Annotated in this window: 46 protein-coding genes (2 of these 46 only partly in view); 28 read left to right on the top strand and 18 right to left on the bottom strand. The window is 40.0% G+C overall.

Features of this window, described 5'->3' with window-relative positions:
• The 3 genes in view from E0E36_RS21245 to E0E36_RS21235 are tightly spaced (at most 57 nt apart) and all read left to right on the top strand, a layout consistent with a single transcriptional unit that may run on beyond the window.
• Positions 1-149, top strand: the 3' portion of a protein-coding gene (locus E0E36_RS21245) for a discoidin domain-containing protein (protein WP_130857657.1). Its footprint begins 1,225 nt before the window's first position; the window shows 149 of its 1,374 coding nt (coding positions 1,226-1,374); its start codon lies off the left edge, out of view; it ends in the stop codon at positions 147-149.
• Positions 150-206: 57 nt separating this feature from the next.
• Positions 207-1,244 (top strand): PKD domain-containing protein, encoded by a 1,038-nt coding sequence (locus E0E36_RS21240; protein ID WP_130857656.1) that lies wholly within the window; start codon positions 207-209, stop codon positions 1,242-1,244.
• A gap of 34 nt (positions 1,245-1,278) precedes the next feature.
• Entirely contained in the window at positions 1,279-4,026 is a 2,748-nt protein-coding gene (locus tag E0E36_RS21235) for a TonB-dependent receptor (protein WP_130857655.1), read from the top strand.
• Positions 4,027-4,159: 133 nt separating this feature from the next.
• Here the strand turns inward: E0E36_RS21235 and E0E36_RS21230 are convergent, their stop codons facing one another.
• Positions 4,160-4,819 (bottom strand): DedA family protein, encoded by a 660-nt coding sequence (locus tag E0E36_RS21230; RefSeq protein WP_013666026.1) that lies wholly within the window; start codon positions 4,817-4,819, stop codon positions 4,160-4,162.
• A 744-nt stretch (positions 4,820-5,563) separates the two neighbouring features.
• A complete protein-coding gene (locus E0E36_RS21225; protein ID WP_013666027.1) occupies positions 5,564-5,920 on the bottom strand; it encodes a winged helix-turn-helix transcriptional regulator in 357 nt (118 codons plus the stop codon).
• Between the two features lie 121 nt (positions 5,921-6,041).
• Here E0E36_RS21225 and E0E36_RS21220 point away from each other — a divergent pair, with 121 nt between their 5' ends.
• Positions 6,042-7,037: an aldo/keto reductase gene (locus E0E36_RS21220; protein ID WP_130857654.1), complete on the top strand. Its 996-nt coding sequence runs from the start codon at positions 6,042-6,044 to the stop codon at positions 7,035-7,037.
• Between the two features lie 57 nt (positions 7,038-7,094).
• Here the strand turns inward: E0E36_RS21220 and E0E36_RS21215 are convergent, their stop codons facing one another.
• Positions 7,095-7,994 (bottom strand): arginase family protein, encoded by a 900-nt coding sequence (locus tag E0E36_RS21215; RefSeq protein WP_130857653.1) that lies wholly within the window; start codon positions 7,992-7,994, stop codon positions 7,095-7,097.
• Between the two features lie 372 nt (positions 7,995-8,366).
• Here E0E36_RS21215 and E0E36_RS21210 point away from each other — a divergent pair, with 372 nt between their 5' ends.
• The 13 genes from E0E36_RS21210 (at position 8,367) to E0E36_RS21150 (ending at position 29,408) form a co-directional block, all read left to right on the top strand.
• Complete coding sequence (locus E0E36_RS21210; protein WP_130857652.1) at positions 8,367-11,081, top strand: M14 family metallopeptidase; 2,715 nt, start codon at positions 8,367-8,369, stop codon at positions 11,079-11,081.
• A gap of 215 nt (positions 11,082-11,296) precedes the next feature.
• Positions 11,297-11,863, top strand: a complete 567-nt coding sequence (locus tag E0E36_RS21205) for an RNA polymerase sigma factor (protein WP_130857651.1) — start codon at positions 11,297-11,299, stop codon at positions 11,861-11,863.
• Positions 11,864-12,088: 225 nt separating this feature from the next.
• Positions 12,089-14,290: an outer membrane protein assembly factor BamB family protein gene (locus E0E36_RS21200; RefSeq protein ID WP_130857650.1), complete on the top strand. Its 2,202-nt coding sequence runs from the start codon at positions 12,089-12,091 to the stop codon at positions 14,288-14,290.
• 384 nt (positions 14,291-14,674) lie between these two features.
• Entirely contained in the window at positions 14,675-18,109 is a 3,435-nt protein-coding gene (locus tag E0E36_RS21195; protein ID WP_130857649.1) for a SusC/RagA family TonB-linked outer membrane protein, read from the top strand.
• Between the two features lie 13 nt (positions 18,110-18,122).
• A complete protein-coding gene (locus tag E0E36_RS21190; RefSeq protein WP_130857648.1) occupies positions 18,123-19,676 on the top strand; it encodes a SusD/RagB family nutrient-binding outer membrane lipoprotein in 1,554 nt (517 codons plus the stop codon).
• Positions 19,677-19,715: 39 nt separating this feature from the next.
• On the top strand, positions 19,716-21,212 hold the full coding sequence (locus E0E36_RS21185; protein ID WP_130857647.1) for a mandelate racemase/muconate lactonizing enzyme family protein: 1,497 nt from the start codon (positions 19,716-19,718) through the stop codon (positions 21,210-21,212).
• A 182-nt stretch (positions 21,213-21,394) separates the two neighbouring features.
• Positions 21,395-22,468, top strand: a complete 1,074-nt coding sequence (locus E0E36_RS21180; protein ID WP_130857646.1) for a FecR family protein — start codon at positions 21,395-21,397, stop codon at positions 22,466-22,468.
• Positions 22,469-22,714: 246 nt separating this feature from the next.
• A complete protein-coding gene (locus E0E36_RS21175; RefSeq protein WP_130857645.1) occupies positions 22,715-23,656 on the top strand; it encodes an RraA family protein in 942 nt (313 codons plus the stop codon).
• A 29-nt stretch (positions 23,657-23,685) separates the two neighbouring features.
• Positions 23,686-24,114 (top strand): nuclear transport factor 2 family protein, encoded by a 429-nt coding sequence (locus E0E36_RS21170; RefSeq protein WP_130857644.1) that lies wholly within the window; start codon positions 23,686-23,688, stop codon positions 24,112-24,114.
• A 76-nt stretch (positions 24,115-24,190) separates the two neighbouring features.
• Positions 24,191-25,441: an MFS transporter gene (locus E0E36_RS21165; RefSeq protein WP_130857643.1), complete on the top strand. Its 1,251-nt coding sequence runs from the start codon at positions 24,191-24,193 to the stop codon at positions 25,439-25,441.
• A gap of 157 nt (positions 25,442-25,598) precedes the next feature.
• Entirely contained in the window at positions 25,599-27,941 is a 2,343-nt protein-coding gene (locus tag E0E36_RS21160; protein ID WP_130857642.1) for a TonB-dependent receptor, read from the top strand.
• A gap of 123 nt (positions 27,942-28,064) precedes the next feature.
• Positions 28,065-28,544, top strand: coding sequence for a thioredoxin family protein (locus tag E0E36_RS21155; protein ID WP_130857641.1), 480 nt, complete (start codon positions 28,065-28,067; stop codon positions 28,542-28,544).
• A 147-nt stretch (positions 28,545-28,691) separates the two neighbouring features.
• Positions 28,692-29,408, top strand: a complete 717-nt coding sequence (locus E0E36_RS21150; protein WP_041388269.1) for a DUF4198 domain-containing protein — start codon at positions 28,692-28,694, stop codon at positions 29,406-29,408.
• Positions 29,409-29,455: 47 nt separating this feature from the next.
• On the opposite strand, the gene E0E36_RS21145 is transcribed toward E0E36_RS21150, so the two are convergent.
• On the bottom strand, positions 29,456-30,460 hold the full coding sequence (locus E0E36_RS21145) for an aldo/keto reductase (RefSeq protein WP_130857640.1): 1,005 nt from the start codon (positions 30,458-30,460) through the stop codon (positions 29,456-29,458).
• 212 nt (positions 30,461-30,672) lie between these two features.
• Between E0E36_RS21145 and E0E36_RS21140 the strand changes: the two genes are divergently transcribed.
• The 5 genes from E0E36_RS21140 to E0E36_RS21120 all read left to right on the top strand — a co-directional run bounded on the left by E0E36_RS21140 (position 30,673) and on the right by E0E36_RS21120 (position 38,817).
• Complete coding sequence (locus tag E0E36_RS21140; RefSeq protein WP_013666045.1) at positions 30,673-31,278, top strand: RNA polymerase sigma factor; 606 nt, start codon at positions 30,673-30,675, stop codon at positions 31,276-31,278.
• A 127-nt stretch (positions 31,279-31,405) separates the two neighbouring features.
• Positions 31,406-32,596, top strand: a complete 1,191-nt coding sequence (locus tag E0E36_RS21135) for a FecR family protein (RefSeq protein WP_013666046.1) — start codon at positions 31,406-31,408, stop codon at positions 32,594-32,596.
• 115 nt (positions 32,597-32,711) lie between these two features.
• Entirely contained in the window at positions 32,712-36,062 is a 3,351-nt protein-coding gene (locus tag E0E36_RS21130) for a TonB-dependent receptor (protein ID WP_013666047.1), read from the top strand.
• A gap of 4 nt (positions 36,063-36,066) precedes the next feature.
• Entirely contained in the window at positions 36,067-37,587 is a 1,521-nt protein-coding gene (locus tag E0E36_RS21125) for a RagB/SusD family nutrient uptake outer membrane protein (protein ID WP_130857639.1), read from the top strand.
• Between the two features lie 18 nt (positions 37,588-37,605).
• Positions 37,606-38,817: a glycoside hydrolase family 88 protein gene (locus E0E36_RS21120; RefSeq protein ID WP_130857638.1), complete on the top strand. Its 1,212-nt coding sequence runs from the start codon at positions 37,606-37,608 to the stop codon at positions 38,815-38,817.
• 46 nt (positions 38,818-38,863) lie between these two features.
• Here E0E36_RS21120 and E0E36_RS21115 read toward each other — a convergent pair whose 3' ends face one another.
• The 3 genes from E0E36_RS21115 to E0E36_RS21105 form a co-directional block, all read right to left on the bottom strand.
• The gene (locus E0E36_RS21115) at positions 38,864-39,451 is read right to left on the bottom strand and encodes an alpha-ketoglutarate-dependent dioxygenase AlkB family protein (RefSeq protein ID WP_130857637.1); all 588 of its coding nucleotides are present in this window, start codon (positions 39,449-39,451) and stop codon (positions 38,864-38,866) included.
• 10 nt (positions 39,452-39,461) lie between these two features.
• Complete coding sequence (locus tag E0E36_RS21110; protein ID WP_013666051.1) at positions 39,462-40,319, bottom strand: methylated-DNA--[protein]-cysteine S-methyltransferase; 858 nt, start codon at positions 40,317-40,319, stop codon at positions 39,462-39,464.
• Between the two features lie 129 nt (positions 40,320-40,448).
• Positions 40,449-41,309, bottom strand: coding sequence for an alpha/beta hydrolase family protein (locus tag E0E36_RS21105; RefSeq protein ID WP_130857636.1), 861 nt, complete (start codon positions 41,307-41,309; stop codon positions 40,449-40,451).
• A gap of 188 nt (positions 41,310-41,497) precedes the next feature.
• Here E0E36_RS21105 and E0E36_RS21100 point away from each other — a divergent pair, with 188 nt between their 5' ends.
• Genes E0E36_RS21100 through E0E36_RS21090 form a run of 3 tightly spaced genes read left to right on the top strand, consistent with a single transcriptional unit; the run spans position 41,498 to position 45,441 of the window.
• Complete coding sequence (locus E0E36_RS21100; RefSeq protein ID WP_130857635.1) at positions 41,498-42,181, top strand: hypothetical protein; 684 nt, start codon at positions 41,498-41,500, stop codon at positions 42,179-42,181.
• Positions 42,182-42,191: 10 nt separating this feature from the next.
• Positions 42,192-44,117 (top strand): DUF4836 family protein, encoded by a 1,926-nt coding sequence (locus E0E36_RS21095; protein ID WP_130857634.1) that lies wholly within the window; start codon positions 42,192-42,194, stop codon positions 44,115-44,117.
• A gap of 19 nt (positions 44,118-44,136) precedes the next feature.
• Complete coding sequence (locus E0E36_RS21090) at positions 44,137-45,441, top strand: hypothetical protein (protein ID WP_130857633.1); 1,305 nt, start codon at positions 44,137-44,139, stop codon at positions 45,439-45,441.
• 1 nt (position 45,442) lies between these two features.
• Here the strand turns inward: E0E36_RS21090 and E0E36_RS21085 are convergent, their stop codons facing one another.
• Entirely contained in the window at positions 45,443-46,834 is a 1,392-nt protein-coding gene (locus E0E36_RS21085; RefSeq protein ID WP_130857632.1) for an MFS transporter, read from the bottom strand.
• 126 nt (positions 46,835-46,960) lie between these two features.
• Here E0E36_RS21085 and E0E36_RS21080 point away from each other — a divergent pair, with 126 nt between their 5' ends.
• Positions 46,961-47,461 (top strand): Lrp/AsnC family transcriptional regulator, encoded by a 501-nt coding sequence (locus tag E0E36_RS21080; protein ID WP_130857631.1) that lies wholly within the window; start codon positions 46,961-46,963, stop codon positions 47,459-47,461.
• On the opposite strand, the gene E0E36_RS21075 is transcribed toward E0E36_RS21080, so the two are convergent.
• The 5 genes from E0E36_RS21075 to E0E36_RS21055 form a co-directional block, all read right to left on the bottom strand.
• Complete coding sequence (locus E0E36_RS21075; RefSeq protein WP_013666058.1) at positions 47,462-47,917, bottom strand: DUF2721 domain-containing protein; 456 nt, start codon at positions 47,915-47,917, stop codon at positions 47,462-47,464.
• 35 nt (positions 47,918-47,952) lie between these two features.
• Positions 47,953-49,557 (bottom strand): Na+/H+ antiporter, encoded by a 1,605-nt coding sequence (locus E0E36_RS21070; protein WP_130857630.1) that lies wholly within the window; start codon positions 49,555-49,557, stop codon positions 47,953-47,955.
• Positions 49,558-49,682: 125 nt separating this feature from the next.
• Entirely contained in the window at positions 49,683-50,147 is a 465-nt protein-coding gene (locus E0E36_RS21065; RefSeq protein WP_130857629.1) for an SRPBCC family protein, read from the bottom strand.
• Positions 50,148-50,158: 11 nt separating this feature from the next.
• Entirely contained in the window at positions 50,159-50,686 is a 528-nt protein-coding gene (locus E0E36_RS21060) for an SRPBCC family protein (protein ID WP_130857628.1), read from the bottom strand.
• 139 nt (positions 50,687-50,825) lie between these two features.
• Positions 50,826-51,137: an ArsR/SmtB family transcription factor gene (locus tag E0E36_RS21055; protein WP_165447043.1), complete on the bottom strand. Its 312-nt coding sequence runs from the start codon at positions 51,135-51,137 to the stop codon at positions 50,826-50,828.
• 213 nt (positions 51,138-51,350) lie between these two features.
• On the opposite strand from E0E36_RS21055, the gene E0E36_RS21050 reads away from it, so the two are divergent.
• Positions 51,351-51,851, top strand: coding sequence for a DinB family protein (locus E0E36_RS21050; RefSeq protein WP_013666063.1), 501 nt, complete (start codon positions 51,351-51,353; stop codon positions 51,849-51,851).
• Between the two features lie 47 nt (positions 51,852-51,898).
• On the opposite strand, the gene E0E36_RS21045 is transcribed toward E0E36_RS21050, so the two are convergent.
• Positions 51,899-52,639 carry an MBL fold metallo-hydrolase gene (locus E0E36_RS21045; RefSeq protein ID WP_130857626.1) on the bottom strand — a complete coding sequence of 247 codons (741 nt, stop codon included), beginning with the start codon at positions 52,637-52,639 and terminating at the stop codon, positions 51,899-51,901.
• A 164-nt stretch (positions 52,640-52,803) separates the two neighbouring features.
• Between E0E36_RS21045 and E0E36_RS21040 the strand changes: the two genes are divergently transcribed.
• The gene (locus E0E36_RS21040; RefSeq protein WP_130857625.1) at positions 52,804-53,943 is read left to right on the top strand and encodes a metallophosphoesterase family protein; all 1,140 of its coding nucleotides are present in this window, start codon (positions 52,804-52,806) and stop codon (positions 53,941-53,943) included.
• Here E0E36_RS21040 and E0E36_RS21035 read toward each other — a convergent pair.
• The 4 genes from E0E36_RS21035 to E0E36_RS21020 form a co-directional block, all read right to left on the bottom strand.
• The gene (locus tag E0E36_RS21035) at positions 53,932-54,492 is read right to left on the bottom strand and encodes a DUF922 domain-containing protein (RefSeq protein WP_130857624.1); all 561 of its coding nucleotides are present in this window, start codon (positions 54,490-54,492) and stop codon (positions 53,932-53,934) included. The two genes, E0E36_RS21040 and E0E36_RS21035, sit on opposite strands and share 12 nt — an antisense overlap.
• A 734-nt stretch (positions 54,493-55,226) precedes the next feature.
• The gene (locus E0E36_RS21030) at positions 55,227-56,039 is read right to left on the bottom strand and encodes a class D beta-lactamase (protein ID WP_130857623.1); all 813 of its coding nucleotides are present in this window, start codon (positions 56,037-56,039) and stop codon (positions 55,227-55,229) included.
• Positions 56,040-56,198: 159 nt separating this feature from the next.
• A complete protein-coding gene (locus E0E36_RS21025) occupies positions 56,199-56,756 on the bottom strand; it encodes a DUF3347 domain-containing protein (protein WP_130857622.1) in 558 nt (185 codons plus the stop codon).
• A 126-nt stretch (positions 56,757-56,882) separates the two neighbouring features.
• On the bottom strand, positions 56,883-57,671 hold the 3' portion of the coding sequence (locus E0E36_RS21020) for an efflux RND transporter periplasmic adaptor subunit (protein WP_013666070.1). 408 nt of this gene lie beyond the right edge of the window; only the last 789 of its 1,197 coding nucleotides appear in the window; its start codon lies off the right edge, out of view; the stop codon is at positions 56,883-56,885.

The raw sequence follows: 57,671 nt of genomic DNA, 5'->3' as shown, positions 1-57,671 counted from the left end.
CAGGGGAGACCTTTGCGAATCGTTTCTTAACCAAGCGTTACGATTTCGAAACAGCAAAAGCGTATAAATATTATCGATTGAATGTTACCAATAACAATGGCAGCGGCGTTATTCAGTTGGCTGAATGGCGGCTTATTCGAGTTCCATAGCGGACGCGTGTTCATGTTATCGACTAATATAAAAAAACAAAGGAATAGCTATTGATTATGGAAATACAATTCAGGAATTTGCTGGGGACAATTTTCCTCGCTGTAACACTGTGTGCGGGTTGTAAAAAGGATGAGAAAGAGATTGCACCTGAACCAGAGGGACCTAAGCCTACCGCAAGCTTTACAGCTTCGCAGGTAGCAGATGATGATCCGTTTACTTTTGATTTTGAAAATGAGTCAACGAATTTTTCAGTCGTTCGTTGGGAGTTCGGAGACGACAGTAGCTCTGTCGAAACCTCACCGGTACACACTTTTTTAAAAACGGGAACATTTACCGTTTTAATGCGTGTAGAGAATGAAGAAAAATACTGGGCTCAACGGGAGAAAATTATCCAAATAAACCCAAACCGATTGATGGAAATGGACACCCGTCCTACGGGAACCGGAACCTTGGATTTGGCAGTTAATACTGGAGTAAATTTAAGCGAAGTCAGCTGGTATAACGGAGCAACGGCTACAGGTACTCCTATTTCCACTGAACGCGAAGTCAGCATCCCTGTGGAGACAGGAAGGTTTGATTATTATACACTACAAGGAAAAACACCTAAAGGATCGGTTTTGCAAATTACGCGGTTGTTAACTGATTTGGGCATTGTTAGAGACGTAACGGCAGATGGCGTGCTTTCTGTTTCAAGAGATAATAATGGCGGGCCCGATGGGGGAGAGGGATCGAAGAAATTGGTGGACAATGATATCACGACTAAATTTTTGCAGTCGGATTTCTCGGGTGATCTGTGGTTTCAGCTGGAATTCTATAATCCTGTTGTGCTAGGTGGTTATACCTTTACATCAGGCAATGATGCAGATGGTCGCGATCCGCTTAATTGGCGTTTAGAAGGATCAAAAGACGGTAGCAATTGGACCGTTTTAGATAGACGTGAAAACGAAGATTTCCCCGGAAGGAGAGAAACAAGGACCTTTACTTTTGCTAATTCAACCGCTTATAATTTTTATCGTATATATGTGACGGCGGTGAATTCAGGTTCCCTCTTCCAACTATCCGAATGGCGGGTATTATCGTTGCCGCAAACTTAAAAGTTAATGCTTCAGATTCCTAAACAATCTTGATATGATTAAAAATTTCGTTTCTCGCGTTTTGCTGTATTTATTGCTTTTTAGCCAGAGCGCTATTATTGCAAACGCGCAGGATAGCGTGGAACAAATTTTAAAACCACTTGAGGCTTGGGCCAAAGAATATCCGTCAGAAAAAGTACACTTACATATAGACAAGCCTTATTATATGGCCGGTGACACGATTTGGTTTAAGACCTATACTGTCGTGGGAGCATATCATCAACTCTCTTCGTTAAGTGGAGCCGTTTATGTCGATCTTATTTCTTCAACTGATTCGGTAGTTTCTTCACTTAAGTTACCACTCATTGCCGGTATGGCTAAGGGCAATATTAGTTTGCCTGTAGAATTAAAAGCAGGAAACTATCGTTTAAGAGCATATACGCAGTGGATGCGGAATGCTGACAGCGATTACTTTTATGACCGCATCTTATACATCGGTGCCATAAGCCCTTATGGAATTCAAACCCAAGCAACGTTGCAATTTGATGAAACGGAAGACAAAAAACTTAGTGGGATGCATATCCGGTTTTTTGATGGAGAAGGGAGGCCCCTGGTCGAAAAATCAATCGAATACTTCATACGCACGGAGAGCGAGTTATTGAACCAGCGAAAGGGTAAAACGGATGAAGAGGGACGATTAATGGTGCCATTGAGTGAAAGAAGTTTACGTGATTCAGTTACGGCTTTTATTGTAAGCGAAATTCGGCTAGATAAAGAGAAAGTAGCGACAAGCATTTTTCCGATAAATTTACAATATGATCGGGCCGATGTCCAGTTTTTTCCTGAAAGTGGTGATCTAGTGGCGGGTGTTCCCAATCGGATCGCTTTTAAGGCAATAGGTGTGAATGGCCTGGGTGTCGAGATAAAAGGTGAAGTGTTGGATGAAAATCAGCAAATTTTAACAACATTTAATAGCGTGCATGCGGGTATGGGGCAGTTTATGTTTACTCCCGAAAGTGGAAAGCAATACAAGGCTCAAGTTGTATTTCAGGATGGTAGCACAAAGCAGCTTTCGCTTCCCAAGGTAAAGACTTCCGGATATGTGCTGTCGGTGTATTCACAGGCTGCAACGGATACAGTGCTTTTACGTATTATGTGCAGTAACGATCGATTGAAACAACCGATAAGTATTGTTGCACAAGCAGATGGAGAAGTGTTTTATGCAACTGATTTAAGCCCTAATCGTCCACTAAACAATTTATATGTGCCGTTGACACAAGGTGTTTCAGGAATTGTCCAATTCACTTTGTTTAGTCAAGGGCAAGCTTTGAATGAACGGATTGCTTTCATAGAGCGTAGCGATAATTTAAATATATCCCTCGCGAATTTAAAGGATAGTTATAAGCCAAGAAGCGAGCAAAACTTTAACTTGAGCGTGCTCGACAATGAAGGACTGCCAGTTTCAGGAAATTTTTCCTTAGCTGTTACCGATGAAAGTCAAGTTCCTGTTAAAGAAGAGCAAGAAACCACCATTCTCTCTCAATTATTATTACAAAGTAATTTAAGAGGATATATCGAACAACCAAATTACTATTTTACCAATATAACTGATGAAAAGCGTGATCATTTGGACCTGTTGCTGATGACGCAGGGGTACCGCCGTTTTATTTGGTCGGATTTGCTGGCCGACAAGTTGAAAAAACCGATTTATCCTCCCGAGAAAATGGTATCCTCCATTAGCGGGAAATTGCTTACGCTCCAAGGTAAACCGGTTGTTAATGGTAAAATAACGTTGCTTTCCGTGGCTGCAAATATTACACTCGAAACTATTACAGACACAGAAGGTGTGTTTGTGTTTGACAGTCTATTTTTAGCCGATAATATAAAATTTACCATACAAGGGCGTTCCGAGAAAGGGAGTGATAAAGTCGAACTCGTTTTGGAAGGGATTCCAAGTTTAGGCGTAACCTATAATAAGAATACAGCTGATCTATCACTAAATATTAATCAACAACTTGATACATACTTTTCGAGTACAAAAAAACATGATGATGCATTAGCCAAGGTGGGACTTGAAAGTAGGCTCATTAAATTAAATGAGGTCATTGTAAACGCCAAAACGGCTAAATCATTGCCGCGATCTTATAATCTTAACGGTCCGGGTAGAGCTGATCAGATAATATCAGCGAGCGAGCTAGGGACTTGTCCAACGCTAAGGGCCTGTTTGGAAGGACGCCTACGAGGCGTTGTGTTTAGAACAGAACAAACTAGCATAGGGCCTGTCACTTTTCCTACCTCTACGCGGGGTGGAAAAATGCAGGTTATTATTGATGGGCGCATACTTGATCTTCATAGCGACGGAGATTTACAGGACTTGGTAGGTATTTTTGAACAAAATTTAATAGATCCTACTCAAATTTTAAGCTTGGAAGTACTGCGATCACCCTCGCTCACTAATATATATGGAGGCGGGGCTGCTACCGGAGTCATCTTAATCAATACTAAGGGATGGTCACCAACGGAACGTACCGATTATAGTACGAAGCTCTATGCGCCGAAAGGTTTTACATCAACGCGTGAGTTCTATTCCCCTAAATACGGTGTGTCAGAAAGAGCGGATATCTTGGCTGATCAACGTAGTACCGTGTATTGGAGTCCGGTAGTATCGGTTAATAAAGAAGGTAAAGCAAGTGTAAGCTACTTTAACACCGGTAACGAGGGTAAATATCGAATAGTAATAGAGGGAATTGGTGCTAATGGGCAACTGGCGAGAGGGGTTTTTCACTATCAAATAGCGAAATAATATAAAAAAACTTGACAAAGTGTATTTTGTACACTATCTTTGTCTCATCATAATTTAGGTTTATAATTGGTTAGCTAAGGTCTCCAATCTCCCCGGTTGGAGACCTTTATTTTTTAGTCAACACTGCATTAATTTACGAAGCATTCTTTTCTAAACCTTTACTTCTTAAACCTTTTAACATTTTGATTAAAACCGGAGCGGTAGCGATAAGGACAATTAAGAAAATGATTTTCTCCAAATTGTTTTTTATCCATTCATTTTCGCCCAACAGGTAACCTGCTGTTACTAAAACACCCACCCAGATAAAACTACCGGCAATGTTGAAAATTGAAAATTTTCGTAGGTCCATCTTCACTATACCGGCCACAATTGGAGCAAAAGTCCTCACAATAGGCATAAATCGAGCTAAAATGATGGCGCCGCCGCCTTTCTTCTCATAGAATTCTTGCGCCTGTACGATATACTTCTTTTTAAATAAAAAGCTGTCCTTTCGTTTAAGAAGTACACTTCCCGAGCGTTTGCCTGTCCAATAGCCTAAGAAATTACCTAAAATGCCTGCGATGGATATTAATAAAATCCAATATAAAAGACTCCATATGGAATCTACATCCGGAAGTGTATTGTTTGCTAAAATCATCCCGGTTATAAAAAGGAGCGGATCGCCGGGAAGAAAAAATCCGAGTAAAATCCCTGTTTCTGCAAATACAATAAATAATAAAAGATATAAGCCTCCGTTCTCCATGATCCACTCAGGATTTGTGAGGTTTTGGAAAAAATCAAAAATTTCTGTCATGAACGTAACTTCTAAAAATCAGTTTTCAAATAAGCACCATGGGTCAAGAGAAGTAGTTTTACGTTTTCTCTGAGCGTTAAAAGTTTCGCTTGTTAAAATAATTTATATAGAGAGAGAAAATCGTAATAGAATGGTTTATACCATATTGATGTATAAAAAATCGAAAGCGGATGTATAGGAGTTAGTATAGATTCCTGAAAAGAACTTAAACAATTCAGTATGGTATTTCTATATTCTTTGTGGGCTTGTTTTTTTGTCTGCCGGGAGGGTGTTATTACATCATCAAGGGCATAGTCCTGTATAACGAATCCGCTAAACTGATTTACGCTTTGAACAGGTGTTTTATTATAAAAGAAAAAAGAGCTTAATAAGAAACTGGATACGCAAATAAGGATTAAATAAAGTTCCCTTTTGCAAACAATTTTTTCTCTCTGGAGCAACATTCCTTTCTAACGCAAATTTTATACGCTGCGAATATAACAATACTTTATGAGATTATGTTTGTATGCGTGAATAGAACTGTCTAATAATCGTCGTACTTGCACACGGTGCCAGGCAGTAGCTGGTTAATAGTTAATGTAAGGTTAATGACGGTTCACACTCGTTTTGTAAAGAATCATCTGATGGCAAGTCGTTACTCACAATTTACTAAGTACTTGCAATTTTATCTAGAATGCTTTTTTTTGTAAAGCAATCAAACAAAAAACGGATTTAGAATGTAGTCAAAATGTTACGGATTCCGGGTTATTCCGGAAAGTCGATTTCGCCTTCGGCAAACTTACATAACTGATCAAGCATGTCGCTTAGTTTTGTACCGGATTCTGTTAGTGAATACTCAACACGTTGCGGAACTTCGTGTATGTTATTACGACGGCGAATCAATTTGTAATGTTCAAGATGTTTTAATCGATCTGCTAAAATATTATCGCTTATGTGCTTTAAATCTTCTTTTATGCTCGAAAACCGAGTGTTTCCTTCTTCGATGCTGAACAGAACATCAGTCAGCCATCGTTTACTTAATAAATGTAAAAGTTCATTCAAGGCGCATTTTTCCTCTAGATAGGTCTGGTTGTAATAATTTGTTGAGCTCAGTTTTCTCATAAAATTATTTTTGAAAGCTAATATAGGGTTTTTGGTAGAAGTGGCTATGATAGTAGCTGTAACAAAACCGCTAAGAGTATTTATTTTCTTTATAACACACATATAAAATAGTAGACAAAAAATGAAGTACAGAAAACTTGGAGAGACAGATTTAAACCCTTCAGTTATAACTTTCGGTGCTTGGGCCGCCGGGGGATGGATGTGGGGAGGAACGGAAAGAAAAGATGCAATAGATGCCATCAAGGCTTCCTACGAGTTAGGTGTAAACACGATTGATACGGCACCGATTTACGGGCAGGGAACAAGCGAAGAAATCGTAGGCGAAGCCATTCAGGGATTACCGCGCGATAAGGTCTTAATTCTTACGAAATTTGGCATGCGATGGGATTCGATACAGGGCGACTTTGCCTTCAAAAGCAAGGACAATAGTGGGAAAGATATCGATATTTATAAATATGCAGGTAAAGAGAGCATTGTGAAAGAATGTGAAGACAGCTTGCGTCGGTTACGAACCGATTACATTGATCTTTACCAAATTCATTGGCCTGATAAAACCACAGCCATCGAGGAAACGATGGAGGCTGTTGCCCAATTGATAAAAGACGGGAAGGTTCGGCATGCCGGTGTTTGTAATTACAATGTTCCGCAAATGGAAGAAGCCGAACGTACATTGAAACTTGCTTCTAATCAAGTTCCGTATAGCATGGTGAAGCGGGATATTGAGCAAGGGATTATTCCGTACTGCCAGCAGCATCATAAGTCCATTATTGCTTATAGTCCACTAGAACGTGGCTTGTTAACCGGTAAGATGAAGCCAGGTCATATTTTTGGTGAAGGGGATCATCGTGCAGGACTTCATTATTTTCAAGAGGAGAATTTAAAAAGAACAAATGCGTTTCTAGAAAGTATCAAACCCTTGGCAGATGATAAACACATTTCTTTAGGGCAGCTTGTTCTCCTTTGGACATTAGAACAGCCAGGCATTACCATTACCCTGGTCGGGGCTAGAGATACGCAGCAAGCGGTTCAAAATGCAAAGGCTGTCGATAGCACGATTTCAACCGATGAACTTGCATTTATTACGGAGAAATTGAGTCAGTTACAGCTAGCCGTCTAATGATGTTAATAACGTCTGTAGTAAAGATCCCTACAGACGTTTACTTAATTAGGTGTTTTAACCGCAGATTTCCTTGAAAATGTAGCTTATTTGCTCTACAAATTTTTTGGTATGCAAACCCGAGGGATCTAGGTCCGGATCCAAAATAGTAAGTGTCATTCCGGCAACTTTTGGACTATCGAGCAAAGGAACAAGTAATTCCACTAATTCTTCGTAAGCCAAACCATCAGGGCTTCTACTGTCTACTGCTGGCATCAACTTATCGTTCAGTACATCGACATCAAAATGAATCCAAAAACCGGACAATTCTTCTTTTTCGACATGATTTAAAAAGGAGGCAACACAAGATTGAATGCCCCTTGACCTTAGTTGGTACAATGGAATATAAGTCGCCTTTGATTCAATAATGGCCTGCTCATACCAATCTACGTATTCTCTATTTCCCACGCACCAAACATGTTGCTCGTCGATGTAGGGTTTCAAACTTGATATATTGGTCATCTTTTCGGGCCCACGACCCGCAGCGAAAGCTGCCGCCATGCCACCTGCACCGCCAGTTTGCGATAAAGAAGGCCAAATAAAGTCAGTATGGCCATCTAAATAAAATAATGCATGGCGGCCCCGTTCAGCCAAAGCTAATAACGGCCCCAGTAAAACGCTGCAATCTCCACCTAGAACGAAAGGGAATACGGAATCTTTAATTTCCTTTTCAAAAAAACGCTTTTGAGTAAGTGCATAATCGACGATAGCATCGGCATTGCGAACCCCGCTTTCCTTATCTAAATTCATCGTGTAGGCCGGAGCCTCAAGCCTAGTAACCCGTATGCTGGGAATGCTGTCGTATAAACCCCATTGTTTTAACCAATTGGGTAACATCCTTACCCCCGGCTCGTGCCCCGGATAAGGTTCTTTGAGCCCTAAATTAGAAGGACATTCAAGAATATAAACGTTTTTCATTGAATATTCTAAGCGGTAATGAAGTTATGATGTTATCATACAAATCCATGTCTCTTTTGTATTTGCTTACTTAAGTTAAATGTAAATAATATTAAGTTTGTTTTTTATGGTTAATTATTTTAAAATTGTATAAAGCCTAAAAATCTGTATTAAACTGACTGTTGGGTATAAAAAAGAGATGAGAATTTTTTATTTCTGCCATCTGTCAGGTTAGCGGGCGATGAACTAGTATTTAGAAGCTGTTTTAAGAACTGGTCGTTTTTATTTAGGCAGTTACTGGATAATGATACATAAATATAATTGCTCCTCAAGCATAGATGGACATTGAAAATCAGGTAACTTTTCAAATCAGCGTAAATTGAGTAAGATATAATGAATTACGGTAAAAAAAGATGCTTCCTTTTCCTGCTATTCTTAGCCGTAACGGGGAAGGTGTTGGCACAAGCGATTCCTGTACCAAAATCACACTTTGGATTTTCAATCGGTGATGATTATCAACTGGCAACTTATCAACAATTGGAAAAATATTTTCAGCTGATCGACAAACTTTCGGATCGGGTACAAACGTTGGAAATCGGGAAAACCGAAGAAGGGCGAAGGCAGTATATCTGGGTGATTTCATCTCCTGAAAATTTAAAAAAACTCAGCCGATATAAGGAAATTTCACAAAAAATGGCACGCGCCGAAGACCTTTCCTGTGAAGAGGCAAAAAAACTAGCCATGGAAGGTAAGCCGGTGGTATGGATAGACGGTGGGCTGCATGCCAATGAGACGGTTGGCACTCATCAGCTGATCGAGACTTTCTATCAGTTAGTTAGTCGCAATGATGCTGAAAATAAAGCCATATTGGACGGCGTTATTATTCTACTTTCGCAGGTAAATCCGGATGGACAAGAATTGATGAGTACCTGGTATATGCAAGAGCAGGATCCCAAAAAGCGTAACATGCATATCCCGCGATTATATCAAAAATATATCGGGCACGATAATAACCGCGATTTTTTCATGATGAACATGAAAGAAAGTACGCATATTGCGCGCCAGCAGTACATTGAATGGATGCCTCAAATCGTTTATAACCATCACCAACGCGGACCCGAAGGTTCGGTTTTAGCGGGCCCTCCTTACCGTGATCCTTTTAATCACGTATTCGACCCATTGATCATAACCGGCATAGACGGTGTCGCGGCGGCTATGAACAATCGGTTAAATGCGGAGAACAAACCTGGTTATACACGTCTAAGCGGCTCTGTATTTTCTACTTGGTGGAACGGTGGACTAAGAACAACTCCTTACTTTCATAATATGATCGGGATATTGACCGAGATTATTGGCAATCCGACACCCGAAGAAGTGCCGGTAATACCAACACGTTTGATACCGAATAATGCAACTCCCAATCCGGTTACCCCACAAACTTGGCATTTTAGGCAGTCAATTGACTATTCACTTTCGTTAAACTACGCCATCTTGAATTATGCGCAGCGGCATGGAGATGAACTGCTTTATAATATATACCTGATGGGGAAAAATGCCATAGAGAAGGGACGTAGAGATAATTGGACACTCTTGCCACGTTACGCAGATTCTATTGCAATGGCTTATAAAAGAGACAAAGGCGAGAAGCAATTAAAAGGCGATACAATTCCTAGGCACTACTATGAAGCTGTTCTGAAAAATCCTGCCTTTCGAGATGCACGGGGTTATATTATTCCAGCTGATCAATCAGACTTTCCTACAGCGGTGAAATTTGTTAATGCGTTAATCAAATCAGGTGTACTAATACATAAGGCAAAGGCAGATTTTTCTGTGGGGTCAAAGCGCTACCCTGCAGGGTCTTATATCGTAAAAACGGCACAAGCCTTCCGCGCGCATGTGTTGGATATGTTTGAACCGCAAGATCATCCGAACGATTTTCAATATCCCGGTGGCCCACCGGTAAAACCATATGATGCAGCTGGATGGACTTTAGCGTTTCAGATGGGAGTACGCTTCGACCGAATAACGGATGCTTTTGATGGGCCATTTGAACGTATTGCTTACGGTTTGTTACAAGATCCACCTGTCAAAGAGCTTGCTTCTTCCAAACAGGGGTATTTGTTGGATGCTAACGTAAATGACTCCTTTACCGCCGTTAATGATTTGCTGAAAGAAAATATAAAAGTTTACAGAACACAGGCCGTCACGGAGGGAATGCCTGCCGGTTCTTTCTATGTAGAAACAAAAGAAAGTGCTTTATTACAGAAAGTGGTGAGTAAGTATGGTGTCATGGCTAAAGCAGTTTCTACAAAGCCAAAAGATCTTTTGAATATCAAACCCGGTCGAATCGCTCTGTTCGATTATTACGGTGGCTCCATACCTTCCGGTTGGGTGCGTTGGATCCTGGAACAATTTCATTTTGATTTCCAGCTTGTTTATCCGAAAGATATAGACAAAGGTCAGCTGCACAGAAGATTTGATGTTATTTTGTTCATCGGAGGTGGAATGCCTCCTTTACCAACTATAAAGAATAGCAGTCGATATCTACGAATGCCATCAAAAGAGGAGGTACCCGTGGCTTATCACCATATGTTGGGAAGCTTAAGTGTAGATAAATCTATTCCTCAACTTAGAACCTTCCTGAAGGAAGGAGGTAGGATTGTTACCGTCGGCAATGCAACTAATTTAGCCTACCATTTTAAACTGCCCGTAGAAAATGCCTTAAGTGTAAAAAACGATAACGGGGAATCGATGACCTTATCAGGTGATAAATTCTATATACCCAGCAGCATTTTAACGGTTCGTGTTGATACCACGCAGACACCCAATTTTGGCATGCACGCTTATGCTGATGTGGTTTTCAACAATAGCGAAACATTTCGGATCAAAAATGAGGGCTTGAGTCAAATAAAACCTTTGATGTGGTTTGATACCGATAAAATACTTAAAAGTGGGTGGGCTTGGGGACAGGCATATCTTAAAGGAGGTATTGCTGCGTTTTACACCACAGTAGGAAAGGGCTCTTTTTACGCTTTTGGGCCGGAAATTACCAACAGAGGGCAGGCACATGGTACTTTCAAATTATTGTTTAATGGGTTGTATAAGTAGTGCGCGTAAGTGTTCAAAAATCGTTTTGCTTTAATCAATTATAAAAATGTATACCTTGCTTCAACAAACTCTTATTTTAATCTCGTTTTAAAAAAAAGAAAATAGGATTTAACATAAAGTAATTCGTGAAATCGGTCCGTTGTTTCGCTTTTTTCTGAGGATTATTTTGTGGCGGATCAAAAAATAGTATATTTGGTTTCTCCAATTATATAACCATGACCAAAAAAATACGTGATTTAACGTCTTTGGTTCACCAAATGGCGATTACTAATACCGAAGGTGTCTATATTGAGGTATTTAATATTTTATTTGAACCGATTAGAAAATTTTCTTTCGGTTTTCTGAAATCATGGGAATTATCAGAAGAAGTGGCAAGTGATGTTTTATTCATGCTGTGGGAGAAGCGCCAGCAACTATTGGAGATAAAGAATGTGAAGCATTACGCTTTTGTAGCTGCAAGAAATAAATCACTGAATGTATTGAAGCAACATACGGGGCGCGAGCTACTGTCACTCGATGAGGTGGATTTTGATATTCAAATAAATACGCCAAGTCCTGAAGCTATATTTATTCAGGGAGAGATGAAAGCAAAACTAGAACAAGCTATTGCTTCTTTACCAAAGCAATGTAAATTAGTTTTTCAACTGGTGAAAGAGGAGGGGTTTTCCTACAAAGAAGTAGCTGATATTCTAGGGTTGTCCACAAAGACGGTGGATGCACATTTGGTAAATGCCATGAAAAAATTAGCTCATATTCTTAAGGCCGAATTTAAGCTGGCATAATCCGTTATAACCTTCAACCATTTCGTCACTACTCTACTATCCGCGTTAAGCAATAGGGTTTGCAGTATGTTAGTACTGTTGCTACTGTCATTATCGTGATTCAACAACCCAACAATTTCCAGATCGTTTATACGCAAAAGTCATAGTTTCATTAGGGATTATTCAAAGATTTCTTGTCTATAGTGAATATATAAGTTATAAACCGTATACGATTAAATCATTTTCATGTCAATTTTGAAACCTTGTATCCAACTATTATGGATGACTATAACTGTACTAGCATTCGGTTGTAACAACGAAGACAGAAACGACCAAACCGGCGTTGACTGGCCGGTATATGGGGGGAACAATTTTGGGAATCGGTATTCGCCACTTAATCAAATCAATACAGAAAACGTGCAATACCTCAATGTAGCGTGGGAGTATCAAACGGGAGAAAACAAATCAGGTGAACGACCATTCGAAATCCAATGCCAACCTATCATAGTAGATGGCGTTTTATACGGAACCACGCCTCAATTGAAGGTTTTTGCACTAAATGCTGCAACAGGAAAAGAAATATGGGTTTTTGACCCCTTTAAAACAAGCGAACCGCAATATCATGCCAATCGAGGTTTGAGTTTTTGGGAAGGAAAGGGAGCGAAGCGCATTCTTTTTACTGCCGGCTCCTTTCTTTATGCGATAGATGCCTATACAGGTCTACCTGTTACTGAATTCGGCGAGGCCGGGAAGGTAGATCTACATAAAGGCCTAGAAGAAAATTTATCACATGATATAAGTAACCTATTTGTAATTGCCACATCACCTGGTATTATCTACAAAAATACCATTGTTATGGGATCGCGCGTTTCAGAATTTGGCGATGCCGCTCCTGGACATATACGTGCGTATGATGTATTATCGGGAAAAATTAAATGGATTTTCCATACAATACCCCAACCGGGAGAGTTCGGTTATGATACCTGGCCGAAAGATGCCTATAAAAAAATAGGTGGGGCAAACTGCTGGTCGGGCATGGTGTTGGATAGCAAAAGAGGGGTTGTGTATTTGGGAACGGGATCTCCGTCCGTTGATTTTTATGGAGGAGATAGACATGGCGCCAACCTCTTTGCTAATTGTATTTTGGCTTTGGACGCGGAAACCGGGCGTCGTATTTGGCATTTTCAAACAATCCATCATGACCTTTGGGATCGTGACTTATCGAACCCTCCTAATTTGGTAAGGGTTAAACATCAAGGTAAATTAATAGACGCTGTTGCACAAGCAACAAAAGACGGAGTGATTTATGTGTTAGATCGTGATAGTGGGAAACCACTTTTTCCGGTAGAAGAAAGGCCTGTACCTACCAATGGGGCCATGCCAGGTGAGCAGCCTTGGCCTACACAACCATATCCTGTAAAGCCTAAGCCCTTTTCCAGGCAATTTTTTACAAAAGAAGATTTCAATGATATGACAATGGAAGGCTACCAATTTGTTAAAAAGAGATTTGAAGAAACGCGATCAGGAAATAAATTTATACCACCAAACAGTGCAGGTTCAATAATTTTTCATATAGGAGGAGGTGCGGAATGGGGTGGAACAGCTGCCGATACCGAAGGCATATTGTATGTTAACGCAAACGATATGCCGTGGGACTTAAAAATGATGGACCTGGCAACCGGTATGGCGCAACAAAAAGAAGAGAAAGTAAGCAGAGGCAAAGCGTTGTATCTGGCCAATTGCGCCGTATGCCATGGTGTTGACCTGAAAGGCAGCGGGAATAAAAGCTACCCAAGCTTATTAAATATAAGCGAACGTGCTAATAAAAAAGACATATTTGATATTATGAATACCGGTAAAGGAATGATGCCTTCGTTTCGACATATCAATGTGTCGAAACAAGCGGCCATCGTCAGCTTTTTACTGAAAGACAATATAGCCGCCCAATCAGAAGACTTACATCAACAGTCAAATTTAACAAATAAGCAAGCTGACGAAAAAAGCGTATTTCCGTATGTCGCCCCTTACGTTAATAACGGACAGGTCCAGTTTCGTACACCTGACGGGTATCCAGCTGTAAAACCCCCTTGGGGAACTTTAAGTGCAATTGATCTCAATTCAGGAGAATTTTTATGGCAGGTTCCACTGGGTGAATACCCTGAATTAAAGAGAAAAGGAGTGGCTCCAACCGGCACAGAGAATCATGGAGGCCCCATTGTCACAGCGGGGGGCTTGCTTTTTATTGGAGCAGCGCAAGACGAGCTCTTTCGCGCCTTTGACAAAAAGTCCGGAAAGATTCTTTGGGAGTTTAAATTGCCCGCCGGTGGTTTTGCTACTCCGGCTACCTATGAAGTTAACGGAAAGCAGTATGTTGTAATTGCTGCAGGCGGTACAAAATATGGAAAAAAACCAGGTGGCTCATATATGGCATTTGCACTTCCCGATTAACTTCTTTGCTGTTAGGTATATACGTAGTCGCCATTGTTGTAGTAGCGATGCAAACGTTAGCTGTTAAGTTGACAAATAGTTAGGTAGTTATAGAAATTGATAGCCACTGCTTTTTAATATCAAAAGTTATTAGGGAATTTTTAAAAATTTATTGTCTTTAATAGTAAGAACCAATAAACAGAACGAAAGACTAATCATAAACCGCAAGCTTTAAAAAATGGCATGCAACAGGGTGAATAAATGTATTGTTAACTATTATAAATTAATAACTATGACAAGATCGGAATGATAAAAAAAATGAGAAGTGCGCCAACACCTCTCATTTGACTCCTAGAACTAGCTTAACACTATTCTTCAGATTTTTTAACAATTATGACCAAAGCTATGAAAAAAAAAGAACTAAACGAAAGAGTTCTTCCTGGAAGACTTTTTGTTTACTTTTTTACAAAAACCAAATGTTTATTACGTTTTTACTGTTTTTTTCTTCTCTTGCTTTTTTCTCTAAACAGTATAGCCAACACTGATCATCAAGGCGAAAAAATTGATCTGGTGGTGCAAAATGTAAAGCTCAAAAATGTGTTTCCATTACTTGAAAAAAAGGGTAAAATACGGCTTATGTACAGCGAAGAGAACGGCGTTTTCGAAAAGCCGGTTTCTATCAGTGCAAAAGATATGCCTGTTATGGAGGTGCTGGCTCGTCTGCTGCTTAATACTGATTTAGAATATATGGAGTTGAAAGACAACCTTGTCGTGGTGAGGAATAAGTTGCATCAGCAAAAAACAATCAGTGGGTTGGTCAAAAGTGCTTCCGGCCAACCGCTTGCAGGTGTAAGTGTGTTAGTAAAAGGGGCGCAAGGGAAAGGGACACGGACTGCTGCTGATGGTTCTTACACACTTGTCGTCTCAGCTAATGCCGTCCTTGTATTTACCTATCTGGGTTATGTCTCACAGGAAATCAGTACGACCGCGAAAAATAGATTGGACGTTATATTGCAGGAAGATGCGCAACAACTGGGTGAAGTTATTGTAACCGCCTTGGGAATTAAGCGCGAAAACAAAAAATTGGGCTACTCGGCTTCTGCTGTTGATCCTGAACAGTTAACTGAAAATCGGACAACTAATTTTGGGAACAGCTTGTCGGGAAAAGTGGCGGGATTAAATGTCTCTCCTTCTCCAACTGGACCTGGAGGCTCTTCCAAAATTCGTTTAAGAGGACAATCCTCATTTGGAGGCAATAACTCGCCTTTGATCGTTGTAAATGGAGTACCGATTAATAACGCACCGCAAGGCGGAGCAAATGGAGCAAGTGGCGGTAATACCGGTGAAATGAATACCGATTTAGGAGACGGTCTACAGAGTATTAATCCGGATGATATTGCCTCGCTTACGGTATTGAAAGGAGCGGCTGCGGCCGCGTTATATGGGTTCAGGGCTAAAGATGGAGCGATAATTATTACAACAAAATCCGGGAGCGATCAACAAGCCGGAATCGGGATCAGTTACACCTCAAGCTTTCAGGCAGACCAACCATTAGATTATACGGATTTTCAATATGAATATGGTCAAGGTGAGTATGGTATTCGCAACGTAACCTTAGCGGACGCTAGACGAACCGGTGTCTGGAGCTTCGGTCCTCGATTTGATGGCCTCCCTATGATGCAACATGACGGGATCGAACGCCCTTACCTTCCTTACAAAAACAGGATTAAAGATTTTTACGATATGGGTAGGACTTTCACCAATTCGTTAGCCGTTTCGGGAGCTAATGAGAAAGGTAATTTTCGAGTTTCTTTTGCTAATACCAAAGCGAATAGCATTGTTCCTAATTCTGATTATAATAAAAAAATATTTAATATTGGCCTTAACTATAACCTTAATAAAGAGCTTTCTGTTCAGGTAAATGCCAACTACTCCAATGAATTTAACAACAATCCGCCTGTTGTTAATCAACAAGCTTTTAATGTTAACCAAACCGTTTATACGCTTGCAAACAGCATTGATATGAAATGGTTGGAAAATGCTTATAAAGACCCTGTCACCGGGAATGAAATCAATCCCGCGCGATTTACGGATAGAACCAATCCTTATTGGTCTATTAATGAGCGCTTTGAGACACAAAAGCGCGATCGTTTATTCGGTAATATTTCTTTGCGTTACCAGTTTAGGCCTTGGTTGTGGGCTCAGGGACGGGTGGGACAAGACTATTTTACCAATGTGCGGCATGCTAATCGGCCAACGGGAACGGCCATGCTTCCGGTAGCACCCACCGGGTTTAACGGCAATTATTTTCAAAACACCAGTACCTTTCGCGAACGGAATATCGACTTTTTGGTTGGCTTGAACCACCAGATAGGTCACTGGGGAGTCGATGCTACTTTTGGTATGAATTCAATGGATCAGAAATCGGAGGGAATGGGAACATCTGTCACCAATTTCTTTATTCGCGATCTTTACACAATCGATAATGGGCAAATAAAGAATCCGGTTTACTCACTGTCACACAAAAGAGTCAACTCCGTTTTCGGTACGATAGACTTTTCTTTTGATGAGTTTTTGTTTTTAAACCTGACCGGTAGAAACGACTGGTTTTCTACGTTAAATCCGGCCTCCAATAGCGCATTTTATCCTTCTGCCAGTACTAGTTTTGTTTTTAGTCAAATTTGGTCATCTAAACCTACTTGGCTGGATTTTGGAAAGTTTAGAGCGTCATATGCTGAAGTAGGCGGCGATACCAATCCATACACCAATAGTCTTTACTACAATATTGAGAATAATCTCTTTAATGGCGTTCCTTTAGGTATTATCACATCAGCCATAAGTCCCAATGCCAATCTACGTCCTCTTACCGTCAAGGAGACAGAATTTGGTATTGATTTTAAGCTTTTTGACAATCGTTTGGCGGTAGACATCGCCGCTTACAACAAGTTAACCGAGGATGAAATCTTAAATGTCGATATCTCCAACGCATCGGGATATGGGCAGACACTTGTCAATGTTGGTAAACTACGAAATCGGGGACTTGAAGCGTCTATTACTGTAACTCCGGTTCGAAAGGAGCATATTAAGTGGGAATCCATCGTAAATTATGCGTACAATAAGAGTAAAGTATTGCAATTAGCGGATAACCAAACTCGTTTTGACGTAGGTACCGGTGAGTATATTGGTATCGTTTCCCATGAGGTTGGCATGCCAATGGCCTCTTTACGCGGGGTAGACTATTTGCGGAATGCCCAGGGAGAAATTATCACATCGAACGGTCTCTTTTTACCCGGAAGCATTGTAACTTATGGAAGCGCTATACCACCTCATACCGGCGGATGGCTAAATACAGTAACCTATAAGGGTATCCGCTTTTTTATGCAAATCGATTTCAAGGCGGGCCATAAAATGATCTCGAATTCAAACTTCAACTGGACGCGCCATGGCCTGCACAAAAATAGTTTAGTCGGCCGTGAAGGAGGTGTTGTTTTTGACGGTGTAAATAACGATGGTTCACCTAATACTACTGCTGTGGAAGCGGAATTGTTCTATAGCCAATATCGCTCCGGAAACATAGCAACCCCCTTTGTTTATGACGCAGGTTTTATACGTGCGCGCACACTTTCCGTTGGATACGATTTTAGTAAGTTTTTGAAACATACCTTTATTAAGTCGATTAATGCCAACGTATTTATCAACAATCCTTTTATTATCCACAAGGCAGTGGATAATTTGGATCCGGAAACACAGTATTCGGCATCAGATCTGAATTCCGGATTAGAAACACATGCCTTGCCAACCACGCGTACTTATGGACTGAATCTCAATGTTAATTTTTAAATGAATTCATTTTATGAAAAAGATTTTAGTACATCTTCTAATGACGGCCGTTTTGTATGCCAGTAGCGGATGTGATAAGAATTTTGAAGAGATCAATACAAATCCTTCGCTGGCGAGTGATTTAGAGCCAGCTTATCTTTTCTCAAATGCACAACGTTTATCGGCTATTGCATCTTATCACTACCAGGGCGAAATCGTGCAACAAATTAATACACCTTACGGGGGACTTTTAGCAGCAGGGAATCGGAATATTATAAATGATCAACACGCTAGTGAAGCCTTTAATGCCATTTACACAGGGCCAATTAGATACTTAATTGAGGTGACCAATAAAACAGAAGGAAAAGAAGAGCAACACAACTTGTATCACATGGCACGTATTTGGAAAGCGTATTGTTTTCAGCTACTTGTGGATACTTATGGCGATGTGCCTTACACGGAAGCCGGGCTGGGGTATACACAAGCCGATTATTTGCCTAGATATGATCCGGCGGAAGCGATATATGATGCGATTATGAAAGAATATATCGAGGCAACAGATGCCTTGGATCCGACCAGATCGAGTATTGGTTCTGCTGATTTGTTTTACGGAGGTACAATAGATCGTTGGAAGCGATTGGGAAATTCTCTTTTGCTTCGCCTAGGAATGCGTTATACAAAAATAGACGAAGAAAAAGCGAGATCGATCGTTGCTACAGCAACTGATCCTGTGAGGGGAGGTGTTATGCAGTCGAATGAGGACAATGCGCTTATTCAATTTAATGCCATGTATACAAATGGTACATCAAACGCTTTATTAGGAGGAGAGCGTGCCAATTATTACATCGGCAAGCCGTTTGTGGATTTTTTAAAAAATAATAACGACCCGCGACTTCGGTATATAGCGGTGAAATATGAATTACCTGCGAATCCGCTGGCAACTGCCGGTGCTGCTAATACAAATCCGGCAGATCAACAGGGCATGCCTTATGGTTATGACGAAAGTTCCATTGAAACGGCACCGGATTATCCAGGCAAAATAGGATCAGCATGGGAGTATTCTCAGTTTAACCGTTCCACGGTAATGCGTATAGACGCACCTGAATTCTTGATCTCTTTTTCACAAACACAGTTGTTATTAGCGGAGGCGGCTACTAGGGGATACCTTCCTTCCGGTAATGCGCAACAATATTACGAAACCGGTATTAGTGCGCACATGGAGCAGGCGCCTTTATTTGGGAATATGCCTAGTATTACCGCAGAAGAAAAGGAAGTTTATCTTCATAGTCCGAATATCGCTTTTACATCAGAAAGAGCGCTTGAACAGATTAATGAACAATATTGGGTCAGTTCCTTCCGAAATTGGTCAGAAGCCTGGGCGAATTTTAGACGAAGTGGCTATCCTCGGCTTAACCCTGTAAACTTTCCTTCCCAAGACCCATCGATCCCAGGTGCCGGAGGATTTATTAGGAGGCTTGTATATCCACTGCGGGAAATTTCTGTCAATGCAGTGAATATACAGGAAGCAATTAACAGAATGGGGGGTAATAGTTTGGGAACACACATTTTTTGGGATCAAGGTAATTAAAGAAATCACAAAATCTAGGATAAAGTAATAACCGGAATTATGAAAAATATCATTCAAGAAATCAAAGAACAAACACGTATTGCTGAATGCACACAACGACAAAAAGCATTGGTAGAAAGTAAATCACTCCCAAAGGAAGAACCTAGACGGGATTTTTTAAAAAAAATGGCATTGGGTGGCCTAACTCTAGGTGGTTTAGTGAGTTTGCCAATAGAAGAAACCTTGGCGCATACAACCTCACGGGTAAATAGAAATTCGGCACCTTCAGATTTAAAGATAACTGACATGCGTTACTGCGTAACCCGTGTAATGGGACGTACAGCCATCATTCGTATTGATACCAACCAAGGCATCTATGGTTTGGGCGAAGTGCGTGACGGTGCAGATGAGCGCTATGCTTTATTTTTAAAAAGCAGGATAATAGGCGAAAACCCATGCAATGTAGAAAAGATATTCAGAATGATTAAGCAGTTTGGAGGAGATTCACGACAAGCAGGAGGCGTTTGTGCCGTAGAAATGGCCCTATGGGATATTTGTGGGAAGGCCTATAATGTTCCAGCCTGGCAGTTGTTGGGTGGTTTATACCGAGATAAAGTGCGGTTGTATGCTGATACACCGGAAGCCAGCTCAGTGGAAGAACAGAAGAAACTCATCCAGTATAGGATTGAGGAACAGGGTTATACCTGGCTAAAGATGGATGTATCCATAGGAGAACTTAGGGGCAAACCCGGCACCGTAGTAAACAGTAAATTCTGGGAAAATAACCAAGGACGATTAGCGCAATGGGGAGATAATAATTACATGGCGTATGCTAATCGCATGCATCCCTTTACTCAGATTCAGATAACAGATAAAGGCCTGGAAGAACTTGCAAGGATTGTAGAAAACGTGCGCGGTATGGTTGGTTATGATGTTCCCATATCGACGGACCATTACGGCCATTTTGATTTAAATAATGGTATTCGTTTAGGCAGGGCATTGGAGAAATACCGATTGGCTTGGTTGGAAGACGTGGTGCCGTGGCAATATACTGAACAATGGAAGTCAATCACGGAGGCAATAGAGACCCCGACCATAACGGGGGAGGATATCTATTTGCTAAGTAATTTTAAAAACCTAATCCACAATCGAGCCGTAGACTTAATACACCCGGATTTAGCCTCTTCGGGAGGTCTTTTAGAGACAAAAAGGATAGGTGATTACGCGCAGGAATTCGGAATAGGTATGGCCATGCACCAGGCGGGTACGCCTATTTCTTTCATGGCTAACGTACATTGTGCCGCCGCTACAGAAAACTTTTTGTCGCTCGAGCATCACTCGGTCGATGTGCCTTGGTGGGAAGATTTGGTAAAGACAACGGATGGAAGAAAATTAATTGAAAAAGGTTACGCTAATGTGCCTTTAAATGCACCTGGACTCGGGATTGAGTTAAACGACGAGGTAGTAAAAGAGCATTTAATCGAAAAGGATAAATCTTATTTTGAACCAACGCCACAATGGGATGACCGAAGGTCCCATGACCGCACTTGGAGTTAGTTAATTTGTTTGTTGTTGAATAGTAAAATCGTTGGGTGGTTATACAATACCACTCAACAACTATACTATACAATGTCTTTACATTAAGAAAAAAATAAATACGCCTTAGGGAGTTTTAACGAAACCATTGTCTTTATAATTGAGAGCGTCAATTGGTATGCGTAAAGATACTCCCGAATTTTATGAATGACAATAGAATCATTGTGCTATTGACCCGTAAGATGGCGGGCGAGATTAACGAATTAGAGCAGGAAGAGCTAACGAAGTTGTTAAGTGAGAGTCCTGAAGCAATATACTATGACGAATTTGTAAAAGAGTTATGGTCGCAAGATACCGTTCAAAATAGCGATCCGCAAGCATTTTATCAAAGGCATAAGGCAAAGCACCAGCACAAATTCGATTTTGTTGCGGAAAAAGATGATGAAAATTCATTTAATACCAAGCTGGAAAAACGATGGTCACTTAGGAGAAAATGGTTTTTTTATAGTGCTGCAGCTTCTGTAATAAGTGTCTTGCTGATTGGTTTTTTTTGGCGTCGATATTCTGACCAAGATGCCTTGGGTAATCGAATCGAAATTGTGGCGGAAAAGGGCATACGTAAGCAGTGGATTTTGCCTGATGGTACTAAAGTATGGTTAAATGCAGATAGTCGTTTATCTTATAATGATTTTAAGGATGCGAGGCGTCGTTTGGTAAGTTTGGAAGGAGAAGCGTACTTCGATGTGGCTAAAGATAGAAATAAACCGTTTATAATCAGAACCGAAGAAATATCTATCCGGGTATTAGGCACGGCGTTTAACGTAAAGGCTTATCCAAAGGAACAGAAAACGGAAGCTACATTGATTAAAGGTGCGATAGAGTTATCTGTCAATAAGAGGCCGAAAGAACGAATAGTGTTAAAACCGTCAGAGAAAATAGCTGTAATAAATTCTAAGCAGGCAATGGATAAGCAACCGAATTCCGTAATTGTGACAATAGGAAATTTATCAAAAGTACACGTGGAGGATAAGGAGTATATTCAGGAAACTTCTTGGATTGATAACAAGCTGATCTTTAAAAATGAAACGATGGAGGAGTTAATTCCAAAATTGGAAAGATGGTATAATGTGAATATCCAGGTCAGTGCTCAAAAAGTAAAGAGTTATCGTTATACAGCGAACATTGCCGGAGAAAATATTACCCAGTTGTTAAATGCAATGCAGTTGATTAAACCATTTCAATATAAAATAGAAGATGATGAAATAATAATCTATTAATATATGGGATGACGGGAAGTGTACACACTTCTAACTTATTCCTCCATGTATGTCTAGGCCTTCGTTAGCCGATACACTGGGATTTTTAACCACAATGTCCTATGTTATAAAAAATAAAAGGCGCTATGAAAATAGTTTTCTATAGATGCTTTAGTGCCAGGTTTATAATTCTTTAACAGCTACTCGCAAAAAGGCTCACATCGTTTTACTATTAAATACAATAATTTAAACAAACAAATCCTTTTTATGAAAAAAATTATCTTAAGCTATTTAGCATTTGTTTTTTTTGTTTCAACGGTATTCGCTCAACAAGTTGGATCGTCTCCTGAATATATCACCGCATTAACTTCACAGTGGAAGGGCGAGCGGTATCCCGATGGACGTCCAAAGATTCCTGATAATCTTTTAGAAAGATTAAAAAAAATATCCATGGAGCAAGCTTGGGGATATTTAAGAAGCCAGAAATATAATAACCAGTTTGAAGCCAATTGGGAGCTGATTATGTACCCTGATCAGGTAATGGTCGGAAGGGCTGTTACGGCGCAATATATGCCTGCCAGACCCGACCTTGTCGAACAGATTAAGCAGCAGGGATTGAAAGAAAAACGATCTACTCAAGGAGGTACAAATACTTGGCCCATTGATGTACTCGTACCGGGTGATGTGTACGTTGCCGATAGTTATGGTAAAATTATCGATGGAACATTGATTGGGGATATGCTTGGAAATACCATTTATACCAATTCAAAAAATGGTGTTATATTCTGGGGTGCCGTACGAGATATGGACGGGTTAAGTCAAATAAAAGGTTTCAACGTATGGGCAAAAGGACAAGATCCCTCGTATATCATGGAAATGACCTTAACAACTATTAACGCACCCATTCGGATTGGCAGAGCAACGGTACTTCCGGGAGATGCCGTTTTGGCGAATAAATATGGAACTATATTTATTCCTTCGCATCTTGTAGAGGATTTAGTAATCAGTTCTGAATTTACCATGCTAAGAGACGCTTTCGGAGCCCAACGATTAAGAGAGAAAAAATACCTCTCCGGACAGATCGATAGTAAGTGGACAGACGATATTAAAAACGACTTTATCAATTGGTTGAAAAACTTATCAGGTGACGAACTGCCAATGTCTAGAGAAGAATTGGATGCCTATTTAAAAAATCGGGATTTTTACTAAACTGCTTTCGGACAAGTTAAAGGAAAAAAATGTATAAATATCTGATAATATCGGCTATGGTTTTGATGAGTTGTTCAAATAAGGCTAGGCAATCTAATCAGTTAGCCGTTAAGGAAGCTGTAGAGGATTTTCGTCAAACCATGCTTCATCCCGATCAATCGAAGTTTGAGGCATTAACATCGCCACTGCTAACTTATGGACATTCGAGTGGTTTAATTGAGGACAGAGAAACTTGTATCGCTTCTATGGTGAATGGAAAATTCAAATTCTTGCAGATTGATTTAACGGAGGAAAAAATTGACATAGAAGATAAAACAGCGATTGTAAGGCACCATTTCTTTGCCCGTACGCATGACGCGGGTAAGTCGCCCGGAACAGTTAATCTGAAAGTACTCCAGGTCTGGCATTTGCATGAGGGGCACTGGCGTTTACTGGCCAGACAGGCTGTGCGAATATAATGGCCTCTGTCAGAACGTATATACACAATCGGGCGAATTCCCGTTTCTATAGTATTCAATTATAAATTCTACTCTAATGATTAACACATTAGCTCCCTCCCGCTGGTATCGAATTATTCCGATTGTCTTTATCACCTACAGTTTAGCTTATCTCGACCGTGCTAACTTTGGCTTTGCCGCCGCCGGTGGTATGGCAGAGGATCTGAAAATTACACCTAGTATATCATCCTTGTTAGGGTCGCTTTTCTTTCTCGGTTATTTTTTCTTTCAGATACCGGGAGCACATTATGCAGCACATAAAAGTGCAAAGAAATTAATTTTTTGGTCGCTTATCCTATGGGGTATTCTGGCAACAGCCACAGGCATGGTTAACAATGTAAACTTACTCATTGTTATAAGATTTATGTTAGGTGTGGTAGAAAGTGCGGTAATGCCCGCTATGCTTATTTTACTAAGCCAATGGTTTACAAAAGAAGAACGTTCAAGGGCAAATACCTTCTTGATACTCGGAAATCCGGCAACAGTTCTTTGGATGTCGGTACTTTCAGGTTACCTTATCCATGCCTTGGGTTGGCGGTGGATGTTTATTCTACAAGGCGCACCCGCCATAGTTTGGGCTTTTGTTTGGTGGAAAATGATTGACGAAAAGCCAAACGAGGCAAACTGGCTAAATACTGAAGAGAAAAAGAGTATTGAGAGTCGTTTGCAGGAGGAACAGCGAGCTATAAAGCCGGTAAAAAACTATTTAGAAGCATTTAGATCAAAGACCGTTATCTTATTATGCCTTCAATATTTCCTTTGGAGTATGGGCTTATATGGCTTTGTCATGTGGTTGCCTTCTATTATTAAAGCAGCTCCGGACATGGATATTGTGACAACGGGATGGTTATCGTCGGTGCCATATCTGTTAGCGATTGTGGCCATGCTTGCAGCCTCCTATGCTTCTGATAAAAGCATGAATCGAAGACTCTACGTTTGGCCTTTTCTATTAATCAGCGCTTTAGCTTTTTATGGTTCTTTCCTTATAGGCACCACTAACTTTTGGCTTTCGTTTTCTTTGCTGGTAATTGCGGGTGGATCTATGTATGCTCCTTACGGACCTTTTTTTGCGGTAATCACCGAAATTTTACCCAGAAATGTATCAGGGGGGGCGCTTGGTCTGATCAATAGCATGGGAGCCTTAGGTTCTTTTGTTGGCGCTTACATTGTTGGATATCTAAATGGAGTTACACATGGTTTTGGGGCTTCTTATATTCTGATGGCAGGTACATTGTTGTTATCTTCTATCTTGACACTAATAGTCATAAAACCCGTCAAAAGTATCTAAAAGGCACAATAGTAAGAATTAGAAAAAAGGCAAGTTAAATTGAGGTGACCTGTAAATAAAGGCAGGCCTTACTTCTATTGTAAATATTTTTATTTTATTTGTTAGATTAATCTAACTTTTATAGTTTTGTGATTCAAATTACAAACAATAGGTATATATGAAGCACATAACCCTTTTTCTCTTTCTTCTCTTGACGAGAACAGTTATTATAGCGCAAACGGATACTGCAATAGAAGGTCGTATTTTCCATCTTGGCGCACCATTAGAGGGTGCTACAATTAAAATAGAGAATACAAAAAGGGGGACTGTAAGTGACAGTACCGGCCAATATATTTTTGAGGGGTTACCTGATGGAACATATCGGCTTTTGGTTAGCCGTTTAGGCTTTGTGAGCCAGTTGAAAGTTGTTCAGGTTGCGGGTCAACAGGATATTAGGTTGGATTTCAATATGGAGGAAGAAGAAGGTGGATTGGAAGAAGTGGTGATTACCGGTACGATGAAAGAAGTGAATAGATTGGAAACTCCCGTTCCTGTAGAAGTATATAATCATAACTTTTTTAAAAAAAATCCAACGGCAACGGTATTCGATGCGTTGCAAATGGTAAACGGTGTCCGTCCACAAATAAATTGCAATGTGTGCAATACAGGTGATATTCATATTAACGGATTAGAAGGTCCTTATACTATGGTTCTGATCGATGGTATGCCTATTGTAAGTGGTTTATCAACCGTTTATGGTTTGTCGGGGATACCTTCCTCTCTTATAGAGCGGGTGGAAGTAGTAAAGGGTCCGGCTTCTTCCTTGTACGGTTCGGAGGCGGTTGGAGGGCTGATTAATATCATTACCAAAAAGCCTCAACAGGCTTCAAGATTATCTGCGGATATCTTCGGAACAAGCTGGCGGGAATACAATGCAGATCTTGGTCTTAACCAATCTATAGGTAAGAAGGCGAATGTATTGACCGGAGTAAACTATTTTAACTTTACCGATAAAGTAGACCATAACCACGATGGTTTCACGGATATGACGCTGCAGAATCGAATATCCGTTTTTCAGAAATGGAATTTTAACCGAAAGGAGAATCGCTTGCTCTCGCTGGCAGGAAGATATTTATATGAAGATCGTTGGGGAGGGCAAACAACTTGGAATAAATCGTTTAGAGGAAGTGACAAAGTGTATGGCGAGAGTATCTATACTAAAAGATGGGAAGTTTTGGGGAACTATCAATTACCCGTAAAGGAAAAAATGTTTTTTATGTTTTCTTATAATAACCATGATCAGAACTCAGTTTACGGTGATGAATGGTATTTGGCTAAACAGCGCATTGCTTTTGGACAACTGACTTGGGATAAGCGACTGGGTAAACATGATTTATTAATAGGTGCCGCCTTGCGATATACCTACTACAATGACAATACTGCGGCGACTGAACTAGTTGGAGACGACGGCGAAATCATTAATGACGCCAGTAAAATGACTATGCCAGGTGTTTTTCTGCAGGACGAAATAAAATTGGCCGATAAACACAGTTTATTACTCGGCATGCGCTATGATTATAACTCGGATCATGGGGATATTTTTACGCCGCGAATGGCTTATAAGTGGAGTATAACGGACAATGATATCCTTCGATTAAATGCCGGAACAGGCTTCCGGGTTGTTAATCTCTTTACAGAAGATCATGCCGCCTTAACGGGCGCTCGCGATGTAGAAATTGAAGGGGATTTAAAGCCCGAGCGGAGTGTTAATGTGAATTTGAATTATATTAAGAAATTACAACTTGGGGATGGAAATCTATTGAGTTTTGAATCATCCGCATGGTATACCTACTTCAACAATCGGATCTTACCGAATTATGACTTGGATCCGAGAAAGATCATCTACAGAAACCTGGATGGCCATGGTGTTACACGAGGTATTAGTCTAAATGCAGATTTAGCGATGTATAATGGTCTGAAATTAACCGCCGGTGGTACTTGGATGAATGTTTTCAATAAAGAAAGAAATGAGGCTGGGGCAATGGAGAAATTCCGTCCCATCTTGACCGAAAATTGGACGGCTACCTGGGCTTTGTCTTACCATATTAAGACGCTGAATCTGGGAATAGACTATACAGGAAATATATACGGCCCGATGCGCCTAGCTTTGCTGAGTGAATTAGATCCTAGACCGGAGTATTCTCCAGTATGGAGCATTCAGAATATTCAGTTTACTTGGCATGGAGGCGACAAATGGGAAATATACGGAGGAATTAAAAATTTATTAGATTGGACGATTTCGAAAAGTGTGCCTGCCATAGCCGAAGGGGAGGGGGCAGGTATAAAATCACCGATTGCGCGATCTTTTGATCCATTTAATAGAGGGGTGGTTTACGGCAGTGATGGCCGGATTGTGCCAACTTCAGATAATCCATATGGTTTACAGTTTGATCCTGATGGTTACGCGTATGGACCAAACCAAGGGATTAGAGGATTTCTTGGTGTCAGAATCCGTATTTAACGAAGTCGTTGAATAGTTAAATGGTTGAGTATGGAAATCGTGAATGAGTCGCCCAACTCACGTTAGCAGAGAAGAAGGTTCAGTGCAACTGAAGGGCGACGGTTGATCTCTGATAGCTAAAGAATGAAAAAAGGAACAGTTTTATGTTTGCTGGTTTGTACCATCGTGCTAAGGGTAACCGCATTATTTGCAGTACCCTTAGATACGGTGTCTTTTGATCGATTGCCCTATCTACAACAAAAGCAAAAAAGATTGGTCCTTATATTAATTGGTACGGATTGGTGTAGGTACTGCAGAGCGATGGAGCACTATCTCGGGGATGATTGGCCAATCGGTATTAAACAAGGGTATTATTTCCTTCAATTGAATGCGGAACAGAAAGAGCCTATAAAATTCAATAAGAAGACCTTTCACTATAATCCAAATGGAGCCTCGACAGGCTTACATTCGCTGGCGAGTTATCTCGGTGCTGATGAAGCAGGAAAGATTTCCTTTCCAACCATTTGCATACTGAATGAAAAAAATGAATTACTGTTCCGATATAATGGTTTTCTTCGAAAAAAAGACCTCCAACGTATTATGATAGAGATTCTACCGAAGTAAAGCTGCCTTTGGATTCCGGTTCATACGGTTTTCTAAAAAATGTTTTTATGTCTTTTATTTGTACTAAATCTAAATAGATGTATATTTGTTGAAACCTTAGCCTCACTTAAGCAAGGCTATGTTCACTACATTAAACGAATTAGATTCATGAGAATTTTAAAAGCTACCTTATTAGTATGTTTATGCTTCTTCACTTATATACAAGTGCAAGCGCATGCTTTATGGATTGAAACTGCGACCTATGGCAAATTGGGAACGGCCCATGACGTGAAGGTTTTTTACGGGGAATTTGCCCTCAATGAACGGGATGCTCCCGAAAAATGGTACTCGGATGTAAAGGATTTTACGCTTTGGCTTGTCGCTCCTGATGGAAAAAAGAGCCAGTTAAAAACGATTCCGGGGCAAGCGTATTACAGTAGCAGCTTTACCCCTGAAAACGAGGGCGTATATACGTTAATGGTAAGTCACGAGGCGGCAGAACTGGGGGGTACAACCAAATATCACTTCGTTTCTTCTGCCTATGTAAGTATTGGCAAATCCAGTAAAGTAGACGCTGGTTTAAATGAAAATGGATTAAAGCTATATGCTGATAATCATGAAATTTTTGCCAAAAACAAACCGGTTAAATTATTTGCTTACTTGAATGGGAAACCCCTTGCTAACAAGCCTGTAAACGTGGCCTCTCCTGAAGGATGGTCGAAGGAAGTGATGACAGACGAAAATGGTATGTTAAGTTTTCTCCCTTTGTGGCCAGGTCGCTACGTGGCTGAAGCGCAGAATTTTGAAAAAGTAACCGGAAATCACAACGGTAAAGATTTTGATGCAGCTTGGGTTGGATCAACTTTTTCCTTCGAAGTAAAATAAGTCAGCAGGTGTCTTCTATTGCTTTCAAGATAGAAGACACCTCTATATTAAATTGAATAGGCAATCAGGCCCGCATCCTTTAATTCGTTCCAAACACACATATCTACGCGTTGATCAATCATTGCTCTATTTCGTTCAACATGGTGTGGTTTGGAAGTGTTTAGCGCAATGCTGTTAATGCCAGGTAGCTGCAGGCCAAACTGAACACAAACAACGGCAGGTTGAAGTTGGTGTCTTTTACAGATTTCGAAAAAAAGCGTACGCCATTGATGCAGTTTCTGTCCTCCTTCTGACTCCCTGTTCACGTAACAGTAATTATAATAATTACTTCCCACTAAAAAGCCGCCGTTGAATACAGCCGAGTTAATAACGGTAACTCCTTTGTTTGATAACTCAATAATAAAATCCACTAACTCTTTCGGATGATGATGCACGGTTAAGCTATTTGCAATCATCACCCAGTCCAGTTTGATTAAAGGACTGATTCGTTGGATAATCCTCCAGTTTTTTGCACCAATGCCTACCGAATGAACTTCGCCTTTTGCTTTCAACTCATTAAGTGCCTCGTATGCTTGTAATATTTTCTTAAAACGCTGCTCTTCTTCTTTGATACCGTCCGCTGCTGCCAAATATTCGTCAGGATCATGCACAGAAACCATCTGAGGTATAAAACCGTTAAGCAGCTCGTTACCCTGATAAAAGCACTCCAATATACCCTGGTAGCTTATCCTTTGTACGGCATCGTGCCGAATATCTTTCCACACGTCTTTCTCAAAACTTGGTTGCTCACCTTTAGCTAAAGGAATACGATACCATCCAAGTTTATTGCTAATCAGTACTTTTTCATTCGTTAAGCCAAGCTTTTTTAAACTCGTTCCAAGTGTTTCCAAAGCTAAGCCGGCTCCATACTTTCCCGCACAGTCAAATACGGGGATTTCTTTAGCGTTTTGCACACATGCCTTGACAATTTCATGCTTAGTTTCAATATCTAATGCTTCATATAGGTTGCCTAAACTGCTTGTACCGTAAATAAGACGTGGCAATTTTATCATAACTAAAAAAATAAATGTAATGTATACGTTTACAAATTAGCTGCATTTTAATCGTATTTTATTAAAGGTTCTTAACATTTAAATTCAGGATTTTAGCAAATTTTAGACGCAAAGCTTTTTGCTTTTGTAATTTTTTATTGTCTAATATTTAGATTTTGATTGAAAAAGCCATAATTTAGCTCTATAGATTAAGCTAACGATAAACCTAATTCATGTTGTTACCAAAACTGCAGAATGAGCGTGTTTTATTGCAAAGGATTGCAAAAAGTGATGAACAAGCTTTTAAGTATCTGTTCTCCGTGTATCATCATGAACTGGGTGCCTTTGTACACTCCCTATTAAATGATCGAGAAAGCACCTTAGAAGTCGTCCAGGATGTTTTTTTGAAAATATGGCTTCACAGAGCTAAACTTCCAGAGATAACCAACTTTACATCTTATTTATTTATTATTGCCAGAAATCATACCCTTAACAAAATAAGACAACTTACGCAGACACAAGAGAAACACAAACAATACTTAAACGCGTTGGAAAGCGAGATTTTATCTGAATCTGAGAGCCCGAACGACCCATACGAAGCGCTCGATAAAGCGTTGAGTAAATTGCCACCTCAGCAACAGCGTGTTTTTGCCTTAAGACAGCAAGGACTAAAAAATCCTGAAATTGCAAGTGTTCTCAATATTTCTACAGCATCAGTTGCTAAGTATCAGCAATTGGCTATGCAGTCGCTCAGCGAGTTGGTGAAGGTACATCACTTTATTTTGCCTTTATTATACATGCTTTTTAACATCATAGATTTGGGGTTTCATAGTCTATAAAGACCTTCATTTACTGTTCTGTATTATTTTTTAATTTTTTTTAAATAAGACATCCATAAATGGATGTTGCCGGTGTCTTTATAAGAAAACTAACTAATAAAACGGATATCCGTTTTAAGACGCCTATATGAGTCGAGCACGAATTACCTTTTTATTTGATAAGGCGATGCGTAAAGAAATTACGCAAGAAGAACGCTTGGAATTATATGAGTTGCTAAGTGACAACTCATCTAAAAAGGTAGTTGAAGACCTCTTTTTACAGGCACGCCTAAGCTTCGAGCATGGAAAAACTTTCTTTAATGAAGAAGAATCATCCCAAATGATTCATAAAGTGCTTGGAGGTAAAGAACAACCAACAAATAACACGAGGAGGGTTGATGTATTAAAGTGGTTAGTTGCCGCCATTGTTCTAATCACATTTAGTGTCGGAGCTCTTTTTTATTATGACCGAAAACCGAGTCATATACAACCTGTGACTTATGCAGAAAAAGATGCAATCAAGTCCGTACGCAACCGAGCGACTTTGCTTTTGGGTGATGGTAGTCTAGTTGATCTGGAGGCCATTGACAATAAAACGGTTAAAGAGGGGGATATTACCATTAGTAAGACGAAGGATGGACAATTAGTTTATCATGCGGCAAAAGCGAATGCCACAGGGGAGATTAAACAAAACATACTTAGTACGCCACGGGGCGGACAGTTCCAAGTTCAGTTGCCCGATGGTACACATGTTTGGTTAGGTCCAAGCTCTTCTTTAAGCTACCCAACCCGGTTTGAGGGTGCAAAAAGGGAAGTTCGCCTCGAAGGAGAGGCCTATTTAGAAATTGCTAAAAATAAGGAAATGCCATTCGAAGTACAGACAGTAGATGCTACTATTCATGTGATGGGAACGAACTTTCTGATCAGTGCTTATGAAGATATGGAAGAAATAACCACTACACTTGTTGAAGGAAAAGTACGGGTGTCGGCAAAAGATAATTCGTCTCGGACCCCCACCGCTAAAATTCTCAACCCTGGTCAGCAGGCGCGTATAAATAAACAGACCAAGGCAATTTCACTAAAAAATGTCAACCTAGAAGATGCTTTAGCCTGGAAGAACGGTTATTTTGTCTTTCACGGTGATGATATCCAACAAGTGATGAAAACAATTGCCAGATGGTATGATGTTGATGTCACATACCAGGGTGACCTGACAGGTGAGACATTTATTGGTACTGTATCCAAATTCGATCGAATAGAAAAATTATTACAAACGATCGAGCTAACCGGAGGTGTTCATTTTAAAACAGAAGGGAGGAAAGTTATTGTAATGAAGTAGCCAAAAGTATAAAAAGGAAAAAGAAGCTATCAAAGGCGGTGCAACGCCTTTGATAGTACAGGCATAATGCCAGATTAAAGATAGAATCAAATTACCAATTCTTTAACCTAATCAAATGTATAAAATAAATGCTGTAATATGGCATAAAGGACAGACCTATGCCAAATTTAAACCTATATTGATCATGAAGTTATCACTTATCTTGATCTTAATTGGTCTATTGGAAGCAAAGGCAACGGCCTTTGCTCAAAAGCTAACGCTGCATAAGAAAAATGTTTCACTTCAAGAGGTTTTCGACGAAATACGTAAACAGTCGGGCTATAATGTACTATATACAGCAAGCGTTTTGAAGAATACAACGCCAGTGAATATCGATTTGGAAAACGTATCGGTGACCCATGCAATAGACGCTTGTTTGGCCAATCAGGGCCTGAGCTATAAAATTGTCGAGAAGAATATTGTTATCTCTAAAAAGAATTGGGCTGTTGTCGCCCAGGAAGAGGTAACTTTGACCGGAAAAGTCACCGACAATAACGGGAAGGCGCTCGCCGGTGTTTCTATAAGCATAAAAGGGCTTAATAAAAGAGGAACTCAAACAGATGAACAGGGTTTTTTTACTTTAAAAACGCCTCCGAACACGACGTTGGTAGTTACCTATATTGGATTTCAACGCCAAGAATTAAAGCTTGTAAGCGGGCAAACTACCGTGAATGTCCAACTCGAAGCTGAAGATGCGGCATTGGATGAAGTTGTTGTAGTAGGGTATGGTACGCAACGAAAAAGCGATTTAACCGGATCGGTTTCCTCGGTTTCCGCCGAGAAAATAGCGGCTTTTCCCGTAGCAGGTACAGCTCAAGCACTCCAAGGGCGATCGCCCGGTGTGGCTGTATCCAGCGTCAATGGAGAGCCTGGTAAAGCGCCACGCGTGCGAATTAGAGGGGGGACTTCGATCAATGCCAGTAGTGATCCTCTTTACGTAGTGGATGGTTTTGCCGGAGGAACGCCGCCCCCTCCCGAAGATGTAGAATCTGTCGAAGTACTAAAGGATGCATCAGCAACTGCTATCTATGGATCTAGAGGGGCTAATGGTGTTATAATGGTAACGACCAAAAAGGGAAAGGTTGGGCGTCCTATTATCGACTTTAATAATTCTTACTCCATTCAAAAGATCGGTAAACGACTCGACCTTTTGAATGGACAGGAATTTGCCGAATACATTAATGACGTTTACAGAAACAGTGGTAACTCAAATGTTCCATATTCAGACCCTTCGTCATATGGTGAAGGTACGGACTGGCAAGACCTGATTTTTAGAACCGGAGGATTGATCAATAATCAATTATCGGTTTCAGGAGGAAGCGAAAATATCCGTTATTATACCTCACTTAGTCATTACGGGCAAAAAGGTACAGTGATCAATTCTGACTTTAGAAGGCTTTCGGGAACTTCTAATTTAGACATAAAGGTATCTGATCGGGTTCGTTTAGGCACTAAACTTTTTTTTATTAGAAATGACCTTGACGGTGTGCGAACACAGGAAACAAGTAGTGGAACATCCGGAGCAGGTGTAATTTCAGGCGCGTTACGCTTTGATCCACTGCAAGGAGTATACGATGCAAATGGAAAATATACGTTGAAACAAGTGGGCGACCCTCATGACAATCCGGTAGCAGTTGCACGCGAAAGAAAGAATGAGCAAATAAACGATTTGTTTCAGGGAAATGCCTATGGAGAACTTGAGTTATTACAGGGATTAAAGTTTCGAAGCACGCTGGGGGTCCAGATCAGTAATCAACGGAATGGGAGCTATGTGACGCAAAATTTGGTAGAGGGACGTAACTATGGTGGTTCTGGAAGTATTATAGGCCGCAAGAACACAAATGTAATCAACGAAAACTTCTTAACCTATACCAAGAGCTTCCAAGATGTCCATAACCTTGAGGCAATGGGCGGTTATTCATATCAATCTTCCAGAAATGAAATGTGGGAATCACGCAATCGGAATTTTGTGTCTGACAATTTCTCATTTTGGAATTTAGGAGCGGGTTCGAACTACCAGAATGCGGCTTCAGAGCTAATAGACTGGGTGATGTCCTCTTTTTACGGAAGGATAAATTATAACTTCAAAGGTAAATATTTGCTGACAGTTACGGGCCGGTACGACGGCTCATCTCGATTTGGTGACAATAACAAATGGGCATTTTTCCCTTCCGGTGCCTTGGCATGGAATATCAGCCAAGAACCGTTTATGCAATCGGTGAAGGCAATTTCAAATCTTAAAATTCGAACCAGCTATGGAGAAACCGGAAACACCGAAATAGGCTCTTATATGTCATTGGCCCGATTTTCTCCAACGCTTGCGACTATTAATGGAACACCAATTAAGGCGGTGCGGCCAACCAATGTCGCGAATCCTAATCTTACATGGGAAACTACCAAGCAAACAGATGCAGGTTTAGATATTGGTTTTCTGAATGGTCGGATCAATCTCTCTGTAGATTACTATTATAAGAAAACGGTTGATCTGCTTTACGAAGTACCCCTGCCGATATATTCCGGTTATACGGTTTCTCTGCAGAATATTGGAAGTGTAGAGAATAAAGGTTGGGAATTCGCGCTCAATACAACCAATGTTAAGGGCGAAAACTTCACTTGGACAAGTGATTTTAACATCACTTTTAATCGCAATAAGATTCTTCAATTACCTGGAGGAGATATTCGCTATAATACGATCCCAGGTCATATGTTGTCAACTGAATCCCAAATTCTTCGTGTGGGCGAGGTAGTGGGCGCTTTCTATGGATGGCAATTTGATGGATTGTATCAAGAAGGCGATGATTTTTCTGCGGCTCCTAATAAAAAGCCAGGAGATGTCAAGTACCGCGATATCTATGGACGTGATGCTAATAATAACTTAACCGAAGGTCCGAATGGTGTTATTAATGCGGATGATCGTACCATTATTGGTAATCCCCATCCGGATTTCATCTACGGTTTTAATAACGATCTGCGTTACAAAAACTTTGACCTAAATATCTTTTTTCAAGGAAGCCAGGGTAATGATATGTTAAACATCACTCGAATGGAACTCGATTGGATGGCCGGAAAGGGAAATGCTACCAAAGATGCATTGAATAGATGGACGCCTACCAATACAAATACAGACATTCCTCGGGCAAGTGCTTCGAATAATCCAGAGGTCTCATCGCGATGGGTTGAAGATGGCTCATACTTGCGGTTAAAAAATGTAGCCTTGGGTTATAACTTTCCGAAGTTTATGCTAGGTAAGCTACAGGTGAGTAAACTAAGGATCTATGCTAGTGCACAAAATATATTGACGGTCACAAACTATAAAGGTTATGATCCGGAAGTAAGCTTTCAGGACTCAAACCGAAATGTCGGACTTGACTATATGGGATATCCAAATGTCAAATCCGTTACCTTGGGGATAAATGTTGGATTTTAAGTTAATGGAGAAACAGACAATGAAAGAGTTTTCGAAATATATTTTTTTGTTCGTATTGTTTATTGCTTCCGCTTGCACTAAGTTGGAAGAAGAACCGGTAAGCATTTTAGTTCCAGGGCAATATTTTAACACCGAAGCGGATGCAGAAGCAGCTGTGATGGGATCTTATGCCTTGCTGAGTAGCGATAATTTCTATGGTAGACGGTTAACCATGGTGTTACAGCTACTGGGAGATGATATTGACATTGCGGATATCGGAACACAATCCAGTCGCATACAGCTGAATGGTTTTACGCACGATGCCAGCAACCAAGATATACTTGCGGTCTGGCGCTTGGCTTATTTGGGTATAGGAGCCGCTAATGCCGCAATCGACGGCATCCCGAATGTTCCGATGGATGAAGGAAAGAAAAATGCACTTATCGCCGAAGCGCGCATGGTGCGAGCCCTAAATTATTATCATTTAGTGCAATTGTTTGGTGATATTCCTTATATAGGGCAATTTGTTACAGATCCGAATACGATTAAAGATATTAATAAAACTCCTGCCAGTGAAGTATATCAGCATATTATAGACGATTGCGAATTTGGTATAAGTTATTTACCCGATGCCTTTCCGGGTAACATTAAGTCAAGAGCTACTAAAGGGGCTGCCCATACGCTGTTATCTTCCGTATATATGGTTTTGCAGCAATGGGACAAAGCAGCGGAGCACGCGGAAGCGGTTATTAATGATGCCGGTAAATACCATTATGGTTTGGTAAATGACTATCAAGATTTATGGAAAGCCGATCTTGGTCATCAATTGGAGCATGTCTGGGTCGTGGATTTTATGGGGGGGATCACTGGAGAAAATGGTACAAATCAGGATTATACAGCTCCTATGACCGGGGTTCGCGACGCGGATATGCTGGGTTGGAGCGTCTTAGTTCCATCTCCAGGTATGTATGGAAGTTTTGATAATAATGACTACAGGAAAGAAGTGAGCTATTTAACAGAAACACCTATAAAAGGAGTGATGACCCCTTATCAACAATGGCGATGGCCACGCATACATACGGCTAAATGGTGCTTATATCCAGGAGCTAATGCCAATGCAGAGGGGGCCGACTCAGATATAAAACATGTGATTTTCCGTTATGCCGAAATTCTCTTAATGGCTGCAGAGTCACTCAACGAGAGTAACGGTGGACCCACCGCAAAGGCTTATGAATATTTGAATGCGGTTAGACAACGCGCCCGTAACACACCTAACGGGGTAAGAACCTTCCCAACGGATATCCCGGTTGGGTTAAATCAAGCAGCATTTAGGGACGCAGTAAGAGAGGAGAGAAGAGTAGAGCTAGCCTTTGAATGGAAGCGCTGGTACGACTTGAAGCGTTGGGATATCGTTGTGGAGGCCTTTACAAAAGAAGGCGCTTATGAAAAAAGAGAAAACATAAAACCATCTCATAAACTATTGCCTATTCCACAGGAAGAGATTGGTAGAAATGCAAATCTCTTACCACAAAATGAAGGTTATTAATATAAGACGAAAGCGAAAATGAAAAATCGTTTAAATGGATATATGCTGTTGTTTTGCGTGACGGTTTCGGTAAGCGTCGCGAAGGCACAATACACTCTTAAAAAAGACTTTATCGAAAAGAATCTAAATGAAGCGATAAAGCAAATAGACTATTTAGGTTCTAACACTCCAGGCGAAAAACTTCCACGAACTTATGAAGCAGGGAAATCAATATCATCCGGTACGGGATGGTGGACCTCGGGATTTTATCCAGGTACACTTTTGTATTTATATGAGTACAGCGGTAACGAGGAACTCCTGGATAGAGCAAAACAGAAGTTGAAATTACTGGAAAAGGAAAAAAACAACACGACTACCCATGATTTAGGCTTTATGCTCTATTGCAGTTTTGGTAATATTTTACGCCTTACCGGGGATAGTAGTGCTTACAAGGACGTTCTTTTGACCGGAGCCAATTCGTTAATTAGCCGCTTCAATCCTGTTACTAAAACAATCCGTTCGTGGGAGGGGTGGACTTATCCGGTAATCATCGATAATATGATGAACCTCGAATTTCTGACGCAAGCCAGTAAAATTAGCGGTGAGAAAAAATATCAAGATATTGCCATTACCCATGCCAATACCACGATGAAAAATCATTATCGTAACGATATGAGTTGTTATCATGTAGTAGATTACAATCCGCAAACAGGCGACATCGTGGCAAAAAAAACAGCGCAAGGTGCCTTTGATGAATCAGCATGGGCACGTGGGCAAGCTTGGGGTTTGTATGGTTATACAATGATGTATCGGGAAACCAAACGGAAGGAATACTTGCAATTTGCGGAGAAAATCGCAACATATATCCTAAATCATCCAAATATGCCGGATGATGGCGTACCTTTTTGGGATTTTAATGCGCCTGATTTGCCGGCAAGCAGCCCATATGCCAGTCAATATAAGCAGTATCGTGATGCTTCTGCCGCAGCTATTATCGCTTCAGCCTTACTGGAGCTGAGCACTTATGTCAAGAATACCAAGGCGAAGGAGTATGTAAATGCAGCTGAGAAGATGCTCGTCAGTCTTTCATCGGATTCCTATAAAGCTCCTATTGGAAGCAACGGCGGTTTTATTTTGATGCACAGTGTCGGCTCTATACCTCATAAGAGTGAGATCGATGTGCCCTTAACCTACGCAGATTACTATTATGTAGAGGCCTTGCTTAGATACCGAAATTTGTTAAGGAATTAAGACGAAGGGGAGGAAAATCCCTCCCCTTAGCTTGTTAACGCGAAAGTCATTTGTCTACAATTGCCCTAAAAGTTAGGTTAATCCTTGCTTCAACTAATTTTGGCACCTTGGGTAAGCTATGTTGCCAATGATCTTGTATGGTACCTTTCATGACCAGAAGACTTCCCGGCAATAAATGGATTTTAACACGTAGTTTTCGATCTCGATAATGCCGGAACAGAAAAGGTCGCGATGCTCCAAAGCTTAAGGATGCAATGGTTGGATTCTTGCCCAATGACTTTTCGTTATCTCGATGCCAGCCCATGCTATCGGTTCCATTTCGATAATAATTAAGCAATACCGTGCTAAATTTAATATTCAAAAAGGTTTCCACCTTCTCTTTCACAAGTAATAGTTCAGGAAACCATTGCTGCGGTTTCATCGTTATGCCCGAATAACTATACGGTTTGTAGGTATCGCCGTAAAGAGCCGTCAGACGCGGTTGCAAGATCTCTTTACCCATAATTTTAACAGGCTCCTGACGCCAAGTTGTTTTTTGTTTAAGTACATCAAATAGATGATGCTCTTCTGATCGCGTGAAGAAATTTTCATAGAAATAAACTTCTCCATCCTTTGGCAATAAATTTCCATGCATAGTCTATGGTTTATTTCTCTACCTGAAGTTCCGCCCGAACAGCTTCCCAGCCAATAATCGCTTGCTTTCTCGAACTCCCCCAATGATAATTGCCTGTGTCTCCGGTTGATTTAATTACACGATGACAAGGTATCAACAAGGCTACCGGATTCGCCCCAACGGCACTTCCTACTGCTCGTGAAGCTAGCTTGTTGCCAGTTCGTTCAGCCAATTGGGCATAAGTAGTAAGCGTGCCTGTGGGAACTTGCAAAAGTGTTTCCCAAACTTTAATCTGGAATGGGGTGCCTTTTAAATGTAATTTAATCTCTTTTATTTTGCTCCAATCTTGATCAAAAATAAAGAGTGCATGCTGCTGGAAATTGTCAACCAGCTGCTGATAGCGTGCATTTGGAAAGGTAGATCTCAAGGTATCAAATCCGATACCCCTTCCTTCATCTGCAAATGCCATATAACAGATTCCTTTATGCGTAGAAGCCACGATGATATTACCAAATGGACTCTCGGCAAAACTATAATTGATCGTTAGCGAAGCACCACCATTTTTATACTCGCCAGGTGTCATCCCTTCGATGTTTATAAAAAGATCATGTAATCGGCCAGTACCTGAAAGTCCGCTTTCGTATGCAGTGTCGAATAGCGTCGAGCAATTTTCCTTAAGCATATTTTTGGCATGCTCAATCGTAAGATATTGTATGAATTTTTTAGGCGAAACTCCTGCCCAATCCTGAAACATTCGCTGAAAATGGAATGGACTCAAGTGGACATGTTCGGCGATTTGTTCCAAACTCGGTTGGCTTTTGAAGTGTTCCTTGATAAATGCAATGGATGCTGCGATCCTATTAAAATCTATTTGCTGTTGCGTTTCCATAAACAATCTATTTTCTTCAAAAGTAGTCAAAGCCAACCGGTGACGAAACCCGAATCTTGCGCGTTTAATAAAATTCAAAAGTAGAAATTCAAGACTAGAAAATCAGAAAATTCAGCGCATAATGCGATGTTATTTATCAAGGTGTTGCTTGAAGAATAAAATATTTCGGTTCAACACGTCCTGCATGGGGGTTGGTTGAATAGTTTCATACCAAGGGTGTTTTCGTCCAAAAACATGATCGGATGAAACGGTTACCATAACCGCTCTGCCATTGGCTTCTTTTAAGTTGTATGCATGATTTAAAGGTACGTTTATATCTTCGGTACCATGACAAATCATCCAGGGGATATTGATAGAGGAGGCAGCTTTTATAATATCCAATCGTGTGCCATTATTTAAATAATCCTCATACAATTGGTAATTTAGTGGCATTTTTTGTCTTGTACGACCATTTACATAATAAGCAACACCCGTTTGTTTCCAATCGCTTATTTTTTCTTTTGGCCAATCGCCCCAGGGTGTTTTACAGAAGGCAATTGCCGACCAGGTTACGAGTGCTTTGATCCGAGCGTCTTCTGCCGCCTTGATCACACTGATGCCACCGCCCATACTATGGCCGATTAAGCCGATGCTTTTTTTGTCGATGCAACGTCCATATGGATTGCAGTTATTTTGGACCCAATCTATTACCTGTTCAAGATCATGCAATTGCTTGGTGTAGTTGTTTTCACTAAAAGCAGTTAAATCAACAAAATTCTCCGGTTGATCCGGCGAGGTGCCATTGTGAGAAAAATTAAACTTTATAAAGGTAAAGCCGGAAGCAAGGAATTGTTCAGCGATCAGATCGAAGTTGCCCCAGTCTTTGAAGCCGTTGAAACCATGTGCATATATAATGGCGGGTTGATAAGGCCTTGATTCGTTGAAAAAAATATCAAGAACAATAGGCCTATTATTACTACCTCTGATCATTATATTTTTCACTTTTGCCATGAGCCCCCCTTTTAATCCTATAAAGTTACGAAAATTGTGATTAAAGCGGGTAGGCGTTGAGGTGTGGTGAATAAAGTTAGGCAAGAGAATTAGGTCGCTTTACGCCTAATTACCTTAGAAATCCCTGAAATCAGTTAGTTATTAACCATATCCTTTCTCTACTTTTGTTCTGCATAGTAAAAAGAGAAATGACCTTAAAAAATCGATGCCTATATGTGCTGCTTTTTTTTAGCACAATTAGTTTGAGTGCTTGTTTTGAAGTGATTGAAGAGATCAACGTTCATAAAAATGGTTCGGGAAATATGACGGTCACATTAAATTTGAGTCAAAGCAAGACAAAGCTTTCGTCTGTGATGCTATTGGATAGCATAAACGGTTATAAAGTTCCGGATAAGGTTCAAATCCAACGAAATCTAAACGAAGCCGTTGCGATACTGAAAAAAACGCCGGGAATAAGTAGTGTTAAGCATCGGGTAGATTTTGAGAATTTTATTGCCTTTGTCAGTTTTTCTTTTGAAAAAGTAGATAATCTGAATCATCTCAGTAAAATCATTTATGAGAAATTAAAGATAAAACCCACTGGAAAGTCTTTATACAATTTCGATACGAGAACACAATTGTTTTCCCGCAACTATACTTATGCACAGGAGGCCAAAAGTGCTTATATGAAGCTTAAAGAAGCTGATAAGCAGGTGTTTAAGAATGCTTTATATACCTGTATTTATCGTTTTGATAGCGTTGTTAAGCAATCAACCAACAAACAAGCAAAACTATCAGGTACAAAGAAAGCGGTTATGCTTCACACTTCTATATTGGACTTGATCAACGGCAGGGCCAATATTACCAATCAAATACAATTAGTTAATAATTGAGAACAAAAATATGCAGAGAACTAAACTTTTATTGAGCTTTCTAAGCCTATTCTTTTCACATAATATAATAGCACAACGGCTTGCTCCGAGGATTCCGAAAGACGCTTTCGTAGTGGCGACTATTAATGGGCGCAATTTTTTTGATTTGATAGGTATCGATCAATTTAATCGGTCGAAAATAGGACAGGCACTGATTGCCAAATTGAATAAAACAAATAATGGCAATCTACAGGGATTGGAAGATTTAGGTTTTAACCTAAATGCGCAGGTATATATTTATAGCACCAAAACAGATAGTATACGTTACTACGGTATGTCAATCCCCCTTAGGAGTAGTACTAAGGTGGGAGACTTCCTGAAAACTCTTGGTCAGCCCCAAAAGCTTCAGAATGGTCATTGGATTTTAGATCTTAACGAAAAAAAACAATTGTTGATCTGGAATGAGCAAACTCTTTATTTACTTAGCGGAGAGTTGCGAAACAGTTTTTTTGAAGATGAAAAGACTGCTGAAAAATACGGAATAGTAAATAAAAAATTAAGTGATGAATATGATGAAGCTGCGCTTGATCCGGCACCCTTAATGGACTCAGTGGATGTCGAGTGGGACGCTGTTGATTCTTTGAATAAAGATGACTTCCCCTTGGATTCAACTGCTGTAGACAGTTATAATTTGGCCCCACCTGTGGCAGAACATGAAATAGCTGATGCGGCTCGCGACTCAATGTACGATGCTTACTATGCAAGTATTGCGGCAGATGATTCGATAAAAAGCAGATTGTTGAAAGAATGGCTGTATCAGGAGGCTGTACGATTGGTCGAATCGCAAGAAGCATTCGGTAATCCGTCTTTTAAAAAATCGTATCGGAAAAATGCAATGGCAAGTCTTTGGCTTAGGGATATCAATGAACTCTATCAAGATTTGCTGCCTGGTGTGCATAGCGCTTATGCTTCTCTTCTGGGGGTAAAGACTGAAAAAGTTGGCACTGGCTTTGAAAGCGCTAATGTTTATTTAACCTTTGATAAGAACACTGCAACACTTGATGGCTCCATAGGGCTTTCGAATAACCTTGCCGAAGCCTACCGTAGGATATATAATCGGAAACTGAATAAAAGGTTCTTTAAATATTTGAGCAAAGATGCCATTGCCTATACATCAGTAGCAATTAATACAGAGAATTACTTAAAAGAGCTGCCAATATTAATGCAACAATATTACGGTAATTTGCTTGGCCGATATGAAAAGGAAATAGATCTAGGGTCTTCTATATTTTCACTTTTACTAGACGAAAAAGCGATTGGCAAAGCAATTAAGGGTGATGGTATCTTCGCTTTAACTGCTATAAAAGAACAGGAAGTGAAATATACGACCTACGAGTATGACGAGGATTATAATTCCGTTGAGGTTGAAAAGACTAAAAAAGAGAGTATACCCGCATTTTTGGCTATGTTTTCTTCTACTGATATGAACCTGTTCAAAAAAGCACTTGCCCTTGGGGTTGCTAGGGCCAAACTGACGGAGAATGAGGGTATTTATACAATTAGCGGACTAAAAGGGCCGCTGGAAGTTCATGTTTTATTAAAGGACGGTATCATATTCTTTGGTACGGCACTAGATGATTTACGGAACATTCAATACAATCGATATGAAAGTGACTTATCTTCCAAACACAAAAAATTGCTGAACGATAATAAGTTTACTCTTATTTTCAATAGTAAAAAAATGGTGAAGGCAATTAATTCGTTGGAGATACCCGCCACCAAACAAGCCTTGGCGCTACAAGACAAAATTCAGGGCTTAGGCGACTTTTATTTTACTTCAAAGGGTGTTAAAGGTAAAAAAATGGTTGGCAGCTTCCGGGCCGAACTTCCAGGCTCGAAGAGAAATGCCTTACAATATATATTGGATGTAGTCGAAAGTACGGCTTTTAGACCTTAATTTATTAGTAAGTTTGGGTATGAAGAAAAAAGTACTGATCGGTGTGTTGGCTATTCTTGGCGTGGGATTAACATGTTGCGGTTATTTGGTATATCGTCAAAAGCAATCTTACCAACAGTACATCCCAAAAAATGCGTCCACTTTGTTTCGTGTAAATGTGGATGCATTATTACGGTCAATAGCTTGGAATGCGGTTTTAAATCCCGGATATTATTTTGACTCAGATAAGAAAAAGCACAAGAAATCTTTTGATTTAGGAGATTCGGGACTCCATATTCCGGCTAATATCTTTTTCTTTACGATAGAGCCTGATGACGCCACATTTTTCTCGGTATTCAGTATCGATGACTTCGATGAACTTCAATGTTATACGAAAAACATATTAGGTATTTCGAAACTTCAGACTGTGGATTCACTTGTTTTCCAAGGAACTGCATTTAACGGAAAATTATGCTTGATGTTCACAAAAGACCGGTTAGCACTTTGTGTCTCGGCTTCCAAGGTAGAGAAATTCAACCTGCTTCGGAGCCTTATCCGGCAGGAGGGGAGCATGACAACTGTTGAGCAGTCGCCTTTTTACGAAGCAATTAAAACACAACATGAGCTGGTCTATACAGACGGCGCTTCGATTATAGATGCGGATTTTGGACGGGGATCCTTATCACTTAGTGGAGATATCAAAACGGCTTTGGTTAAAGGTGTAAAGCGCTTATATCCAAAGCAATTTGAATCGAATAGCTTAATCAAATTCTGGCTAGCAGCAGACATTACGCCGCTATTGGCGCGGCAACGAAAATTTTTTGAAAAACATCACATCCCTGTCGATACCTTATTACGCTATTACGGAACTTATATGGATCTGGAATGGAAAAAGAATCTTACTCTTCAGCAGGATACGATTATTACTTACGACTATAATGACAATTTCGAAAGGGTAGAGCAGCGAGTAGTTCGCAAAGAACGTGTCCCCGAAATCTATCTTTCGTTTCAAGCATCACCCCATTTAGCAAATTATCTCCCGAAACAACTTTTTTATAAGTTTCAGCACGAAAGCCGAGCTGATCGTTTGTTCTTTGGCACGGGCAGAAAATACCAACAAAGTAATCGTGATCATCTTTCCAATGATTTTTTTTATTTATATATAGACAGTAAAGGTTTGAGGAATCAAGGAAACTATCCGTTGTTACCCCCATCTTTTAAGCGTCTTGAAAAAATGGAATTTAGCGCTCAAAAGTTGGCTGATGAGCATATTCATCTAGACGGAAAATTGCATTTTGAAAATAGCTCAGTCAATGGCCTGGTACAATTGCTTCGGGGTAATTAAATTAAACCTTTCGCAGCCTATCCGTCTCTCTATCTTGCGCGAAGTCTTTTTTCAGCAGATATAATACCGCAAGGGCTGCTAGCAGCAAGAGGAGTGTCATTGAGGCAATCAACTGCTTCTTTGTACTTGGAAATATCGTATTTAATTGCATAATCAACGATATCAGTGATAAACCAATGCCCGACCCAAAAAAATAAGACGTAGTGTTGACGCCTGAGGCCACGCCCTGGTGGTCAACAGGGATTTGATTTAATGCCATAACGGTTAAGCTGGGGATTGATATGGCCATGCCCGCACCTGTTACGCAGGCAATCGAAAATACCAAATAAACAAATAAATGATAATGCATGCTGACGATTAACAGTAATGCTCCAAAAAACATCAATGACATTCCTAATCTGGCGATACGAATAATTTTAAAACGTTTGATTAAACAGGGCAATAGAAACCTGGATATCAAAGCGGAACCGACGCTAAAAGGAAAGAGTAGTAAGCCCGCCTTGGCAGCTGAAAATCCCAAAATTTCCTGTAGATAAAAGGAAAGAACAAGTAAATAGCTGAGAAAAAAAGATCCCAGTAGAAAAATTGCTTTATTGCCTATTTGTACATTGCGGCCCTTAAGTAGTGCAAAGTTTATTAAGGGATTTTTGTGATGTCGGGATCTTTTTATAAAATACACTAGGCTTAAAGTTATTAAGCTTAGCAATACAATAACCTGAATTGGTTTGTAGATAAGCGTTGGAATCGCGTGTATAAAATACGAAAGAAGAACAATGCAAAAAGATAGTATGATACCCGATAAAAAATCCGGTGGGATCGTATCGGTTGTTTGGGTGTCCGATTCCAATATGATAAAGGCTAGGATCAAGCTCATACTTATAATGGGAACGTTTATAAAAAAGATCCATTGCCACCCTAAGGAAGAAGCAATGATGCCGCCTAACGACAACCCACAGCCCGATCCAATGGCAGCGAACGAACTGAATATACCCAGCGCTTTGCTTCTAGCAGCCTCAGTTACAAATGTATTTGTAATGATTGCCATGGCGGACGGCATGAGAAGGGCCGCACCTAAGCCTTGGATGGCCCGAAAAAAAAACAAGAATTCGAAGGAGTTTGCTTTGCCCGCGCCAATAGAGGTTATTAGAAATAACAAAGCACCGGACATAAAAACTTTCTTTCTTCCCCAAATATCCGCGAGCTTACCGCCTATAATTAGAAATCCGCCGTATAGAAGAACATAAATGGTTTGCAGCCATTGTGATTGCTCTTCTTTTAGATGAAAGTGTTTTTGTATTAGAGGGAGCGCAAGATTCATGATGGCAAGGTCCAAAGCTTCTAGAAAAACTGCTGAACAGGCAATAAATAATATAATCGAATTTTTGTTTTTCATAAGCAGTGTTCTGATGCAAAAGTATGTGTTTTAAATTTTAAGTTGTTTTAATTGTTACTTTTGGGTAAATTTTCTGTTTTATTTGCTATATATAGAATATTGATCTTTTAATATGTCGTTTACTTAATGGAAAAAGAACAAGGCGCGAAAGCATCGGTAAATTTGGATGCAAAGGATTATGAGATATTGAAACTTTTGCAGGAAAATGCAAAGTTGACAATTCGAGAGATAGCACATAAGATTCATTTGAGTGCTACGCCCGTTCATGAGCGGATAAAACGCCTGGAACAGAACGGGGTTATTAAACGGTATACTGCTTTGTTAAATCATCGTGCTCTGGGAGAAAGTTTAACAGCCATTTGCTACGTTTCGTTAAAAGAGCACACCAAAAAGGCTGGCGCTCTTTTCGTTCAGGCCATTGCTGGCTTAGAAAGGGTCATCGAGTGTTATAATATCTCAGGCGAGTTCGATTTTATGCTGAAAGTCATTGCATCAAATATGGCGGACTATCACCGTTTTCATGTTGATGCATTAAGCGAAATACCGGGAGTTGGTAATATTCAAACAGTGTTTGTGATGGACGTTATTGTAGAACGGGAACGCCTACTCGTAAACAGCTTCATGTAATCAGACATCTTTAGTTTTTGTGTCTAATTTTTTCTTCAAATAGTCAACAAAGGAAGGGCTTACTTTATCTTCTTCCATATTACTTAACTCCAGCTCAAGGGCTGTTGTACTTTTCTGTATTTCAATCAATGAAATAATAAGTGATATAGTAAAGAAAATTAAACTGAGTCCGAAAAGCAGTTCGGCCCAAAACAACCATTTCAAAAATATGAATAGCATACATACAACACAGGCTACAAAGCTTAAAACACCATAGGCCTGCATATATTTAATCAAGCGTAATCGGTAGCGTAGATTTTTTATTTGACCATGAATGACACCACTTCGATTGTTTTCGAGATATTTGGCATGTAAACTTCTCACTAAGCTGGCAAGCGCTAAAAAGCGATTTGTGTACGCTAACATAATCAGGCTGATAGCTGGAAACAGCAGGGCGGGTGTGGTGATCGTAATCATTATTATTGTGTTTTTTTCTATACTAAATTGCAGGCTTATTGTTTTATAAGCCTTGACTCCTCTAAATCTAGATTGTGTTCCAATTGCCTAATGACATGATCATCATACTTTTTCTCTTTACGTAATTTATTAAGTCCTTCTCTTCGATGGGTGATTAGTTCCAACATGATCCGTCTGTATAACATCCGAACAGAAATCAGTTTTTCTTTCTTCTCCTGTTCTTGCAACGAGCTTTCGGTGGCGTCGATACTACGCTGTAGCTGTTCCTTGATTCGTGCGATGGTGGGATGTTCTTCCATCTCACGATCATACTTCCTGTCAAGATATTTGATACTTGATTTGGCCAATTGAAGACGAATGGCTTCCAACTGATCTTCCGTTGGAACATATTCATCTATCTCTTCAATCTTTAAAAGTTTTAGAAAAAAGGGCAAAGTAAGTCCTTGGAAAACCAAGGTGATAAGGATGACTACAAAAGTAATGAATAAAATGAGGTTGCGATGAGGAAAAGCTTCACCATTTTCAAGTGTAAGTGGTATAGCTAATGCAGAAGCCAACGATACTACGCCACGCATGCCTGCCCATCCGATGGCAAAGGGCAATTTAAAGCCGGGGCTTGTTTCTTTATCGCGTATTCTTTTGCTGACAAGGCGGGGTATAAAAGCAGCTAAATAAACGAGTGTAAGACGGAGTAAAATTACGACGGCACTAATAATTAGCGCATATTGAATCGCCTCTTTCTTAGAATAACCCTCTAATCCATTTACGATCACGGGAAGTTCTAAGCCAATTAGAATAAAAACAAACCCATTTAAGAGAAATCCGACAGTAGCCCATACTTCGGTGGCTTGTATCCGCGTATGATAGTTTAGGAAGTCTTTGGATCGAAAAGACAAGAACAGACCGCCACTTACCACGGCTAGGACGCCCGACCACTCAAAGGATTCGGCCACAAGGTACATGAGGTAAGGAGCTATTAATGTGATTGGTGTAGTTATATTGGACGATTTTGCTAAGTAGCGAAGCACGAAGTACAAGATATGAGCAATGACTAAACCAACAACAACACCCATTATCGATAACGTAGCAAATTCCAGAAGGGCTTCCTGCAATATAAAATGTCCGGTTAGAACAGCCGCTAAGGCAAAGCGAAATACCGTTAATGATGCTGCATCATTTACAAGGCTTTCTCCTTCAAGAATAGCAAGACCTCTTTTAGGCATGGTAACTCCTTTTAACACGGAGGTAGCAGCTACGGCATCAGGAGGTGAAATGATGCCCCCTAATAAAAAACCCATGGCAAGTGTGAAGCCAGGGATAGTCATAACAGAAATATAGGCGACAGCCAGAGAGGTGAATAGTACTAAACCAAAGCCAAGTAAACCAATGGAACGTCTCCACTTCCAAAACTCATTCCAAGAGGTATACCACGCTGCTTCGAAAAGCAAAGGTGGTAAGAAAATCAGAAATACCAAATCCGGGTTGATGCTTATCGCCCGTACGCCGGGAATAAAACAAATTCCCAAGCCACCGATAACTAATAAGATAGGATAGGAAATTTTTAGGCGTTGACTTAACAAGTACAACATGGCCATGGCGAAAAATAAAGCCAATACTAAAAGCAGTTTCTCATGAATCATGTAGTAAAAATAAAAAGAAATTTCAAGGAAGGTAGGGGATGATGTAAGAACCGTTGATCGGCATGATGCCGCAATCGGATTTATATTGGCGCAAGAAATTCACTTACGCCAATATACGTATCTTCTTAATGCAAGCTTATTTCTTTCGGAAATTTATCGGCAATTAAATTTAGATTAATATTGTGCTCTAAGTAAGCTTTTAATCCATCTAAAACGGTGGTGAAACCGCCTGTATTGTCATTCACCGCCTGTACCAATTCGTTCCCTGTCTGCGGGAATCCGTAGTTTTTAATAACAACGTAAGTCCTGTTTTCATCGATCGCCGTAAAAAGAAAATCTACGGTTGTTGCGGGCTCGTTCCATACAATGGATATTTTCTCGTTTTTAATTAATTCTTTTACCGTAACATCGCTTGAAACGTTGTACATTTCCCATTCCCAAGTAACAGTCTTTCCCACTTCTAACGGTCCGCTCGCTTTCGTAAACCAAAAGTTCTTAGTGATAGCCGGATCAATGAAAGCTTGGTAAACTGCTGAAACAGGTCTTCTTATAAGCATCTGGACTTCAACTTGCGCTCTTTGATTTTCCATAACGTTTTTATCTATAATTCGGTTAATATTTCAGTATACTCCTTTTCCATTTGGTTATGTACACCCCAAAAACCTGCCGGTTCGCGTCTTTCCAATCGAGCAACAAGAATGCCAAGATGGGTATGCCAACCGCTAGCTACGCTGATGCGTGCTTCGACAGCTTCTAAGTGACGATGGGTTAATACTAATAATATCTTTTTTTCTTGTTTGTGAAGTTCGAACGTCACTTCCGAACCATCTCCCCATGTAAAAGTCAATAGATAGGGTGGTGTACACTGAATTACCGTGCCACTGAAGCTATTGCCGTGTTCATAACACTTATATTTGTCGGGAGGTGTCTCTTGATAGGATGATAGATTGGCGTGAACAAAATGTAAATTGACCTTACCGCCAACTTTTAAGTCCATTTCGCCGCTGGCCAGCCACTTTTCTCTTTTATCAGATTCAGTAATGTAAGCCCATACACGTTCAATGGGGCCTGGCAGTAAACGCTCAAAGCGAATAGTGCCTGGCGCAATGATTTTTCCATAATTTTCCATATTCGTATCATTTTTGTTTTAATTCTTTTTTACCAATTGAGCATCCTGCCTAACTTGATATCATAGGTTCTAGATAAGAAGACAGCTAGATCCAAATCATAGACTAATGAGCGCTGCTCGTGTTCATTTTTTTAGAGATCTATTCGTTGTTTAAAAGATCCTCTAATGTATCCAAGCGATCATTCCAGAACGTACGATACTTTTCTACCCACTCCGATACCTCTTTTAATGAACGCAAATTTGCGTTACAAAAGCGCTCCCTGCCTTTCTGATGAATTGTTATCAAGCCACATTCAGTAAGAATGCGGATATGCTTTGAGACGGCCGGCCGGCTAATGTCAAAACGGTCAGCCACCGTATTCAAATTAAGTGGCTGTTTAGCTATCAATTGAATAATTGCACGTCTAGTAGGATCGGCTATTGCCTGAAATACATCTCGTCTAGTTTCCATGTGTTTATTTATATGTAACCATTTGGTTTCAAATTTAAAAAGAAACCAAATGGTTACCAAATGTTTTTTACTTTTTTACTGATTATTTTTGTTTTGACGGATGCAATGTAATAACAGACGATCTATATATTCGTTTTTTACCCTTAGAATGTCGCTTTTCTACCCGGTTAGCTATCCGATTACCTCCTACCTTTGTAATAAACACATTGGATTATGTTAGTTGACAAAAAGAAGTTGTCGAATTCATTAAAGAAAACGTTCGACACGTTTATAGAATCGATCTCAAAGTTCGATCGTCAGGAAATCAATCACCAACGGAATATGGGTGAATGGACAGCGGGACAAGTGGCCGATCATGTCATTAAGGCTACTGGCGGTTTACCTGATAGCCATGTAGAGAAGCCAGTACGCGAAGTGGACTTATATGTGAAATCCTTACAAGATATTTTCCTAAACTTTGAGATAAAAATGGAGTCGCCGGATTTTATTTACCCGGAAAATGGACCTTTTAATAGAGATGAATTGATAACCGATCTTGAACTTAACAAGCAGCGATACGTTGATATTATTCAGAATGAAGACCTGAGGGTCGTATGTTTAGATTTTGAATTTCCAACTTATGGCTTTCTTACACGTTACGAATGGTTGATGTTTATACAGTTCCATACCCAGCGACATAACCATCAATTGATGCAAATATTTAAGGGCCTTTGACAAAAAGGCGCTAAGCTATTCATTAGCGATAGGTTAGCGCAATGAAATTACGGATTACGAAGATACCAGTCACGTATAATCACTTTAATAGATGAATCTTTTTCGTTTACGAGCTGCTTATAACTGAATATGTCGCTTTTTCCATTTTGACCTCTATAGTGATAAGGATAGACCATTTTCGGTTTAAATGCAAGGGTGGCTTCGGCAGCTTGCTTAACGGTCATGGTGTAAGGTAAGTTCATGCAGAGGAAAGCAATGTCGATATCCTTTAACTCACGCATTTCCGGAATATCTTCAGTATCTCCGCTTATATAAATACGTTTGTTGCCCAACGTAATAATATAACCATTTCCCCTACCTTTTGTATGAAATGCGTCAGCGGATTCAGGGAGATTATACATAGGTACGGCCTCGATTTTTATATCATTTAGGTCGACAGTTTCACCGTTCTTGATCAGATGCGATTGTTTTCTTAACTCGTCCGGCAATTGCTCGGCAACAACAGGGGGAACAATGAGTATTGATCTCGAAAGATCAAGATTTTTTAGACTGGAAATATTGAAATGATCACCATGTATATCTGTTATAAAAATAAGATCAGGGCTCTTTACTTTATTTAACTTTTCTTTTTCTGTGCTTGGATCAAATAGAAGCGTTTTTTCCTTCCAAGTTATTGCAAAAGTTGCGTGTTCGATAGGGTAAATGGTAATATCGTCAATTTTATCTTGGGCTTTGACCGATCTGAGTGCTGAGAAGCAGATGCATATAAAAAAGATATATTTAATCATTTTGGATTAGCTTTAATTTATTCTAAACTTAGAAAAAATACATGGTATACGCAACTAAACATGCATGCTTTTCTTAATATTAACAACGCGATATCTTAATAAAGGTATAATACTTGCTGTGTACATTTGCATTAGTCGGAATGGAATTTATAAGTTGATGTGTTATGACAAATGTTAGGAGGCAGCCAGTACTACTGGGAAGTTTGATAGATGATGCTTTTAAAATTAAACCTTTACCTGCTCCAAGTGGGAAATGGCCATATAGATTGAAGTTAAAACAAATTCTCCCGGAAATCGATGAACAGACAGCCACCATGAGCTTTCATGTGGTTGGAGATACCGGAAGTATGAAAGAAAGGACATTTCAGCATAAAGTGGCCCGAGAAATGACTAAGCAGCTTCTTGCAAAAAATAACTCGTGTACACCCGTTTTTATGTTGCACATGGGTGACGTCGTATACAATTACGGTGAGGCAAGCGAGTATCCGGCGCAGTTTTTTAGACCATACGAACAGTACCCGGCACCCATATTTGCCTTGGCGGGTAATCATGACGCGGATATCAATCCGGAATCTTCGGAGGGATACGATAGTTTAGAAGCTTTTACACAGGTTTTCTGCGCGAAGACAAGTGACAAAATTGCTTTCTCCGGTGGAAGTAATCGTTTCAGTATGATACAACCTAATGTCTATTGGACTTTGGTTACGCCGCTGGCTAATATCATTTGTTTATATGGGAATGCTACCAAATACGGCTTTATCACAGAGCAGCAAGAAGCATGGTTTATCCAAGAATTATTGTCGGCACACACAGAGCGTCCTAAAAAAGCCATCATTGTTTGTATTCATCAAGCTCCCTACTCGGCTGATACGAATCATGGCTCCAGTTTAAATATGATAACTTTTTTAGAACGCGCATTTCATGCAGCGGGAGTCAAACCGGATCTGGTGCTTAGTGGTCATGTGCATAATTATCAGCGATTTAGTAAACGATACGCCGATGGTTCTGTGATTCCTTATGTAGTATCTGGGGCAGGGGGATACGCTGATCTGCACCGCATAGCTGAACCGGGTAATCCTTTAGTAGTAGATAATTTACCTATTATGAGACAGGTGCAACTTGAAAATTATTGTGATACCCATCACGGTTTTTTAAAGATTACACTTAGCAAGCAAGAAGTAGGTATACTGATTTCATGCGAATATTTTACCTTCCGGCAGGACGCACATGGGGATGAAGCCACATTATTTGAACGTTTCTATGTGCCTGTTAGCTATCCCGAATATCAAGTGTCAATCCATTAGCAAATTCAGGCCTTCTATAGATCGGTTCAGTTTTTTATCCCAAATGGCCTGTTGCGCTCTATTCATCATATGCTCAGTCTCCGCGTCATACCGGAGCTGCATTGCCTGGTATTTATTGGAGACTTTATTAAAAAGAGTAGCGGCCTCCTGCTTATAATGTGAGGTGTATTTTCGTGCATTGAGCCGGCTAATTAATTCATGCTGCATGAGTAAACCTATTTTAAAATGACCCTGTTCATGGTTTAATACTTCGGCGAGTATTTCAGGTGTTTTGATTTTGTCGAATTTTATCCAAGACTCTCTTGGGTTTATATCTAAGAAAACGTGAAACGTGACTTGATAAGAATCTACGCGTTTAAGTGTGGTTGATTGATAGCCGATACGTAATTTCACATGCGATATAAAGGGACTTTTTGGATCCGCTTTGCCTTTAAAATCAGAAATCGTCAATTGACGATATCCTTGGGCGTTTGCTTTATTGCAACTGGATAAAACGGTTGCAAATAATAAGAGTGAAAGTGAGCAGATATATACGAGATTCTTCAACATAAAAAAGAGATCAATTTGCGTATTAAGCAAATGTAGTTAAAGCGCGTTAAACGACAATGATTCGGCCGAATTATAAAAGCAGGTACATATTTCAGCTGCGGCATTGATGACGGATAGCATAACTATGAAATAATAAAAAGGGCAGTAAGATTGAAAGAATAATTTATGAGGTGTGAATATTTTTCTCACTTTTTCTCGTTTTGGAAGTAGGCGATATACAATTGTACTTTAGCTTTCAAATGATAGGAGGTGTATCTCTATCTTTGTGATGAAAAAACTTTTTGCTGTAAATAACTGTAATACTGATTTTTTAGTATTGTCAATACCATTGTCGGAGAGATTTTAATCCAACCGTAGCCCAAAGTAGGTATTTAAATGCCTATTTTAGAGAAGTGTACGCCCGTTATATATAACGGGCGCTTCTCTTTAAAACAAAAAATATATAGATCCAAAACTTAATACATATAGGGCTTTATTGTTTTTTTTCACAATTTTTCACACAAAAACCGCATAGAATCATCATTAAATTATCATTTATATAATTATAACATAAAAAAGTAGAAACTATTATATACTTTTGTACACTCCATCCCAAAGATCCGGATGGATTCGTAGAAAAGTAATTGGACGTTCTGTATCGCGCTGCGATACCACGACATAAGATCTTCTACAGTTACGGTTGGATACTTTTAAGTGTAGAGAACCACCTGCTGATTCGTCAGTAGGTGGATTTTTTATTGAAGCATTTCCAGTTCTTTCAAAATTCTCTTGGTTATCTCTTTCCGGCATTTAGCAAACTGCTTATTTATGGTTTTTCGGTCTTTGATGAGACGAGTAGCGAAAAAATAGACATTTTTTTGCCGTTTTTGCTCTACATAACCAATCCACCAACCGGTATCCTTACCACCGTCTATTGTCCAACCTGTCTTTGCTCTTAATAGATAATTTGCTGTCTCTTCTTCCACCATCATTTTTTTCAGAATCCGGTAAGATCGTCGTGAGAATGGTAGTTTCTCCTCGTAAAGATTGATTAACATCTCAACCTGATTCGCCGGAGAAATGGCAAAAGTCCCATAATTCCAAAAGTCAGGATCATTGATCGACACGTCAGCATTTCCGTAATGGCATTTGATGAGGTAATCTTTGTATGTCGCTTTTCCTACTTTTTTCGCTAATTCCCGATATACCCAGCCTGCAGATACTTTGAAAGCTTCTTCCATATCCATGTTATGATAAATATCTGGCCTATAACCATATTTAACCGTGTCAGTTGAACCGGGCCATGCGACGATTTCTTTTTCGCTTTTTACAACACCGGATTCCAGTAAAATAAGTGTATTCAAGATTTTAAAGGTCGATGCCGGTAATGAAGGTTGATGACTATCTTCAATGTCGCTACTTATCCACTTTTTTTGATTATAGTCGTATATGGTGATACTGCCGGTAATATGGCAATCTTGAAATGGTTTTTGCAGGGATGACTGGCCATATGAAATGTAGAAACAAAAAATCAATATGGATAACGATAGTAGCTTTTTTTTAATCATAAAACGAAATTGGTTAACAACTATCGGATAAAGCGAGAAACGTTCTGCCCGATAGTTGACACACTGTTTTGATGATGACAAAACTAGCCAAATTTCTGACTAAAAGAAAGTAGCATACTCTTCAATTGCCCCTGAAATATGCTAATTCTTAAAAACTTCTTAGAGCTTTCTCAATGTCTCTTCTACGCTTCCGCAGTTAAGCATTTTGTCTCCAAAGTATGGGTTTTTAATACTTTTTGTCGGACTTAACCAGTTGGCACCTTTGTCATTGAAGGCCATGGGACAATGTGCTACATAAAACTCGCCTGTTGCTACACCATGTGTTTTAATAAGTTCTATAAGTGCATTACTTAGTGAAGAGAAAGCGTCTCGCTGGCTGTTAATATTTTCTGCTGATAAAACTTGTGAGGCAGCTTCTTGAAGATCCTTAGCGCCGTCGACATGTTTACCAGCTTCTTCTACTAATAAGCCAGCTTCCTTTGCTTTACTTATGTCGCCGGCAACGAGTGCCTCCTGTAAAGCAAGATAATGAGGATAAAGCGCATCCAATGCCTCATTTTTTGTTTTAGGAGCTTGGGGATTGTCTCTTTCTGCTACTGTTTGATGCTGACTATGATCATTCTCGGTTTTTGATGACTGACTTTCCCCGTTGCAGGAAGCCAGTATAAATAAAGCAGCTAGCGCCGCTATACCAATTTTAAAATCTGTTGTTTTCATATTGTTTTGTTATTTTATTAGTTATTAAAATAGATCCGTTTTTTAATGCAGAAAAACATGGATAATCGAACATAGTGAGCGCATAAATACCATTGAAGTGAAGTTAATAAAATTCGTTTTTACTGACTAATTAACAAGCGCTCCTTTCTTTAATACGTACTCGCTATACAAAAGGTAAGCTCCACTCACTACAACCTTTTCTCCAGGGGTAAGACCGGCAATAATTTCAGTGTCGTCAAAAGATTCAGTGCCCGTTTCGACAAATCGTGGTTCGAATTTCCCGCCACCACTAGCTATCCACACATGGCTTTGATTCTCTTCGCGGATGATTGCCTTGCTGGGCACCATTAGAACTTTGTTTTGTTCCCCCTTTGGTAACAAGATGGTGGCCGGCATACCAACTTGCAATAGATGACCTTTGTTTGATATTGAGCCTCGTAGTTGCATAATTTGGGTGTTGCTCTGATAATTTGGGGTAATAAACTGCACTTTCGTTGTCAGTAAATTATTTGGGTCACCGTTTGCAAGCACTTTCAATTCCTCTCCTTCCTTAATATATGCTGCTTCTCTTGGATAAATATCAGCTTCCACCCACATCGTGTCGTAGCCCTCTAAGCGGAGTATAGAGCTGCCTTCGTCTAGGTATTGGCCTTCGGTAACGAAGAGCTCCGCTACAATGCCACTGCTTGGCGCATAGAACGTTATATAAGGCGATGATTTCCCATCCTTAAGCAGGGAGGCTAATTGTGATTCAGTTTGTCCATATAATAGCAGCTTTTGTTTTGCAGCTTTAAAGATATCGGCGAATCGTTGATCGTTGGAAAACTCGATTGTTTGCTTATGGGTCATTAGGAATTCTTCTTGTAAAGCTAGCAGTTGCTCACTATATAATCGGAAAATTGCCTGACCTCGTTT

Origin of the sequence: Olivibacter jilunii (genome assembly GCF_900607235.1) — a bacterium.
Taxonomy (GTDB): domain Bacteria; phylum Bacteroidota; class Bacteroidia; order Sphingobacteriales; family Sphingobacteriaceae; genus Olivibacter; species Olivibacter oleidegradans.
This window is presented reverse-complemented; position numbering and strand designations above follow the sequence as displayed.

What these genes read in the sequence shown, in the direction of transcription:
- E0E36_RS21240 (WP_130857656.1), top strand. Translation starts at nt 207, where the DNA reads ATGGAAATACAATTCAGGAATTTGCTGGGGACAATTTTCCTCGCTGTA.
- E0E36_RS21235 (WP_130857655.1), top strand. Translation starts at nt 1,279, where the DNA reads ATGATTAAAAATTTCGTTTCTCGCGTTTTGCTGTATTTATTGCTTTTT.
- E0E36_RS21230 (WP_013666026.1), bottom strand. Translation starts at nt 4,819, where the DNA reads ATGACAGAAATTTTTGATTTTTTCCAAAACCTCACAAATCCTGAGTGG.
- E0E36_RS21225 (WP_013666027.1), bottom strand. Translation starts at nt 5,920, where the DNA reads ATGAGAAAACTGAGCTCAACAAATTATTACAACCAGACCTATCTAGAG.
- E0E36_RS21220 (WP_130857654.1), top strand. Translation starts at nt 6,042, where the DNA reads ATGAAGTACAGAAAACTTGGAGAGACAGATTTAAACCCTTCAGTTATA.
- E0E36_RS21215 (WP_130857653.1), bottom strand. Translation starts at nt 7,994, where the DNA reads ATGAAAAACGTTTATATTCTTGAATGTCCTTCTAATTTAGGGCTCAAA.
- E0E36_RS21210 (WP_130857652.1), top strand. Translation starts at nt 8,367, where the DNA reads ATGAATTACGGTAAAAAAAGATGCTTCCTTTTCCTGCTATTCTTAGCC.
- E0E36_RS21205 (WP_130857651.1), top strand. Translation starts at nt 11,297, where the DNA reads ATGACCAAAAAAATACGTGATTTAACGTCTTTGGTTCACCAAATGGCG.
- E0E36_RS21200 (WP_130857650.1), top strand. Translation starts at nt 12,089, where the DNA reads ATGTCAATTTTGAAACCTTGTATCCAACTATTATGGATGACTATAACT.
- E0E36_RS21195 (WP_130857649.1), top strand. Translation starts at nt 14,675, where the DNA reads ATGAAAAAAAAAGAACTAAACGAAAGAGTTCTTCCTGGAAGACTTTTT.
- E0E36_RS21190 (WP_130857648.1), top strand. Translation starts at nt 18,123, where the DNA reads ATGAAAAAGATTTTAGTACATCTTCTAATGACGGCCGTTTTGTATGCC.
- E0E36_RS21185 (WP_130857647.1), top strand. Translation starts at nt 19,716, where the DNA reads ATGAAAAATATCATTCAAGAAATCAAAGAACAAACACGTATTGCTGAA.
- E0E36_RS21180 (WP_130857646.1), top strand. Translation starts at nt 21,395, where the DNA reads ATGAATGACAATAGAATCATTGTGCTATTGACCCGTAAGATGGCGGGC.
- E0E36_RS21175 (WP_130857645.1), top strand. Translation starts at nt 22,715, where the DNA reads ATGAAAAAAATTATCTTAAGCTATTTAGCATTTGTTTTTTTTGTTTCA.
- E0E36_RS21170 (WP_130857644.1), top strand. Translation starts at nt 23,686, where the DNA reads ATGTATAAATATCTGATAATATCGGCTATGGTTTTGATGAGTTGTTCA.
- E0E36_RS21165 (WP_130857643.1), top strand. Translation starts at nt 24,191, where the DNA reads ATGATTAACACATTAGCTCCCTCCCGCTGGTATCGAATTATTCCGATT.
- E0E36_RS21160 (WP_130857642.1), top strand. Translation starts at nt 25,599, where the DNA reads ATGAAGCACATAACCCTTTTTCTCTTTCTTCTCTTGACGAGAACAGTT.
- E0E36_RS21155 (WP_130857641.1), top strand. Translation starts at nt 28,065, where the DNA reads ATGAAAAAAGGAACAGTTTTATGTTTGCTGGTTTGTACCATCGTGCTA.
- E0E36_RS21150 (WP_041388269.1), top strand. Translation starts at nt 28,692, where the DNA reads ATGAGAATTTTAAAAGCTACCTTATTAGTATGTTTATGCTTCTTCACT.
- E0E36_RS21145 (WP_130857640.1), bottom strand. Translation starts at nt 30,460, where the DNA reads ATGATAAAATTGCCACGTCTTATTTACGGTACAAGCAGTTTAGGCAAC.
- E0E36_RS21140 (WP_013666045.1), top strand. Translation starts at nt 30,673, where the DNA reads ATGTTGTTACCAAAACTGCAGAATGAGCGTGTTTTATTGCAAAGGATT.
- E0E36_RS21135 (WP_013666046.1), top strand. Translation starts at nt 31,406, where the DNA reads ATGAGTCGAGCACGAATTACCTTTTTATTTGATAAGGCGATGCGTAAA.
- E0E36_RS21130 (WP_013666047.1), top strand. Translation starts at nt 32,712, where the DNA reads ATGTATAAAATAAATGCTGTAATATGGCATAAAGGACAGACCTATGCC.
- E0E36_RS21125 (WP_130857639.1), top strand. Translation starts at nt 36,067, where the DNA reads ATGGAGAAACAGACAATGAAAGAGTTTTCGAAATATATTTTTTTGTTC.
- E0E36_RS21120 (WP_130857638.1), top strand. Translation starts at nt 37,606, where the DNA reads ATGAAAAATCGTTTAAATGGATATATGCTGTTGTTTTGCGTGACGGTT.
- E0E36_RS21115 (WP_130857637.1), bottom strand. Translation starts at nt 39,451, where the DNA reads ATGCATGGAAATTTATTGCCAAAGGATGGAGAAGTTTATTTCTATGAA.
- E0E36_RS21110 (WP_013666051.1), bottom strand. Translation starts at nt 40,319, where the DNA reads ATGGAAACGCAACAGCAAATAGATTTTAATAGGATCGCAGCATCCATT.
- E0E36_RS21105 (WP_130857636.1), bottom strand. Translation starts at nt 41,309, where the DNA reads ATGGCAAAAGTGAAAAATATAATGATCAGAGGTAGTAATAATAGGCCT.
- E0E36_RS21100 (WP_130857635.1), top strand. Translation starts at nt 41,498, where the DNA reads ATGACCTTAAAAAATCGATGCCTATATGTGCTGCTTTTTTTTAGCACA.
- E0E36_RS21095 (WP_130857634.1), top strand. Translation starts at nt 42,192, where the DNA reads ATGCAGAGAACTAAACTTTTATTGAGCTTTCTAAGCCTATTCTTTTCA.
- E0E36_RS21090 (WP_130857633.1), top strand. Translation starts at nt 44,137, where the DNA reads ATGAAGAAAAAAGTACTGATCGGTGTGTTGGCTATTCTTGGCGTGGGA.
- E0E36_RS21085 (WP_130857632.1), bottom strand. Translation starts at nt 46,834, where the DNA reads ATGAAAAACAAAAATTCGATTATATTATTTATTGCCTGTTCAGCAGTT.
- E0E36_RS21080 (WP_130857631.1), top strand. Translation starts at nt 46,961, where the DNA reads ATGGAAAAAGAACAAGGCGCGAAAGCATCGGTAAATTTGGATGCAAAG.
- E0E36_RS21075 (WP_013666058.1), bottom strand. Translation starts at nt 47,917, where the DNA reads ATGATTACGATCACCACACCCGCCCTGCTGTTTCCAGCTATCAGCCTG.
- E0E36_RS21070 (WP_130857630.1), bottom strand. Translation starts at nt 49,557, where the DNA reads ATGATTCATGAGAAACTGCTTTTAGTATTGGCTTTATTTTTCGCCATG.
- E0E36_RS21065 (WP_130857629.1), bottom strand. Translation starts at nt 50,147, where the DNA reads ATGGAAAATCAAAGAGCGCAAGTTGAAGTCCAGATGCTTATAAGAAGA.
- E0E36_RS21060 (WP_130857628.1), bottom strand. Translation starts at nt 50,686, where the DNA reads ATGGAAAATTATGGAAAAATCATTGCGCCAGGCACTATTCGCTTTGAG.
- E0E36_RS21055 (WP_165447043.1), bottom strand. Translation starts at nt 51,137, where the DNA reads ATGGAAACTAGACGAGATGTATTTCAGGCAATAGCCGATCCTACTAGA.
- E0E36_RS21050 (WP_013666063.1), top strand. Translation starts at nt 51,351, where the DNA reads ATGTTAGTTGACAAAAAGAAGTTGTCGAATTCATTAAAGAAAACGTTC.
- E0E36_RS21045 (WP_130857626.1), bottom strand. Translation starts at nt 52,639, where the DNA reads ATGATTAAATATATCTTTTTTATATGCATCTGCTTCTCAGCACTCAGA.
- E0E36_RS21040 (WP_130857625.1), top strand. Translation starts at nt 52,804, where the DNA reads ATGACAAATGTTAGGAGGCAGCCAGTACTACTGGGAAGTTTGATAGAT.
- E0E36_RS21035 (WP_130857624.1), bottom strand. Translation starts at nt 54,492, where the DNA reads ATGTTGAAGAATCTCGTATATATCTGCTCACTTTCACTCTTATTATTT.
- E0E36_RS21030 (WP_130857623.1), bottom strand. Translation starts at nt 56,039, where the DNA reads ATGATTAAAAAAAAGCTACTATCGTTATCCATATTGATTTTTTGTTTC.
- E0E36_RS21025 (WP_130857622.1), bottom strand. Translation starts at nt 56,756, where the DNA reads ATGAAAACAACAGATTTTAAAATTGGTATAGCGGCGCTAGCTGCTTTA.